This window comes from Deinococcus taeanensis, assembly GCF_020229735.1.
Classification (GTDB): Bacteria; Deinococcota; Deinococci; order Deinococcales; family Deinococcaceae; genus Deinococcus; species Deinococcus taeanensis.
This window is the reverse complement of sequence record NZ_CP083457.1, coordinates 1-57,671: the sequence shown is the minus strand read 5'-3', so window position 1 is coordinate 57,671 and position 57,671 is coordinate 1. Positions and strand designations below refer to the sequence as shown.

The window sequence follows — 57,671 nt, the reverse complement described above, 5'->3', positions numbered from 1 at the left end:
CGGCGTCACCTCGCAGCAGAGGCGCGGTGCCTTCGGCGTCCAGGGCGTGCAGGGCAGCACTCCACTCTCCGCTGGCGTCCGGATCGTCGAGCAGGCGCACGGCCGCGTCGGCCTGCGCCACCTGACTGTAGAGGGTCTGCGCCGCCGCCTCGCCCAGGCCGTGCGCGGCGTTGGGTAAGCCGGCGGCAGCGCGGGTGACCAGGGTGCGGAACACCGGCCGGAGGTCATCGCCCTCCCGCTGACGCACGTCGCCGTACCGGGCCAGGCGGGCAAGCGGGGCGAGGGCCAGCAGCAACGCCGCCGTGTCCGCGTCGGCCGCCCGGGCATTCAGGCGGGCGAGCGTGAAGTCGGCGGCTCCGGGCAGGCCGCACAGCCGCGTGAGTTCCAGCAGCCGGGAGAGCGTCTCCAGGTCCGGTGCCTGGCGCGCCTGCGCGAGGGCTGCCCCGTGCGCCGCGCGGACGAGGGTATTGCCGTAGCGGCTCGCTTCCACGATGCGGACGCTGAATTCCGGGTCCCAGCGCAGCGTCCACGCTTCCTTGAACGTGCCGGCGCCGCGGGCGGCCGACTGTTTTGCCCACGGCACACGCAGCAGGTTCAGGCGGTGGAACAGGTGCGAGCGGCTTAGGCTGGCGTCCTCGCGCAGGTCGAGGGTCATGTCGCGGGTGGTGGGGTCACGCTTCAGGCGCAGCCGGGTCAGGGTGGCCGCCAGGTCCTGCTCCAGCGGTACGGCCGGGACGCCCGGGGGCACCGCGCCGAGCGCTTCACCCACAAACAGTTCTTCGGTGAGCAGGCGCAGCGGCGTGTCGGAGTCCCAGGCGAACACCGCCCGCGTGGCGTCCGTCAGTTCATCCAGCCCGGCGAGGTGCCGCCCGCGCAAGGTGGCCAGGGCGTCCGCAAGACGAACCGCGTCGATGACCTGGGCGCTCGAGGCGTCCAGACCGCGGGCGCGCAGCAGCCGGGCCGAGCGGGTCAGCCAGCGCTCGCTCACCTGCGTGGACGTGCCGTACAGATGCGCGTACCAGCCTGGGGAAGTGACGCCCGCGCCGTAGCCGCTGGCCTGCGTGAGGCGGCCATGCGTCCAGGGGGTGATGGTCAGCGCGACCTTGGCTTTGGGCAGGCCTTTGACGCGGGCCGGGTCAGCTTTGGCCTCGCGGGCCAGCATCTCGGGCGTCAGCGCGGGGCTGTGCCACGCCCCGCACACCACCGCCACACTGCCTTTTTTCAGGGCCGCCCGGATGGTCTGACGCATCTGCGCCTCCCGGATCAGGTCCTGCCCGGACGTGTGCCCGTCTTCAGCTTCACGCACCGCGGTCATCACCTCCGCGATGGCCGAGAAGACGGCCTCACCCTCCCCGCGCGACTCGACCAGCGCGTCCCACCAGCGTTCGAAGTCGCTGTACCCGGCGGCGTGCGCGAGCAGGGCGAGGGGATCGGCGCGCACTGCTTCTGCAGACGTCAGGTCGGTGGCGGGCGCCGCGGCGTCTGGGTCAGCGGCCGTTTCTTCGGGCGCCCCGAGGTCATCCGCTTCGCTCCCGGCCAGAGTCACGCTGGCGGGCAGATCCATAAACGCGACGGGCACGCCACGCGCCAGCGCCCAGCGAATCGCGGCAAACTCGGGGCTGAATTCTGCCAGCGGGTAGAACACGGAACGCTCGGGGCGGCCCTGCACGTGCGCCATGACCGCGACCGGCGGCGTGAGCGCCGCGTCTCCCAGAAAAGGAATCAGGCTGTCGGCGTCCACGGGGCCTTCGATCAGCAGTGAGGCCGGTGGGTTGGCGTCCAGGGCCCGCACCACGCTGCGCGCAGAACCGGGGCCGTGGTGCCGGACCGGGTAGAGTTGCAGGTTCACGTCGCCTCACCCGGCCGGTGATCCGGCCAGCCCATGGACTTGTCCGGGGTGTTGCCTTCCGGGCCAATGGCGTGCGGGTTCTGCACCGTGTCCAGCTGTTGCCGGGCCGACAGGCATGAGCTGTTCACGGGGTTCAGGAGCTGCTCACGGCCCTTGGCGCCGAACAGGTCGCTCTGGGTCCCGCCAGCCACATGCAGGTCGTTCAGGGCCCGGGTCAGCGCGTCGCGGGGCATCAGCTGACCTCGCGGCACGCCGTATAGAACTCCTTCCAGCCGGCCCTTTTCTTGATGGTCGTTTCCAGGTATTCGTTCCACGCGGCCTGGTCCTGCACCGGGTCTTTCACCACGGCGCCGATGACACTGGAGGCCACGTCGCGGCTGCTCAGGGTGCCGTCACCGAAATGGGCGGCCAGGGTCAGTCCGTTCGTGACCACGCTGATGGCTTCGGCCACACTCAGGCTGCCGCTGGGCGACTTGAGTTTGGTCTTGCCGTCCTCGGTCACGCCGGCGCGGAGTTCGCGGAAGACCGTCACCACGCGGCGGATCTCGTCCAGGGCCGGGGGCGCGTCGGGCAGACCCAGGCTGCGGCCCAGGGCGTCGACCCGGCGCGTCACGATCAGCAGCTCGTCCTCCAGGCTGTCCGGCACCGGCAGGATCACCGTGTTGAAGCGGCGTTTCAGGGCGCTGGACAGGTCGTTGACGCCCTTGTCCCGGTTGTTGGCCGTGGCGATCAGGTTAAAGCCCCTGACCGCCTGCACCTCGGTGTTCAGTTCGGGCACCGGCAGCGTCTTCTCGGACAGAATGGTGATCAGAGCGTCCTGCACGTCACTCTGCACCCGGGTCAGCTCCTCGAGGCGGGCGATCTTGCCCAGGCGCATGGCGTGCATCACTGGACTTTTCACAAGCGCGGCTTCGCTGGGGCCCTCGGCGAGCAGCCGCGCGTAGTTCCAGCCGTAGCGGATGGCGTTCTCGTCGGTGCCGGCTGTGCCCTGCACCAGCAGGGTGCTGTTGCCCGAGATGGCCGCGGCGAGGTGCTCACTCACCCAGCTTTTGGCGGTTCCGGGCACGCCGAGGAGCAGCAGGGCCCGGTCGGTGGCGAGGGTCGCCACCGCGATTTCCATCAGCCGCGGCTCACCCACGTATTTCGGCGTGATCTCGGTCTCGCCGGCCTGCCCGCCCATCAGGTACGTCAGGACGGCCCGGGGGCTGAGGTTCCACATGGGCGGGCGGGGGTGCCGGTCGTGCTCGGCCAGAGCGGCGAGTTCGTGGGCGTAGGCGTGCTCCGCGTGCTGGCGCAGGACTTCGGGGGTGGTGGCGGTCATGGGGTTCTCCTTGGGTTGAGACGAATGCTGCTCGTGAAGGGAAGCGGGTTAAGCGTGGGCCGCGAGGGTGTCGCGCCACTGACGGCGGACCTGGAAGCTGTGGGTCAGGGCGCGCCACGCCTCAAAGGCGGCCTCTTCGCGCCGGGCGTGTTCGTGGCGCTGGCTGTCCTCCCATGAGGCGGGGGTCTGCCACGATGGAAGCTTCGTCGGGCGCGGCGGCAGCTCGAACGGCCGGGGCGCGGGCATGGGAACAGTCAGGTCAGGGCAGAGGCCGCGTCCCAGGACGTCCCTCAGTTGCGTCGTTTCCCAGGTCGTGCCTTCGCGCTGAAACAGGTCCAGTGTCCGCCCGAGCAGGGCGGTCTGGACGTCTCCGGGTTGGGCCATGAGGTCCCCGAGATCCTGCAGTGGACACACCGCGGCCCAGAGTGTCCGCGCAGACACGGTCGGCTGCTTGATGAGTTCGCGCAGCCGGCCGTGGGCCACAGTGGGGGGCACGGCCAGTGCATCCGGCGCGGATGCCGGGGGCTCCTGAAGTTCGTTGGGCAGCGACCAGTGGTGCGCCCGCGCGGCTTTCAGGAGCGCCTGCCAGCTCACCTGGAGGGTCTCCAGGATCAGCGGGGTGGGCAGTGCGCCCAGCAGGCGGTGAAGGTCACTGTCGTCGGCGTGCCCGGCCCGGGGTCGGCCCAGCGCCGGCGGGAGATCGAACGCGCCGAAGGTGATCTTCTTGTTGGCCTGTCCGCTCACCTTGACGGCCTGGGTCAGCGCGGTCAGCAGTTCATCCTGCAAGGGACCACGCAGGTGCCCGAGCAGTTGCCGCGCCTGCTTCTGCAGGTCGTGCGAGCGGTCTTGCGTCGCTGTGTCCAGCACAGGCCGGTCTTCGGGCCGCAGGTCGCGCCGCACCAGGGCCAGCAGTGCCCGGCGCTGCTCGGCCGGCTGACTGACCCAGAGCGCCTGCAGGTGCTGCGCGGCCCGCTCAGGGTCAGTGCGGCGCGCCTCGGCCAGCCCTTCGAGGGTCGCCGTCCAGGCGGCGTCTGCCTCGGCTTTCTGGGCTTGTCGGTGCAGAGGATGCGCGTCCAGCGTGGCTCGGGCGCGCACATCCGCCAGCGTCCAGAGCAGGCGCGTCAGGTCCGGGGCCAGGTGGTGCAGGCGCAGCACCTGGGCGGCGTTCAGGGTCCAGCCGCGCGCCATCACGGTCCCCAGCGCCTGGGCCGCCAGTTCCGGGTCGGTGCGGTGAAGCGCCGGCAGAAGTGCGGCCAGGGGCGCCGGGATCGGCCGCGCCGCGGCGGCCAGCAGCGTGGGTGGTGGAGCGGCGGCGGGCACAAGTGGCGCGCCCGCGCGCGCATGCAGGCCGAGGAGAGCGGCCCGGCCCAGCAGCAGGGCTTCGGGCGTATCGCCGGGCACGCTGGAGAGGGCTTCTTTCAGCGCTCCAGAGGGAGCGGGAAGTTCCATTCGACTGGTGCCGCGGGTGGCGACGACCGCGAGCTGGTGCAGGTCACGGCTCATGCAGGCACCCCAGGCTCAGGGGCAGGCTCACGGGCAGACGGTTGAGCTGAACTGGCGTCGGCTGGGGTGGAGCCAGGCCCCCCGGCGGGGACGGCTCCGACAGGCAGAAAGCTCTGCCCGTCCCACTCGCCGAAGTAGGTCTGCAGGCCCGTTTCCGCGTGGGCCAGCATGGCCCAGAGGTCGGCCGGCTCGACGCGCCCGCTCAGAGGCACCGCGTCACCCGTAGCGTCGCACAGTTGCGGCGGGTCGAGATTGACGTAGGCCGGGCCCACGAACGCGCCGATCCGTTCCAGCCAGGGATTCCGGGCGAGCGCCGCCGCATACCGCCGCTGGAGGCCGCTCAGGGTGCCGCCAGGAAAAGGCAGGGACGTGTCCACGGCGGTGACCTCACCCTGAACGACGGCGCGCTGTTCACAGGCGGACGGCGCAAACGCGACGGACGCTGTGAAGGCCTGGCCGTGCGGGGGTGGGGCCGGCAGCCCCTGCCCGGCGGGGGCGAAATCGAGCAGCAGGGCGAGCTGGACTTCAGCCCCTGAAGGGCCTTCGCCCAGCAGCCAGGTGCGGCGTACGGTCAGCTTGCCGTCCTCCTCATGAACGGCGCCCAGAGCCTGCCAGACCTGCGGCGCGGCCGGCGGCAGCGCGGCGCGGTCAAGTGGGGCGCCCAGGGCCGTCAGGAGGTCGGCGCGTTCCACTTCACTCAGCGAGTCCCGGTGGTGCCAGCCCTGGGTGAGCAGCCACAGCCGTCCCAGGTGAGCGGTGAGCGCCTCGCCGGTCTGGTCGTGCAGCAGTTCAGGTATCTGCCTGATCTGGCGGGCCACGCCTGGAAGCTGCGCGTCGATCTGCCGCGCCGCCTGCCGGTCCCAGTCACTGTAGGGGCGGGCGCGGGCGGCGTGAAGGCCTTCGCGGATGAGGTCACTCAGCCACAGCTGCAATTCTTCGAGTCCGGCGGTGCGCTTGCGGTCCCTTGCCGCCTGGGTTTTGGCCCGCGCCTTGGCCTGCGCAGCGGGGTCGGCCGGTTCAGCTTCGGGAGGGAGCGCTTTTTCGGCGCGGGCGACGCGGCCACCGAGCCATCTGGCCAGGTCCGGAGGTGGAGGGGCGGTGTTCCACTCGCCGGCCGCCGCGGCGCGCAGCAGGAGCAGTCCCAGGGCGTGCTTGCAGGGAAATTTCCGGCTGGGACAGCTGCATTTACTGGCGACCTCGGCCGTTCGGGTGTCCACTCCCACGAGGTAGGGGTGGGCGCCGCTTCCCTGGCATTCGCCCCACAGGACGTCGCCGTCCTGGGCCAGCGTGGGCCATCCGGCGGGCCGGGCGAGTTTCTGGGCAGCTTTGGCGCTGCTGCTGTCTGGCGCAAGGGCCAGTGCGGCGTCGACGGTCAGTCGGTCGAGGAAACTAGACAATGCGTAAACTCCTTTGGAATTATGTTTCTGGCGTAATTGTAACACATGTACTGTTTCTGTCAAGGCGGCTGCCTCCAGGAGCGCACGGGGCCCGCACCCGCACCAGAAAAAGACCCAACGACGCGGACTGGCAGGACCCCTGCCCGGAGAGCTGGGTTGAGCCGGGAACCACAAGACGTGAAGGCAGTGCAACGCGCGTGTGAGGGTGCGTTTCAGCCTCATCAGGTGGTGCACCCGTCGTGACCCCGAGTTCCGCGGCGCGCAGGAGCCGCCTCACGCGGAGACCGGGGCCATCCAGCCCACGTCATGGCTGTCAACGAGGTCTCCCGGAGGCAGGTGAGTGTTCCGTTCATTCCGCAGCGCCGGTGGCCGCCCAGGTCCGGGGTGGAAGCTGCCCCACGCGACGAGGCCGCCTGCGGGCTCAGCAGTCCAGAGGCCAGCGAATCGAACCCCAGCGCCCCTTTGCCGGCCCTCTCTTACCACAGCCAATCCGCCCGCACCAGTTTCCCTTTCCTGCTCAGTTTTCTGGCGGTGACACCGGCCCCGCGGGCCTCACCGATCTCTCCGGCACGCGGCTCGTTCTCCGGGGCAGGGCCGTCATGGGCGGCGCCGCAGTTCCACTGGACTGTGAGCCTCATGCCGAGGGGCAGGCAGGCAGAGGCCCCGCCCTCGCCGGTTCCAGGGGGCAGAGGGCCATGAGACAGCCAAAACGTTTCACCGGGTGAGCATAGACCGGGGCCACCGGTCCCAGGGGAAGACTTCAGCGTCCGGCAGTTCGCTGAGCGCCTGCGGCCCATGGAGTCTCTCCCGCGCGGGCAAGGGCGTGAACCGGTCCACGAACGGTGCCAGGGCATTGGACGAACTCACGAGAAGGCCGCTCCTGGGACTGCGTCAGCGGCGGTTGTGGCGCGGCGGGAAGCCACCGGTGATCCGGGCGTCACCGGCCCGAAGGGACGCCCCCGGTTCTCCGCCGGGCCGGTGTCCTGACCCTCAGGGAACCATCCTGCCGCCTCTGCGGCCACGACGAGCCGTTCCGGGTTCAGACACGTTTCTCGGCGCGGTGCCTCAGCTTCTCCTGGTACATCCTCTCGTCGCTGAGCCGCAGCAGATCTCCCCCACTCACCGCTTCTGCCGGGAAGCTGGCAACCCCGGCGCTGACGTCAGCCCCCGGGAAGCCCGTGGCGCGAATGTCCGCCACGGCCGCGCGGAGCCGGAGCAGCAGGGCCGTGGCGCCGTCAGGTCCGGTATGGTTCAAAATGGCGACGAACTCGTCGCCACCAAAACGGTACAGCAGGTCCTCGCGCCGGAGCCTGGCCTTCATAGCCTGCGCGAAGGCCCTGAGGAACTCATCACCCCGGGCATGACCCTCGCCGTCATTGATGACTTTCAAGCCGTCCAGGTCAAACGAGGCCACGCTGACCGGATGCCCGTGGCGGGACGCACTGTTCAGCGCTGCGTCGAGCGCCGCATCAAACGCCCGCCGGTTGCCCAGACCGGTCAGCCGGTCGGTCATTGCCGCCGCCGCGAGAAGTTCGAGACTGCGCCGGCGTTCAAGCGCAACACCGATGCTGCGGCTGCCCACTTCCAGCAACCGCCGGTCGCGGTCCCGCCAGGGTTGTTGCTTCCGGCGCAGGAACGAGAGCACATACACCTTGCCGTTGACATCAAGGGGAACGTGAGCAAGGCTGCCGAACCCCGACGCCGTGTGCTCTTCCAGCACGTGTGGGGACGCTGTGACGTCATCGGCATACAGCGGCCCAAGTTGCTCGATGGCCTTCCAGAGGGGCGTATCCGAGCGCGGCAGGCCTGAACGCCGGTACCGGTCGATCCCCGCGTCCGACTCGCCCTCACCATCCACGACGACCGCCACTTCGTCACGCAGTTCCCAGAGCAGGAACGTGTCCACTGAGGCGAGCCGGAGCAGCAACGCCGCCGCGTGCCGCATGACATCCTGAACACTTCCCGCCTGTTCCAGCGCTGTGGACAGCTGAAACAGGCCCTCGATCTCCTGCCGGGCCTGCTCGACTTCCTGGAGCAGACGCATCCGTTCCAGGGCATAGCGCAGACTCCGTTCGAGCACCACCGTACTGAGGTCACTCTTGACCAGATAGTCGGCGGCGCCCAGCTTCATGGCAGCGACATCGACCTCCCGGTTGTCCACCCCGGTCAGGAGAATAGCAGGGGCTGACCGGAGCGAGGCTTTCAGCAGCTGCAGAACGTCCAGACCGCTGTGGGCACCCAGGCGGTAGTCGACCAGGTAGACGTCGAACTGACCGGAGGCAATCTCCTCGGCCGCCGTCTCGATGCCGTCTGCCCAGGTCACCCGGCACGTCCAGCCCTGAACGTCCCTGAGGAGGTCCCTGGTGAGGAGAAAGTCATCCTCATCGTCATCAACAATCAGGATCCGGAGGCCGCGTTCCACCACAGTCAGGCCCCGTGGTCGGTGTCAGGCAACTGCACGATCTCGATCCAGTACCGCCCCAGTCCCCGCATCACCTCGACCAGCGAGGCGAACGTCACCGGCTTGGTCACAAAGGAATTCACGCCCAGATCGTAGCTGCGGATGATGTCCTCCTGCGCGCTGGAGGTCGTCAGGACAATCACCGGGATTGACCGCAGGGCCGGGTCACTCTTGATCTCAGCCAACGCCTCGCGGCCGTCCTTGCGCGGCATGTTCAGATCAAGAAGGATGAGTCCCGGCCGCGGCGCGCGGCCGGGTTCGGCATACTTGCCCCGGCGCCTGAGGTAGTCCATGAGCTCTTCGCCGTCCTCCACGCAGCGGAAGTCGTTGAGGACCCGGCTCTCGGTCAGGGCGTCTTTCGCGAACATCCGGTCATCCTCATCGTCATCCGCCATCAGGATGGTGAACGGTTGCCTGGCGCGCAGGCCAGAAGCGGCGTGTGGATCATGATCAGGGCTCATACAACTCCTCCGGCTTTGGCACTTCAGCGTGTGGCAGGCGCACAACAAACGTTGAGCCCTGGTCAGGAACACTGGTGGCCGTGATGGTCCCGTCGTGGCGCTCGACGATCTTCCTGCAGATGGTCAGTCCGATCCCAGTGCCCTCGAACACATTGCGGCCGTGCAACCGCTGAAAGGGCGAGAAAATCCGGTCCAGGTACTTCTCGTCGAACCCCACCCCGTTGTCCTGAATGTTCAGCTGCCACCCCTGATCGTCGGGCGCGGCGCGGACCTGCACCACCGGCGGGCGGGCGCCGTGGAACTTCAGGGCGTTACCGATCAGGTTCTGCATGAGCTGCCGCAGTTGCGTGGGGTCCCCAGCAACAACCGGCAGGGACTGCACCTGAACCTGCCCGCCCAGCGTCTCGATGCGGACGTCCAGGTCCAGCAGGACGTCACGGACCACCTCCTGCAGGTCGACCGGCACAAAGGGCTTGGCCTGGGTGGTGACCCGCGACAAGCTCAGCAGATCATTAATCAGCCGCTGCATACGCGACGCGGCGGCCTGCATCCGCTCCAGGTAATCCCGGCCCTCGTCTCCCAGGGCCGGCGCGTGCCGCGTTTTGAGGCGGTCGGCAAAGGCCTGGATCTTCCGGAGAGGTTCCTGCAGGTCGTGGGACGCCACCGAAGCGAAGTCCTGCAACTCGCGGTTACTCAGCTCCAGCTGCCGGGCAAACGTCTGCAGGGCCGCCTGGCTTTCGACCAGGTTCCGCGTGCGGGCCTCCACCCGCCGTTCCAGGTCGGCATTCAGCTCGCGGATCGCCCGCTCGGCCTGTTTGCGTTCACTGATGTCCGTGCCGGTCACCACCGCCGCGACCCGCTGACCCGCAGCATTGTGGATCGGCGCAGCGGAAAAGGCGGCGCGGCGCAGGGTTCCGTCCGGCCGCACCACGTCAATCTCCTGTTCCGTGACCACTTCGCCCTGCTCAATCGCGCGGGCCAGTGGCCACTCGTGCGGCTCGACCGCCCGCCCGTCAGGGTGCAGGCCGCTGTACCCGGCGTAGTCGTCAATGCCCGTCGCCGGCTGAAACGAGTGGCCCCACAGGTGCTCGATCCCGCGGTTGCCCAGCAACAGCTTGCCGCTCGGGGCTTCCGCGAGCCACACGGCACTGGGCATCTGCTCGAGCATGTCCGTCAGCAGGGTGCGTTCGGCCCTGACCTGTTCCAGCAGCGCCAGCCGTTCCTGCTCAGCCTGGTGACGTCCGGTGATGTCCACCACGACCCCGTCAAGCCACGCGACTTCACCCGTGCCCGTTGTGATCGCGCGTCCGCGCTCGTGTACCCAACGCACCTCGCCGTTCTTGTGGACGACGCGGTATTCCAGGTCGTAGCTGACGCCGCGGCCCACTGCACCGTTGATCGTCTGATCCACAGCCTGCACGTCATCCGGGTGAATAATGCTGGCAAACGTCCGGCCCACGGAATGGGTGAACTCCTCCGCCGGGTAGCCGCACAGATCCTGAATCGAATCCGAGATGAACGACATGGTCCAGTTGGCGTCCAGTGCGCAGCGGTACACCACGCCGGGGACATTGGCCACCAGGGAGCGGAAGTGACGCTCGCGCTCAGCGGCCTCCGCCTGCCCCTCCTTCTGGTCGTGAATGTCCGTGCAGGTGCCCATCCACCGGACAATCTGGCCCGCTTCATCACGCAGCGGTTTCGCTCGCCCCAGATGCCAGCGGTAACTGCCGTCCGCACCACGGCGGAAACGTGACTCGATGGCGTAGGCCACGCCAGTCCTGACTGCCGCCTGGCGCGCAGCGAGATAACGCGGAAGGTCGTCGGGATGAAGTCCGGCCTCCCAGCCCCGGCCGCGGGTCTGTTCCGGGGTCAGTCCGGTGTACTCGAACCACTGGCGGTTGAAGGTCAACGGCCACCCGTCGGCCCGCCCAACCCAGACAATCTGCGGCAACTCATCCATCAGGGCAGCGGCGTCCCCAATGACAGGGTCGGAGGTGATGTGTGGATCCATCAGGGACATAGTGCGGAAACCTCAAAAAAGAACGAAAACACAGCGGGTGACGTGAGAGAAGGTGCAGCCCAGGACGTGGGTCCTTGCCCTCAAACAGGGCGGAGCAGTCGGGGCTCTTTTCTGTGCCTGACCCCTCAGGTTCACTGAGAGGTCCGCACCTGGAGGGGCTGCGACAAAAAGCAATTTTACTGTACGGAGCTGACTCGTGCAGTCGCCTTACAGCGCGTGGGGCCTGTAGAAAGCCCAGAGTCTTCACCCCACACCTCCCGGCCGGAAGGCCGTGCGCACGACGATCTTCACGTGAGCAGGCTGGGGTGGGGCACCTGGCCCGCAGCATTCACGCGGTGGGCTGGGGTCAGTTCTGCATTCTCCTTCCCCGAACGGCAGACTGGGCGGCCGGGAAAGTCGTTCGCGTTGAGCTCCGGGCCACCTCTCAGCGGCGCCATCCCTGCGGCCACACCCGCCGGGAGAACCGGGCCAGGCAGCCGCGGCTGCGCTGCGCCGCCTGCGGGCACGGGGAGAACGCGGACCGGAACGCACGCCAGGGACGGGCTGACCGTTCAGGCATCGACGAAGCGGGAGGCGACGCAGGCGCTGCTCACCTGCGTCGCCATTGACACGCGGCACATGGAGGCGTGTTGTTGGCGATGATGAGCGCCCAGAAAGCGGCACCCAGGGACCCGGCCGTGGTCCGCACCCTCAAGACGCTGGCGGCCACGCCTGAACGCATCACGGAAGAAGTCCAGGCCGCCGAAGAACCCGGACGTCAGGGTCCTCAACCAGCCCCGGGGAAGGCACCCAGCTCAGGACCAGAAGGGGGCAGCGCCCTGAACCGGACGCCGACCGCGCAGCGGAGCGGACCAGCGCAGGGCACCACCGGGAGGCACGAGGTGAGGGCGGATTACTCAATGCCCATGCTGATGAATTTCGTTTCGAGGTACTCCTCCAGGCCCCAGCGCCCGCCCTCGCGGCCCACGCCGCTGTTTTTCATGCCGCCGAACGGCACGTGCGGCGCGGCGGCGCTGGGCACGCCGTCATTGATGCCGACGATGCCGTACTCGAGCGCTTCGGCCACCCGCCAGGCCCGGCTGAGGTCGCGGGTGTAGGCGTACGCGGCAAGCCCGTACTCGCTGTCGTTCGCGAGCCGCAGGGCTTCCTCTTCGGTCTCGAACACCACGACGGGCGCCACCGGCCCGAAGGTTTCCTCCCGCAGGATGAGGCTGCCGGGGGCAACCTCGGTCAGCACGGTGGGCTGAAAGTACAACCCGCTCTGCACGTGGCCGCCCACGGTGGCAGTCGCGCCGCGGCTCAGGGCGTCCTGGACCTGCGCCTGGATCTTGTCGAGGCCGGCCTGCTCGACGACCGGGCCGACGTTGGTGGTGTCGAGCAGCGGGTCGCCCAGCTGCAGCTGGGCGGTGAGGCGGGTGAGGATCCCGGTGAAGGTCCCGGCGACCGCCCGCTGGACGTACACGCGGTTGGTGCTGATGCAGGTCTGGCCGGCGTTGCGGAATTTCGACCCGACCACTTCCCGCGCCGCTTTGTCGAGGTCAGCGTCCTCGAACACCAGGAACGGGGCGTGCCCGCCCAGTTCCAGGCTCACGCGCTTGATGGTGTTCGCCGCCTGGCGGTAGAGCTGCCGGCCGACGGCGGTGGAGCCGGTAAAGGTGACTTTGCGGACCCGCTCGTCTTCCATGAACGGCGCCGTGAGGGCGGCGGCGTCACTGGTCGGCAGCACCTGCAGGGTGTTGGCAGGCCCGCCTGCCTCCAGCCACAGTTCGGCGAGGTACAGCGCCGTCATGGGACTCTGCTCGGCCGGTTTGAGAATCATCACGCACCCGGCCGCGAGGGCGGGCGCGGCCTTGCGGGTGATCATGCCCGCCGGGAAGTTCCACGGCGTGACGGCGTACACGACGCCGACCGGTTCGCTGCGGGTCAGGCCGCGCTTGTGGTCGAAACGCATGTTGACGCGTTCGCCGCTGATGCGCCCGGCTTCCTCGGCGCACCACTCGATGAAGGAAGCGGCGTAGTGCACCTCGCCGCGCGTTTCGGTGATGGGTTTGCCCATCTCCAGGGTCATCAGGCGCGCGAGTTCCTCTTTGTGTGCGAACAGCAGGTCATGCCAGCGGCGCAGGATCAGGCCGCGGCGGTAGGGGTTGACCTGGCGCCACTCCTTCAGGGCAGTTTCGGCGGCCGTGATGGCCTGGCGGGCGTCCTCAGGCGTGCAGTCGGCGACTGCGCCGATGGCCTGGCCGGAGCCGGGGTGGATCACGTCGAAGGAGGCGGGCGTGCGGCGCCATGCGCCGGCGAAATAGGCCTGGGTGCGGGTCACGGGGTCATTGAGCAGGGTGGTCATGGGGAGGGTCCTCTGCGACGTGCACGCTGCGGACCGGGATGTCCGGCAGGTGCTGAGGGGCGGTATGAAAGGGGTCCTGGCCAAGCAGCGTGAAGTCCGCGAGGAACCCGGGCCGGAGCCGGCCGCGTTCGTGTTCGTCGCCGTGGGCGACGGCGCCGCCGTGGGTGTACGCGCCCAGAGCCTGAGCCGTACTCACCGCCGTGCCGGGCACGTAGGGCTCGGCGAGGGCCGCCTGGACGCCCGCGAGGGGCCGCAGGTCCTGGACGACCGGGCCGTCACTGGAGAACGCGACGTCCAGGCCCGCGTCGAAGTACGCGCGCAGCGGAAACACCTGCCCGGCCAGGGCGGGCGGCACGAAGCGGTCGTAGTTGGCGCGCAGTTCACGCAGGAAGACCGGTTGCGGCACCGCAATGACGCGCAGGGCGCGGGCCAGCTCGAGGTGCGCGGCGGACGGCAGGCCGAAATGCTCGATGCGGTGGCGGGGACCGCCGGGGTGCTCGCGGTCCAGCCGGGCATAGACGGCCAGCAGCTGGTCGAGTGCGACGTCCCCGATGGCGTGCGCGCCAATCCGGAAGCCCGCCACGTGCGCCTCGCGCGCCAGGGCGTACAGGTCGTCCGTGCCGAAGCGCAGCACGCCCTGGCTGGGTGGCTCGACGTTGCGGTAGGGCACGCTGATGGCGGCGGTGGCGCCGCTGAGACCGCCGTCACCGAAAAATTTCACGCTGTCGCAGCGCAGGCGGGAGGAGTGGTGCTTCTCAGGCAGCGGGAGGGTGTCGGCGCCGCCGTCGGGCCGGCGGATGTAAAGGAGGTTCACGCGCAGCGGCAGGCGGCCCGCGGCGTCCAGGGCGCGGTACGCCGCGTAAAGGGGCGCGTCGACGGCAGGGTCGGTCACGGCGGTGAAGCCCAGCGCCTGAAGACAGGTCAGGCCGGCCAGAATCCACGCTTCGTACTGCGCGGCGCTCGGGGCAGGCATGGCGCGGACGATCAGGCCGTAGGCGGTTTCGGTGAGGCGGCCGCGGCTGAAGTCGATCGTCCCGCCGGGTGGGGCGGGCGTGTCCGGCTGAAGGCCGGCGGCGTTCAGCGCGGCGGTGTTGACCGCGTGGATGTGCGCGCAGGTCCGGGTGAGCAGCACTGGCCGCCCCGGGGCGAGCGTGTCCAGCAGGGCGCGATCGGGCGTACCGCCGAGGCGCGTTTCGTTCCAGCCGCGGCCCCACAGCCACGCGCCGGGGGGCAGCTCGGCATGCCGGCGCTGCACCGCCCGGGCGAGGTCATCCAGCGCCGTGACGCCGCGCAGGTCCAGCACGGTGGTGCGCAGCTGCCCGACTTTCCAGACGTGCACGTGCGCGTCGGTCAGGCCGGGCAGCAGGGTACCGCCGTTCAGGTCTCGGCGCGCGGCGTGCGGACCGGCGGCCGCCTGCGCGTCCGTGAGGGTGCCGGCGTGCAGGACCCGCCCGCCGCGCACCGCGAGCGCCTCGACCGCCCGGCCGTCCGCTTCCGGGTAGATCGGGCCGCCGGTGTAGACGGTCGCCGGCATGGTCAGCGGGCTCCGGGCCGGTGGGCGGGGTTGCGCCAGACGATGAACACGCCGTGGTTGCGGCAGGAGTCGTCGTCCAGGTAGTCGGGAATGATGCCCCACACGCCGTACCCGCGGCCCAGCTGCACGCTCAGCACCGGGTCGCGGCGTTCTCCGCGGATGACGTCGAGCACGTACTGCTCGATCGGGAGGTGGTCGGCGACCGCGCAGTACCCTTTGGGCATCGCGCCGGCCACGTGCCCTTTGAGATTCAGGCGGCGGATCAGGTCGTGCCGCGCGCCGTACAGCAGCGTGGCGAGGCCCTGCCCGCGGGCGTCCGGGTGCACGCCGATGTCCGCGCCGTACAACCAGTCGCCGTCCGGGTCGTGGGTGGTGAAGAGGTTATCGCCGGTTTCCTTCATGTAGGCGTGGGCGTAGTGCGCGAAGTTCACGCGCAGCCGGAAATCGCTGCTGGACGCCACGACCTGTGCGGTGGCGGTGTCGAGCACAGCAAGCTGCCCTTCGGGGAAGTGCGCCTGGTGGGAGAGGAAATGCCGGGCCGTGGCGATTTCGTCCTCGCTGAGGCTGGGGAAGCACGCGCGCTGCACGGCTTCGAGGGCGGGGGCGTCCTCGGTGCGGGCCTGCACCACCACGTACCGGCCGTCGGGCCGGCTGGCAAGCACGGTCCGGCCGATAAAGGCGGCACTCACGCCGGGACCGCCTCCGCGTCGCGCGCGGCGCGGCAGGCGTCGCGCACGGCGTCCGCCACGGCGGTGAGGCCTTCGCGCAGCATGTCCTCGGGAATGTCGAGGGCGGGCAGGAACCGAATGCAGTTCGAGTACAGGCCCGCGCGGATCAGCAGCACGCCGCGCTGCACGGCGAGCGGCACGGCCGCGGCGACCATGTCCATCCAGGGTTCCCTGCTGGCCGGGTCCTTGACGAACTCCACGGCCATCATGGCGCCGACGCCGCGGATGTCACCGATGGGCAGCTCGCCGCGCAGAGGTTCCCACACGTCGCGCACGACGCGCTCGACGGTCTGCGCGCGCGTCAGGAAGCCGGGTTCGGTCAGGATGTCAAGCACGGCCAGCGCGGCGGCGCACGCGACCGGGCTGCCGCCGTAGGTGCTGCCGACGCCGCCGAGGTGCGGGGCGTCCATGATGTCCGCGCGGCCGGTCACGGCGCTGATGGGCATCCCGGCGCCGAGGCTCTTGGCACTGACGAGCAGGTCCGGCACGACGCCGGCGTGCTCGATGGCGTACAGGCGGCCGGTGCGGCCGCTGCCGCTCTGAATTTCATCGGCGATCATCACGGCGCCGGTGCGGTCGCAAAGTTCACGGATCTTACGCAGGAAGCGCGCGGGGGTGGGAATGAAGCCGCCTTCACCCATCACCGGTTCGATCACGACGGCGGCCAGCGCGGACCCGTCAATCTGCGCGACAAGGGCGTTGTCGAGGTTCCAGCAACACCAGTCGATCCACTGCTCGGCGCTCAGGCCCTGCGGCGCGCGGTAAGGGTTGGGGTAAGGAAGGCGGTACACCTCGCCTGCGAACGGTCCGAAGCCTTTTTTGAAGAGGCTGTACTTGCTGGTCATGCTCATCGTGAGGTTGGTGCGGCCGTGGTAGGCGCCTTCGAACACGATGACGCCGGCGCGGCCGGTAAAGGCGCGCGCGAGCTTCACGGCGTTCTCTACCGCTTCGGCCCCGCCGTTGGCGAGCAGGGTCTTTTTGGGGAAGTCGCCGGGCGTCAGGGCGTTGAGGCGTTCAGCGAGCGCGGGGTACGCTTCGAAGTTCGTTACGAGCGCGCAGGGATGAATCAGTTCGGCGGCCTGCGCCTGAACGGCCGCCACCACGCGGGGGTGGTTGTGCCCGACGGCCATCATGCCGATGCCGCCGGCGAGGTCGATGAAGGTGTTGCCGTCCACGTCGGTCACGAGGGAGCCCTGCGCGGACTGCACGGCCACGCCGTTGGCCTGCGCCAGGGCCCGGCTGACGGCAGCGGCGCGCCGCTGCTGGAGGGCCACGCTCCGCGGGCCGGGAACTGCCGTTCTGAGGTTGATGTGGGTCATGGGTTGATTCTCCTCTCTGGGTGCGGCCGGGGGAACCGGGCGGGGCTCAGCGGGCCGCTTCGTACACCGCGGCGCGGAACACGGCCAGACCTTCGTCGAGTTCAGCGTCGGTGACGGTGATGGGCACAAGCACGCGAATGACGTTTGCGTACATGCCGGCTTTGAGCAGCAGCAGGCCGCGCCGGCGGGCCGCGTCGACGACGCGGGTGGCCAGGTCACCGCCGGGTTCCTTGGTGACCGGGTCCTTGACGAACTCCGCGGCGATCATCGGGCCAAGGCCGCGCACGTCCCCGAGGGCAGGCACGTCCGCCTGGATTTCGAGGAAGGCGGCCCTGAGGCGCTTGCCAACGTGCTGGGCGTGGGTGAGCAGCGTGCCGTCCTCGAAGAGGTCGAGCACAGCCAGGCCGGCGGCGCAGGCCAGCGGGTTGCCGGCGTACGTGCCGCCCAGGCCGCCTGGGGCGGGGGCGTCCATGATGTCCGCGCGGCCGCTCACGCCGCTGATGGGCAGGCCGGCGCCGATGCTTTTGGCGAAGGTGACGAGGTCCGGCTGCACCCCACTGGCCTCAACCGCCCAGAAGTGACCGGTGCGGCCCACGCCGCTTTGAATTTCGTCGGCGATAAACACGATGCCGTGATCGTCACACAGGGCGCGCAGGGCGCGCAGGAAGGCGGGTGGGGCGGGCAGGAATCCCCCTTCGCCCAGAACGGGTTCGAGAATAATGGTCGCGACGCGTGAAGCGTCCACGGTGGTGCGGAACATCTCGCGCAGGCCCTCCAGGGCGGCGTCCACGCTCACGCCTCGGTACTCGTACGGAAAGGGCGCGTGGTATACCTCCGGCGCGAATGGGCCGAAATTCTGCGCGTAGTACGCTTTTTTTCCGGTGAGGGTCATGCCGAGCAGGGTGCGGCCGTGAAAGGAGTGGGTAAAGGAGATCACGGCGGGCCGGCCGGTGAAACTCCGGGCAATTTTTACTGCGTTCTCGGTGGCCTCGGCGCCGGTGGTGAACAGCAGGGTCTTGACGGCCCCGGCGCCGGGGTAGCGCGCGTTGAGGCGCTGGGCGAGGCGCAGGTACGGTTCGTACATCGCCACCTGGAAACTGGTGTGGCTGAAGGCGTCCAGCTGGGCGCGCACCGCCTGCGTCACGTGCGGGTGGTTGTGGCCGACGTTGAGGACGCCGATGCCGCCCACCCAGTCGTGGTAGGCGCGGCCCTCGACGTCCCAGAGGCGCACGCCTTCGGCGCGGGCGGCCACGACGGGGTGGGCGTTGCTTACGCCGCGCGGAACTTCGGATGCCCGCAAAGCCAGCAGCTCGTCCGTTTTGGACGGTGAAATGGTCATGGTCTTCCTCCCTGTGGCCTCAGCGTAGCGGCGCAGCCCGGCCGCAACCTGGGGAGGGGTTCACAAAAACCAGCGGGGGTTTTTGTGGCTTCACTCCAGGCTTACGGCGTCATGGCGTCAATCTGAAGTGCCAGCCACCACAGCGACCGGTTGGCTGGTTCCGCGAGTGCCCGGTGGGTGAGCGCCTCGATGCGTTCCATGCGGTAGCGCAGGGTGTTGCCGTGAATGCCCAGCCGCGCCGCGGCTTCCGCCTGCGCGAAGCCCGTCTCACACAGGGCCTGCACGGTCGCGATGAGCGCCTCGCCTCCACGCGCGCCGCGCAGCGGTGAGAGCAGACTGTGCAGCAGGTCCGCCTGCGCGTCCCGGTCGCCGCTCAAGGCGCGCGGCACCAGCACTTCTGCGTATGAACGCAGTTCACCCGGCCGGGCGTACGCGGCGAGCGCAAGCACCTCCGCGCGGCTCTGCGCGATGCCCGCCGTGCCGGGCCGCGCCCGGCCGTACACCATGCGGGGCGGCGGAGCGGCGGCCGCCCCGCCCAGCCTCGCCCAGACCCGCTCGGCCCGGACGTCTTCCGGCAGCAGGAACCACACCTGGTTAAGGTTCACGCTCACCAGTGGCGCGGCGCCCAGTGAGCTCAGGACCTCGCGCACCTGATGCGCGGCCCGTTCACGCCGCGCGAACCCCTCCGGCGAGAGCGGCAGTTCGTCCGCCAGGACCAGCAGCGCCACGCGGTACAGACCGCGCGGGTGGAAGCCCAGGCGGTGGGCGCGCTCCTGCGCGGCAGGATCGTCGGTGTACTGCCCTTCGAGCAGGGTGTCCACGAAGGCGTAGCCCAGGCGCGCCTCCCGCACCTCCAGGTCACGCTGCGCGAGCATCAGCAGCGCCGCGACCGTCGCGGCGTGCTCCGCGCCGCGCACCACCAGGTCCGACGCGGGTTTTCCGTCGCCCGCCACCCACACGCCTCCTTCGCGCTGGCCGCGCAGCAGGACCGGCACCAGTACCCCGCCGGCCAGGTCGCGCGGCGCGGCGCCGGGCCGGTCCAGCGCCTGCCGGGCCTGCGCGGCGTCCGGGGCGGGCCCCGCGGTGAGTGGTGCGCCGTCCCGCGCGAGCAGCGCCACGGCGCGGCCCAGCTGCGCCGAGAGGGTTGCGGCCACGTCGGCGGGGGTGCCGCCCAGGGCGGCGCGGGTCAGGGCGCAGTGAATCGCCTCGCTGCGCTCGAGCACGTCTGACTGGGCGCGCAGAATGAACTCGTGCACCTCCTGCACGACCTGCACGAACGGCACCTCCCAGGCGAGTTCCACGGCAGGAATGCGGCGCGCCTCGAGCGGCCCGGCGATTTCCGGCGGAAACGCGGTGAAGAAGTGCGGAACCGCGAGCACCACGCCGGCCGGTTCGCAGGCGGCGAGCAACTCGCCGAACGCCGCGAGCGCCCCACTGTCGTGCGGCCAGGACAGGCCGGTGGTCAGCAGCAGCGTGCCGGGACGCACCCAGCGCTGCGGTTCGGGAATGTCGATGACGTGAGCCAGGCGCACGGCCCGCGACAGGTCCGCGCCCGGCATGACCAGACGCGCGGCCGTGCAGGCCGGGAGGGCCAGCACATCACTCACCTGCATCATCGTGTCTCCATGCGCCGAGCATAGCCCAGGGGCTGTTGTGGCCTGCGTCCAGTTTGCAGCCGCGTCTTTTATCGGCCAGTCACAAGTCAGCCTGGCGGGCCGGGAACTATGATGCAGAAGTTACTTTTACAACTCACCTGTGTCACTCCGCCCTCATTCGACCCCCGGGAGGTTCCCTTGACAGACCTATCCAGCAGTGCGGCCCTGCACCGACCCAAACTCGGCCTCTGGGGCGTGATCATGGTGATCTACTTCACCGTCGCGGGGGCGCCTTCGGCATTGAAGGCCTGATCAGCGGCAGCGCTCCCGGCATGGCCATCGTCCTGATCCTGATCACCCCCTTCATCTGGAGCATTCCCACCGTCCTGATGGTCACTGAACTGTCCACCGCCATGCCGGTCGAAGGTGGGTACTACGTGTGGGTCAAACGCGGCCTGGGCCGCTTCTGGGGCTTCGTGCAGGGCTGGATCGCCTGGCTGTACGGCCTGGTGATCGCCGCGAGCTTCAGCGCGTTGTTCACCGACTACACCAGTTCGTTCCTGCGCCTGACCTTCGGCGTGAGGCTGCTCGACGATTCTCCCCTGGCCCGCTGGGCTGTGGCGGCCGCCCTGATCGCCGGTTTCGCGGCCCTCAACATCCGCGGCGCCAAAGCCGTCGGCGACAGCAGCAAGGTTTTCGCGGCGATGGTCTTCGCGCCGTTCATCACGATGTTCGTGCTGGCCGCCGCCCACTGGCTCGCGCACCCCACGCCGTTCTGGCAGCCGTTCACCCCCCCGAACACCGGCATCTTCGGTGCGTTCGGCCTGGGCCTGTTCATTGTCATGTACAACTTCCTCGGCTGGGACGGCGTGAGTACCATCCTCGCCGAGATCGACAACCCCCTCAAGGTCATTCCCCGCGCCATGCTGATCGCCGTGCCGCTGATCATCCTCGCGTACCTGCTGCCCGTCCTGGCCGGCCTGACCGCCGCCGGTGACTTCAGCAAGTGGGGCGACACCGTATTCTTCCCGGAACTCGCCACCGCCATCGGCGGGAAGTGGCTGGGCATCTGGGTCGCCGTCGGCGGCATGTTCTGCGCGGCGGGGCTGTTCAGCGCGGTGGTGCTGTCCAACAGCCGCCTGCCGTTCGTCCTGGCGGCCGACCGGTACCTGCCGTCCGCGCTGGTGGCCCGGCACCCCCGCTTCGGCACGCCGGTGATGTCCATCCTGATCTGCTCGGTGATCTACGCGCTGCTGGCCTTCGGGCCGTTCCAGACGCTCGCCGTGACGACCGTGCTGCTGTACGGCGTGAGCCTGCTGCTGCAGTTCGCCGCGCTGATCGCCCTGCGCGTGCGCGTGCCGCAGATGCCGCGGCCCTTCCGCATTCCAGGCGGGCTCCCGGGCGTGATCGTCACCGCGCTGCTGCCCGCCCTGATTATCGTGCTGGCGGTGATCACCACCGTCCGGGATGAAGGCAGCAGTTTCCTGGCCCTGGCGCTGCCGCTGCTCGCGTCTGCTCCCCTGGCCTTTCTCATGACGAGCGCCCTCTTCAAACGTGGCGCCCCGGACCGGCTGCACCACGACCGGGTGGAAGGCGCAGAAATCTGACGCGAACAACCACCTGAAAGGCGGCAGGTCGGCTGTGCCACCTGCCGCCTTTCGGTTCCCGCCGGCCGCGCCGGGACGTGACAGGCCCCTCCCCTGGACTGGAAGGCAGAAGGCTGTTTGGAAGGGAGCCTTCGCCTGATCCAGCGACGCGGCCAGCATTCCACGGCCCCCACTGAAAGACTGCCCAGGTGCCGACGAGCAGCGGACCCGGCGCGCCGCGGGTTGATATGACGGGTTGGCGCAGGCCGAGCCTGCCTTTCACCCCCGTGCAGCCGCCCGCTCTCCACCGAGGATGGTCCTTGGTTCACGTCATCGGTGGACGCCGCGCCAGATGCCGGATCACCACGGCAGCGTCCCGCCCTGCACCTCGGAGCGTCGCGGACGCCACCGCCCGCTGCCCACTCAGCCCCACGAAATACAGTCCCGGCACGCTCCGGCTCACCCCCAGACGCTGCGCCGGTTCGCCCTGCCTGTCCAGCGCCCCGGTGCCCCGCAGGTACTCCAGGTTCGCCCGGTACCCGGTTGCGAACACCACGGCGTCCACTGCTTCCTCCACGCCATCCGGCCAGATCACACCGCCACGGGTGAACTGCGTGAACATCGGCCGCTGGTCCAGCCGCCCCTCACGGAACGCGGCGCGGTACTGTCCCGGATCAAACACATGGCGCAGTGAGGGAAGCCGCCCGAGGTGCCCGAGCGTCAGCTGGTCGACGCGGGTCCACGTCAGCCAGTCGTGGATGTCCCGCCCCAGGGGGCGCTGCGGGGTGAACTTCACTGGGATCCGGGCCACGAGACTCACCCGCGCCCCGCCGGCCAGTTCCACCGCGATCTGCACCGCCGAGTTGCCTGCACCGACCACCAGCACCCGGCGCCTGGCAAAGGGCGAAGGCGCCTGGAAGGCCAGGGAATGAAGGGTTCTGCCTTGGAACGTTTCCTGACCGGGCAGGACCGGCATGAACGGGCGACGGAACGTGCCGGTGGCTGCCACGACGGCGCGGGAGGAAAAGGTCCGGCCGTCTGCCGTCAGCACCCGGAAGCCCTCAGCGTCCCTCAGAACCTGGGTGACCTCTGCATCCTGGACGACAGGGAACCGGAAATGGGCGGCGTACGTCTCCAGGTAGGTGAGGACTTCATCCCGGGTGGGGTACCGCTCGGGGTCACCTGGGAACGGCAGCCCAGGCAACGCCGCGTGGCGCGCGGGGGAGAAGCTCTTCAGGCTCGCGTAGGGCAGCGGCCAGGAGCCGGCAGGGCGTCGCGCCGCTTCCAGAACCTGAAACGTCAGGCCGTGCCCTTGAAGGTGATACGCGGCGGCCAGACCGGCCTGCCCCGCGCCAATGACCAGGACGTCGGGACGCTGACTCACCGGGACACCCCGGCATTCAGCGTCAGCTGCATGACGACGGCTGACGCTGGACAGGCGCCCTGAAGTCCGGGAGAGGCGAAGACGCAGGGTGGCAGGTCTTCGCGCGCGAGGCAGCTGAAGCCGAACCTCGAGTAAAACCCGTCTGCCGTGGTGGTCAGCAGCACCAGGCGTTCAAGGCCCGCCTCACGGGCCCGCCGGATCATTTCGCTGGTCAGGGCTTGACCTGTGCCCTGCCCCCGTTGATCTGCGCGCACTGCCACGGAGCGCAGCAGGCCATGGACCCCATGACGCTCGATTCCCGCGACACCCGCCCCTTGTTCGCCGCGGAATGCCAGCACGAACCCGGGCAGATGTGCCTGAACACCGTCCAGGGGAAGCCCCGCAGCGGTCAGCAGCGCCTCGATCACAGGCCGGTCAGCCGCCGCGGCTTCCCGGAACGTCACGTCGCGGTGCATGACGGCCCGAGCTGAACGGCGTATTCGGCTTCCAGCGCGTCAGCCAGGACTTCAAGCGCCCGCAGCACGCCCGCCTGTTCCTCCGGGGGAACGCGGCTGAGCAGTCGGGCGGACTGGCTGCACAGTTCGGTGTTCAGGGCCTGAAACTGGGCCTGTCCCTCCGGGGTGAGCGTCAGGGTGACGGCCCGCCGGTCGGCCGGGTGGGGCTGCTTGTCGACCAGGCCGCCCTGCACCAGGTCATCGACGTTCCGGCTGAGCCAGCCCTTGTCGGCCCCCAGACGGCGCGCGAGGTCGGCCAGGGTCAGGGGGCCTTCACGGCCGAGGGTGGTCAGAAGCTGGCACCGCGTGAGGCTCTGAATGCCGCAGCAGCTGGCGGCGCGCTGCTGAACGGCCGTGTGAAGGCGGGTGATGCGGCGCAGGAGGTCACCGGCGTCGTGGGTCATGGCTGCTCCTTTCGTTGAGCTTGACAACGATCTGGAAAGACCGTACATCTGAAGGGAACTCGTTGTCAAACGCAACAGTCAGGAGGTCCTGCATGATGCCCCACCACTCCCGCCCCGCGACCCCCACCGACGCGTCCGACCTGGCCCGCATCTATAACCAGGGCATCGAAGACCGCAGCAGCACCTTCGAAACCCGGCCCCGCACCCCGCAGGACATCGAAACCTGGTTCGACGGACACCCCATCGTCGTCGTCGAGCAGGAAGGCCAGATCATCGCCTGGGCCAGCACCAGCACCTACCGCACCCGCGACTGCTACGCCGGCATCGCCGAATTCAGTGTGTACGTGGGCCGGGCCAAACGGGGCACCGGAGCAGGCACAGCGGCCATGCAGGCTCTGATCCCCGCCGCCCGGGCAGCGGGGTACTGGAAACTCCTCTCCCGCGTGTTTCCAGAAAACACCGCGAGCCGGAAACTCCTGGCGTCCGTGGGGTTCCGGGAAGTCGGCACCTACGAGAAGCACGCGCAACTCGACGGTGTCTGGAAGAACGTGGTCATCGTCGAACTGGTGTTGTGAGCCCCGGAAACTCCAGCGGCGCGGCGCACTGCTCCGTTCCGGCCTGCTGGTCCTGTGCGGCGCCGCCCGGCCGTTCAGCGCTGGCACCGCAGTGGGCAGCCAGAGGCGGCCAAGAACCGTGCGCAAGACACAGTTTCAAGTTGAAATGAGCAGAATGCAGCGCCCTCAGGGCAAGCTCCTGTTCACCTGGATCAGCGGGCGTCGCCCAATGCCTGTTCCACAAACCAGCGGTGCCGCGCCCGCATCCGCTGCTCAGCCTCAGGTTCCAGGCCCCACGTGTGCAGGCGTCCTGCCGGCCGCAACGCGGCATACAGATCCCACAGTGGCAGCGCGCTGAAGTCACACTGCGAATGAGCCCGGTACGCCTCGGTGAAGCCTTCCATCGCTTCTTTCCCAAACGCGAAGAGAAGTTCAAGGCGCGCGTTGCTCACATCCAGCAGGGGATCACTGATCCCCGCATCTTCCCAGTCGATCACCGCGGCCAACCGGTCCCCTTGCCACAGCAGGTTCCCTGGCCACACGTCGCCGTGCACCATGCACAGTTCATTCAACGGCGGCGGCCAGTGCCGGTCCAGGACGCGGCGGATTGTCGTTTCCGAGAGCGTGTCGTCAGGGGAATCTGGCCACGGCGACAAGGTGACCTTCCGGGGCAGAAAGGTCGTCACCAACGTTCGGTCGACATGTTGATGCAACTGCAGGAGAAACGCCGCGAGGCCCACAACCGCCTGCGGAAGGGCTGACCGCTCGATCTCGGTTGTTCCCTCAACAAAGGTGGTGATGAGAACAGGCCCCGGGACGACGCGTGCGGTGTCGTCGAAGGCGACAGGGCCGGGCACATAGAGCCCAGCGGACTGAAGTATTTTCAGCAGTCTGAATTCATCCCGAGCGATATGCGGGTTGCGCGTCCGGTCGATCTGGCCGTACTGGCGGACAACGACCGTCTGCAGGTGCCCGGTTGAGGAGCGCAGTTCCACAGCGGTCACCGTGGCCGAGACGCCGCCCTGAAGGGGCCACGCCCGAAGCACCTCATGGAGTGGAGAACTGGACTGCAACAACTGACGCCAAGGTTCGAGGGCCACGCCACTGATGGTACGGGGTGGTGCTCCAGAACATCCGACAGAAAGTCTCCCGGCCATTGAGAGGGTCGGGCACACTATTGATCACGGCGAAGATCTGAGCTGATTGGCTTGCCGTATGCCTGGTTGGCAGCCGACCCATTCCTCTCGCGCTCAACTCGAGGAGCGCCGCCTGGCCGCTTTGGAATGGATTGAGCGCGGAACCCACCGCAACCAAGAGAGTGCGGACCACTTCGGTGTCTCTGTGCACACGGTCTCCACCTGGAAAGCACGACTGCGGCGCAATGGTGGCCTTCAGGCCACCGTTGCGGGTGGTGCGGTCTCGCGGCTCACCGCCGCACAACACGAGCACCTGCGCACCCTCCTGCAGGAGGGTGCGGTGCACCACGGGTTCCCCGATCCGACCTGGACGACACGTCGGGTCACCGATCTGATCGGACGCCACTTCGACGTGTGGTCTCACCACGACCACGTCCGAAATCCTTCGCCAGTTGGGCTTCACACCCCAGAGGCCGGATGGACGCGCTGCCGAGCGCAATGAACTTCGGATCGCCTCCTGGACAGAACAGGTCGCGCCGGAGTTGGAAAAAAAAGGTCGCCCAAGGCGCGACCCTCGTCTCTCTGGATGAAGTCGGATTCTCGTTGAAGGGCGTGCGGCGACGGACCTGGTCGACCAAGGGCGTGACGCCCTTGGTCACGCTGAGGGCGAACTGGGAGAAGCTGTCCACAATTGGAGCGATCACTTCGGAGGGACGCTTCTTCCAGCACACGAAGTCTGGGGCGATTCGTCGTGGGGACGTCATCCGATTCTTCCAGCATCTCCTGCGTCACATTCGGGGGGAGATCGTGGTCGTGCTGGACAACGCGGGGATCCACCGGGCGAAGGCAACACAGGCGTTCGTGCAACTGCACGAACGCCTGTCCTTGGTGTTTCTGCCGCCATACGCCCCAGAGTTGAACCCGATTGAGCTGGTCTGGGCGTACGTCAAACGGCATGTGCTGGGCAACTTCTGTGCCCGTTCGATCACTGTGCTGAAAGCGAAGCTCATGACGGCCTGGCCTCAGTACCCGACAGTTTCTCAGATGTGCGTCTTGGACGGCATGAACAGGTCAATCAGTCGTAAGAGGGGCACCTCTTCGTGATCAACCTTCCGGCTGATGGCGCGCACCAAGGCCCGTAAGCCCAGCGTCACGACGCTCCAGGCCCGGCGACCATGCTGTTTGTTCGGGCAGATCTCGGGGATGCTCACCAGCACGCACCAGACGTCGGTCAGGGTCAGCAAGCACAGGAGGCGCTCCACGTGATCGTGGAGCGTCATAGGCGTGCTCTCCAATTTGAACCCTTTGCTTTTGAGCGCTCGGAACAGGCACTCGACCCGGAAGCGATGACGATACTGCGCCTGAATGGCGGTGACGGCGCCGGTGTTGCTGGCAATGATCAGGGCGTCTCCGTCCGGCGTGAACGTCAACACGACGTTCATCGGCTGCCCGTAGACCTCGGCGTGTTCGACCAGCAGACCGGCAGTGCCGGTCTGCAGACGTCCCAGCCAGGTTTGGGCCGTCCACTCGTCCATTGGGCTGTCGCGTCGCAAGCGCACACAGATCGGAATGCCCTATTGCGCCAACTCCTGGATCCAGTCGTGCCCGATAACTTCACGATCGGTGTACAGCACGCGACTCTGCGACGCCGTGAGCAGACACAGCGCGTCATCCATCAGGGTGTGGCGCACCGCCGTATCGCTGCTGCCCCCGTGGGGCAGCAGCGCGTACAGCAAGGGGACCGCCACACCGCGCCACAGCACCGCCAGCATCAGGACGTTCACGTCCGTCTGACCGTATTTCCAGTTCGTACGGTCGATGATGAACTCGCGAGGCCGCGTCTGTGGGAGCAGCGCCAAGACAACATGGGCTACATCGGCGGGACACAGTGGATGGCGATCAAAAAAGCGCTCCACGCGGCGAATCACCGAGCTGGTCTGCGCGCGTCCAGAGAAGCGCGCCGCGAGTTCAGCGTGCCGGACATCTTTGGCCTGAAGCAGCGCGAGCACCATCAGCGACAGCAGCTCCACCTGGTTCTTGCGGAACTCCGGAAAGTGCGCGGTGAAGCAGCGGGTCAGTTTGGCCAGGATATCGGGAGACGCACACTGTTCTCGCGTGTCACTCGCGGTTTTTCAACCCCTACAGAAACTGTCGGGTACTGAGCGGCCTGGCAGCGGGTTCGGTACGTCGACTTGCCCCATCAGCTTATGAATGCGAATCTATGCCGCTAGCAATAGCATCACCTAAAGCCCTTGTCAACCGAAAATCGTTAAATACAGCTGCTAACCCCTGCTAACTTGGCAACGTACTAAGGCATAGGCGAAAATATAGGGTATCTCTTTGGGACTGCCCGCATCAATTTAAGCTTGCTCTTCGAGTGTCATTGGATATCGTAACGCTTGTACTCAGGATTATAATCCTTTTGAATGCAAATGAGGTGTGAATGAAAATAATTCTTGCATCCATTAGTCTTACTGCTGTTTTCGGCGCAGCATCACTCTTCTTTGTTCAAGCTAATAAGAAAGAAGGATTGAGATTTTCTAATGAACAGGCTGGCTTAATCGAGAATGACGTGAATGTCTTAATGAAGTCATTTGAAGAATTTAGAGGCTTTGCAGAACAGGCAACAACCGGAGATCGCATTGATCCTCTGAAATTTACTCCATTTCCATGTAGAAATTCGCCTAACTGGTCGAAGCCAATGCTCTTGACTTTTGGAAGTGAATACTCTCCAAATGTCAAACTATTACACAAAGATCTTTCATCAAGTGAAGCTACGCGTGATTTGCAATTCGTACACATCGTGTATCCCAGAAGTTGGGTTACGAGTGGAGATCCTATTAATCAAGAGGGGATCACCAGTTTTCAATCAGAAGTCTCTGTCTTGAATGCTACTGACGATAAAAAAGCAAAAACTTTTCTTATGCGCTTAGGTATACATGATGGTGGATATGTATTTATTTTGGACGAGTCGGGAATAGTTAGATATTCTGCAAATGATATTGGTCTTGATTGGAAGCATGTCAGTGATGCAGTTAAAAAGTATATTAGTGGCACAAAAATAGAAGTCTCTGATAATAAAATCAGAAAAATTGGTTATCAGTTACCATTAGAATCTCTGAGCACCGATATCCAGGAAGCACTCAAGAAAAGATTCTCTTCTGAGTACAATGTATTAGTGGTCAAGTCGACTCGAGAATGTTCGATATGTGGTTCAAACATGGATGCCTCTATTGACCCAATTCTGTTAGATCTACAGCGAAGGAACATTAACGTTTCTGTTGTTGATGTCAATACGTCGTCTAGTTCAATTAAATATGACTCAGGTATCTTACGAATATCGGATGCCATAGAAAACGATAAACCGCGCTCTGCTATTTTCGATGCCTGGAATGTAAGAGGCTATCCATCTATTTTCATTGTCAAAGATGGAAAATATGAAGGCGAAGTATTATATCGTTCTTGGACCTTTACAGATGGCAAAAAAGCCGAGCACATACAGGCACTTGCCGCTTCCAGGCTTGTGCAGTAAACAATACTCTACCCTCCGTTGGAAGAAATAAATATGGGTAAACTGAAGATTGCTGCGCCAGCAGGTATGATGTTGTTTGGCTTCGCTTCGGCTGGTTGCACGGGTTACCGGGTTGATACAGGGTGCCGTGCCTGTGTCGAATCCTATATCCCATGGAAGCTGACTGGTATGCCATCGAAGCAAGTCACATCTTACGTCTCGAATCCCGATGGCTCCTGCCGTGACAGCTCTGCAGGCAGACAAGATACTTGCCGCTGCGGCGACTGCTAAATCAATAAGCCGAAGTAAGTAATTAAATATTAACGGAGAGTTGAGAGGTACAGCCTTATCCTTTCTGGATAAGGCTGTAACAATTCGGAGGCGACAGTGATACATAAGAGTTATATATATAGTAATATAATGATTTTACTGATTAGCTTGCTTACAGCGATTTCTTTTGTACAGCCTTTGAAAATAAAACAAGAAATAGAGAAATCCAAAGGATATCCTAAAGATATAATTATTTTTAGCTCTAAGCAGCAGATGATTGCAAATGCGCCCGAGATACCTAACGATTTACGAAGAATAGAGCTTAATAAGCTACAATATTTGGAAGATACAGGACTACTAGGTTACTGGGGTGCACAGGTTACATCATATCGAAATCTACCAATCATGAAGGTATCCAAAAATATTTACAAATGTGGGATCGCCAGCCTAGTACATGGCAGATCTCCAAAATTTGCTAAAGAGGTACTCTCTATTAATGGAAGTTGGATAAACGTTGGAAACAAGGTGAATTACTCGGGCAAAGATATGATTGTTACGGGAAAGATTACAACTGATTGGCTACCCGTAAATATAAAGCCATCGTCCTTGATCATTGTTGATAAAATAAGCAAGATATCGCTAAATGATTATCCAACCTATTTCGCCATTACACGAGATGCAGCGAAAATATCATTAATTCAGAATTCATTAGAAAGCATATATGGGATTGATTTTGAGACGATGAATATGTCAGACTTTACCTCGAAATCTGTTTTCTATACACAGAATGCTCGTCACAGAGTAGAAAGGAATGGAGGAATATTTCTAATTGCGATTTCACTTATAATGATCTTTTCTCTTGTTCATACGTCTTGGCTTAGACAAAGGAATATGTTAGAAATATATCGGATGCTTGGAAAAAGTAAAGCTGATTTCCGGAAGATGTGGCTCACTGCATGCATAAAATATTGGATTTACGGCTACGTTATGTCAATCGCAATCACTCTATTAATCACGAGTGATTTAATCACTGCTGCAGGCTATTATGTCATTTACATATATTTCGTATCATTGTTTTTAGCAGCTTTGGTAATAACATCCATTTTTGTAAAATCTGGCACAGGGATTGGTAGACAAAGCAATTCGATAGACCTAAGAGATAAAAAAATATATAATTCTATTATTTTAATTGTCTCCACTGTTATATGTATTGGCGTCCCATATATCATCAATTTTTCTTATAGGCTCTGGACAGACCAACAAAAAATAACAGAGGACTTAGGAATTGACACACTAGTAATACTCAATTCGAATATTTCTAATAAGGCAATTAACACGATTGACTGCCCAAAAGCCGTGTCTTGCACCGCATTCAACTGGTCTGACACATCGCTATGGCCAGCAGATATGGATGACATGATTCCTAACGATCTAGACCGTCACTCTAGCTTTATACCATCAGAAGCGTCGCTGCTCGGTCTTAAGCTGTCTGAAGGCAGATGGCCTAAAAATAATTCAAAAGAAGCAGTAATTTCATCTGCTGGAATCAATAGATTAAAAAAACTAGGGATCAATATTAAAATCGGTTTTTCGTTAAATTTCGGTTATAAAATAGTGGGAATAATAGAACTGCCAGCTCATTCGAGTATCAAATTATTTTCTGGCATAAATTTTTATGAATCATATCTATTTATTCCAATGCAAGATAGAGGGTTATACAATGATTCAAGCACAAATCAGAAACTATACCTCTCTCCTTTTGGTAATTCTGGAATCTTCATTAGGGAATCAAGTGCAGACTCTTCTCCTGAGATTATTGACTCGGTTGCACTGCGGACTGGAAGAAAAAATATAGAGATTTACACTCCGACTTCATATGCCAAAAATATATCCGATAACATGAAACGGGCGCTTTTGAAAGTGTCAGCTTTCTTAGTTGCCAGCATCATTATATCATGCCTCATGTTCTATATACTCTCCCGGGAAAGATTCAGCTTAATGACTGAGGAAATAAATATATATAGGACGTTAGGTATGTCCAAAAGCAAGACTCTTGTTAGATTCTACAAACAAGATCTTCCATGGATTTTTACTCCTTGCTTCTTTCTGACCATAGTATTTCTTTTGATAGGTGGTCTGAATAATATAATATTTATTTTCAGTGTAGCTATACTTGCTCTAATTGTAATCTTTACATATCTTATTGTAATAAATCTTTCGCTTAGCACCGTGTATCAGAAAACAATCAATCAATCTAATAGGGAGCCCCAATGGAAATAAATATTGATCAGCTAGGATATAATTATTATCTTGGCACTAGTAAGAATCCGAAGGAGATTCAAATTATCAAAGACTGCACTTGGCTATTCAAGAGCGGAACTTTTACTTCTATTCGAGGTTCGTCGGGTTCTGGAAAAAGCACTCTTTTGAGCCTCATAGGATTAATGGACTGTCCCTCAACTGGGGAAATTGCTTTTGATGGGAAATTAGTCGGTAGACTCAGTGATTCAACTCAAAGCAAGATACGTGCTAAACAAATAGGATTCCTTTTCCAAGACTTTCGGCTCGTTAAAAGCATGACCGTGTTTGAGAATATAATTTTAGCACTTGAAATATCTCACGGTAAGTCAGTAAACAATTTGACTAAGACTAAACAAATTCTCGAAAAGGTTGATCTATCAAACCGTGGATTACATTATCCTGCCGAGCTATCAGGCGGTGAAATGCAACGCGTCGCTCTCTGCCGAGCCATTGTAAAATCGCCAGATCTACTACTTATGGACGAGCCCACTGGAAACTTAGATGCCTTCAATCGTGAAATTGTAATGTCTATTGTCAGTGAATTTAACAAGCAGGGTGGGACTGTCTTGATGGTCACTCATGATGAGGACACCGCATCATGTGCCAAAAACCACGTTGTGTTAACCAATGGAGTTATAACAAGCGAGAGGAGTCACATTAGCAAATAAAATACCGTGTCGCTGAGCTATTGATCACGGCGTAGCTTTGTATCGGTTGCCGTCAGACTTCAGGTGTCTAGGTGAGCTTGATCGCCGACGGGTCTGGGCGGGAGCAAGGCGAACCTGTGCCGTTATCAATAAGTAGGTGACCGTTTCTGGGCGCAGTGGTGGAAGATGCGGAGCAAAGGGGGCGGGGTTCCACAGCAGATTGACGAACGCTGGCTTGAGGATATTGAGGCCGTACCGAACGATGGAGATCGCGAGTCGGCCATGAGCGAGCACCCGGATGGGTGCTTGCTCATGCTCAATGGCCCCCACGTGCCAGGCCCAGACGGATGCGATGGACACGACGCAGAGCAGGGTGTTGATCCGGTCCGTGTGGACGAGGTGGGTCGCCTCCCATTCGAAGCCTGAACTTTTCCAGTATTTGAAAAGCAATTCAATTTTCCAACGCTGTGCGTACGCGACCATGGCGTGACGACCCTGTTCCAGGGTCGCGACATACACCCGCACCGCGCAGACCCCGAGGGGCACGCTGTAAGACCATCAGGGGTCGGTACCACTAGCGAACCCCGATCAAGACCTGTAACAACGCAGAGGCCTGAAGTTATTAGCCGACTTGGCACGGCTGGATAGGGTAAGCGGATGGAGCGGCCAAAAGCGGACTCATCCCTGATAGACAGGTGTATAGGGAGTGCCTGCACTTGGCCACGGCGTAACAAAGAAGGCGACCCAAATGTCGGCGGCCTAAGCGGTTTCGTGCAGCCGCGCCTCAGGCTGTTGCGAGTCGGATCTCAGTGCTTCTGATGCTGCGGCGATATCTTCTTGCCCTTGCCAGCTTGGCCAGGCTAATCACAGCTGCTTTAGCTTTATTGATAACGGCACAGGTTCGCCTTGCTCCCGTCCAGCCCCGTCGGCGATCAAGCTCACCCAGACACCTGAAGTCCGGCGGCAACCGATACAAAGCCACGCCGTGATCAATAAGGGAAATCCCGGACACGGGACGCTCGAACGCCCCTTTGCCTGGTTTTCCTTTCACCGGCGACCGGTCCGCGTCTGCCCGGGGCCCCGGAAGCGCCGATGTGAGGCGACAATCCGCCTGTTCGCACGTTGACCTGCGCCTCCTCCGTGCCGTGCCCCCCGCGTGCACCCCGGACGTCACTCCTGGACCGACGGGCTCGACGGCTCCTGTTCGGGCCGCTGATGGGCTGGCACGGCCCTCACCCGGACGCGCGTGATTTTGAGGCCAAGCACTTCCTCTGCCGTCAGGTCATGGCCCTGCACGTTCACCGTGATACCTGGGGCCGGGACCGTTCCGTACTCGCCCAACAGCAGCTCCGCAGCGGTCATCGCGTCTTCACTGTGCAGGTTCAGGCCATGGTCCTCCCGCAGTTCGCTGAGGGTGACCTGACCGTCCACCGTCAGGGAACCGTCCGCATTCACCTGCACCCAACCGGAGGTCCCCGCCTCCTCTTCCTCCATCACATCCTCGATCAGGTCATCCATGGTCACGAACCCCAGGGTGCCTCCGGAGGCATCCACCACCAGGGCCGCGTGCAGGCGTTTGCGCTTGAACAGGGCCAGCAGATGCTCAGCCGTTGAGGACGCCGCGACGCTCGGTAACGGCCGCACCAGCCGGTCCAGTTGAGGGGACCCACCCGACACGCGCGCCCGGATGAAATCCTTGACGTGCAGCACCCCGATGATCTCATCAAGGTTCTCCTCAAACACCGGGTACCGGCTGCGCGGCGAAGCGGCAATCCGCCGGGTGACCTCCTCAGGCGAGGCGCGGATCGACAGCGCCTCCAGGCTGCGCCGGGGCGTCATCAGGTCTGCAGCCGTGCGGTCCTCGAGCGCGAAGATGTTCTGAATCAGGTCGCGCTGCACCTGCCCCAACTGCCCACTGTCCGCACTCTCATCCGTAACGATGCTGAGTTCCTTGCTGGTGTACAGAAACGTGTTCTTTCCCGGTTCCCGGATCCGCAGAACGCGCATCAGCCCGAGCGCCAGGATACTGAGCAACAGGATCAGCGGCCGGAAAAGAAAGCCAACGGCCCGCATCAGCGGATTCACCTGCAGGCTGACCGTTTCCGGAGCCTGCAAGGCCAGCGCTTTCGGGATCATCTCCCCAAACACCACGTGCATGAAGGTCACCAGACTCAAGGCGAGAATGAACGCCAGTGTGTGCGCCGCCGCGTGAGACAGCCCAGCTTCCTCGAACGGCCCATCCAGCCACCCGGCAATCGCGGGTTCCCCGTACATGCCCAGCCCGACCGAAGCGAGGGTGATCCCCAGCTGCGCGGCGGCGACGTAGCGGTCCTTTCCAGTCTCATCATCGAACACGGCCGCCAGCCAGCGGGCCGCCGGATTGCCCGCCGTCGCCAGCGCGCTCAGCCGGGACCGCCGGGACGCCACCAGGGCGAATTCAGCAGCGACGAACAGGCCGTTGAGCACCACCAGAACGATGATCACCACGGTGGAAAAGGCCGTGCCCAGCATCAGATGGTCCGCCCGGTGTCCCCGTCCACCGTGCCGCGGGGCAGCGTGAAACTCGCCCGCTGCACTGCGCGGCGGTCCATCGCCTCAACCCGCACGATCACTTCACCGACGCTCACCTCATCGGCCACCATGGGCAGCCGGCCGAGTTCATGCCAGATCAGACCGCTGACGGTATCCACCTCGTCCGCAGGCAGGTCCAGTTCGAAGCGGTCATTGAGCTGATCAATCCGCACGTCCCCACGCACCGTCACCCGGTCACCATCGACCGTCAGGGGCTCCTCCTCCCGGTCGAACTCGTCCTGCATTTCCCCAAAGATCTCCTCAAGGGCGTCTTCCAGGGTCGCCATCCCCGCCACGCTGCCGTACTCATCGACAGCGATGGCGGCGTGCCGCGACGCTTCCCGCAGGCGCCTCCAGAGGTCCGGGACAGCCATACTTTCCGCCACAATCAGCGGCGCACGGGCCACCTCGCTCACCCGCCGGCCCGGCTGGGTTTCACCCGTCAGGAAGAGTTGCCGCAGGTGAATGATGCCGATCACATCGTCAGGCGTTTCACCCGTCACCGGGAAACGGGTGTACGGCGTGTTTGCCAGGCGCCTGAGGGCCTCGTGCACGGTAAGGTGCCCAGGCACGCTGACGAGTTTCGTACGCGGGGTCATGATCTCCCGCACCACCCGGTCCTCGACGTTCAGCACCCCCGCAACCATGGCCCGCTCACTGGCGTCAATCAGGCCTCCGCGGGCACTCTCGCGGTACAGGTCCTCGAGTTCCTCAGGCGAGTGAACGTGCGCGTGGCTGTAATCCACCCGGAGGTTCAAGACCCGCATCAGGGCAAAGGCCGAGCCGTTGAAGAGGCTGATCAGGGGCCGAAAAACAAGCAGACTGAACTGCATGGGCCGCAGAGCAGCCACGGCCAGCCGCTCGGGGTAACGCAGCGCCACCGTTTTGGGCAGCAGCTCTCCGAGCACCACCTGCAAGGCCGTAATCAACGTCAGCACCAGGATGGTCGCGAGGACCGGACCACCCACTGGGCCGACCACGGGGGTGAGCAGAGGGATGAGCCGGGCCTGACCGTACGCGCCCGCAACCAGGCTGCTCAGGGTAATGCCGATCTGGCACGCGGCAATGTAGGTGTCCAGGCGCCCTGGGTCTTTCAGGATCTCCAGCAGGTCCGCGGCCGCGCGGTTCCCATTTTCGGAGGCTTCCTGCACGCGGGAGCGTCTCGCGCCGACCGTGGCGAACTCGGCAGCGACGTAAAGAGCATTGACGGCGACCAGCAGCAGGATGATCAGAAGGGGCAGGAGGGCCGTCAGAGCGCACCACCCAGCCCCGTGGCCCTATTTACGGGCGCTGGGCGGTGGGCCGAACTGGGAGGTTCAGCGGTGTCGCTGGCGGGCAACGGCATAGACGACCACCATAGCGCACCTGCCGCGACGAGCGCGCCTGAGCGCGGAGAAGAAAGCCAAACGCGCGGCTGTGAAGTGGCCATTAAATCCATAAGCGCAAAAATTCTGATCAGCGGCTGCCTGCAGCACCCTCCCCGTGAGAAGTCATTCACTGTGGCCGGTTTTGGGAACAACCAGTACGGCCGCGTCCAACAGGTGCCCTTCGCGTTCCCGGGGGTTCAATCCTGAACTTTGGGAAGCCACACGCCCGACACAAGTGGCGTTGCCTGCCCCTCTGGGTATGGCCGTTTTTGACGATGCGGACGGCGTCGCACTGCGGACACTCGATACCGTTCATGCTTCATTCCACACCTGTCACGCTCAAAAATTTACGATCACCCGATGTATACCCTTGACCTAGCCTGCATTCGACGCTATATTCAAGAAATCAAGGCGGCCTTCGGGTCGCCTCTTTTGTTTGCTGTGGCCAGTTGCAGGACCCGGGTGTAAGACTGTTTATCAACGACAATGAAGCTTCGCAGCCGAAGCCTAAACTTAATCCCGACTGTACCGGCGCATCTCAGACTTCTTCTGCGGGGTACAACAGGTCACCAACCGTTCACTGCCGCTCAGTCGATTCCTTGATGACTCGGAACCAGTTGCCGGCAACCCATAGCGGCAGGGCACCAGCCACATAACTCAGCAGTGCACCACTAAGCACGAACTTCAATATCCCGTTCATCTCTCTGTTTAACCCCCCTAGAACAAGGAAAACTCCTATCAACGCCGTGGCCAAGCTGCTCAGAATCACGCCTATGAATCCCCGCTGACCCAGGTCAGAGCGTCCCCGCCAGATGCCGAAGGCAAGAACGCCCCCAGCAGCTAGAAGAATCAAAGCAAAGACCGCTGAGCTGCCTACATTCGCCGTAGAGGTGGACACAGCCGTAGCAGACCACAGAAGGCAACAGAATGTGGCTCAAATACGCAGGCTCAGGAATCGGGTGCGTAGAGGGTTCAAGGGAATGACGCGTTGTCCTGGTGGATGAAGAACCAGACGACGGTCTCCAGATGCGACTGGCGACGACTGAAGGCCAGGGAACGGCGCACCAGATGGGCCAGGCGGGCGCGCAACGTGGCGTTGAAACGCTCAACATACTGCGTCCCACCGAAGCGGTGCAACTTCCCAAACACGACACTTTTGTAGGCGGCCAGGCGGTCTGTCATACAGACCACGTCCAGGTCAGGATATTCCAGGCTATGCCACAGCCCGTCCGCGCCCAAGGTGTCACGGGGACCGAGGAAGCACCCGACGATCAGTCGAGTGTCCCGCTCCGTCGCCAGCCAGATCCAGAGGGGTCGTTGATGGCTGCTCACGAACGTGCATCATTCGTCGCATTCCAGCACCCTCTCCAAGGGTGCTGGAATGCTCAGGCTATTTTTGCTAGGGACAGCGGGTCATCAGATTCGTGGAGGACGCTGCCAGTCGACTGTTTAAGATGCGGACGGAACCACGAGCGGCTCACGCCGGTGACTCGACAAATCCCTCGGTGGGAGATCCGTTCGGTCAACAACCGCTCAGCCAGAGCGATGATTTCAGCGGAAACCCGATGCCAACCGGGCTGCAGGGTGAACTGGTGGCGGCACCGACACAGTTACCGCTGCTTACCTGTGTGAGCGTGACCGTTTTTGACGATGCGGACGGCGCCGCACTGCGGACACTCCAGACCGTTCTTGCTTCATTTCACACCCGTCATGCTCAGAAATCCATGACCACCCGGTGGATAAGGTTGACAGGCCCTGAATACCGCTCTATATTTAAGAAATCAAGGCGGCCTTCGGGTCGCCTTCTTCAGTTGTGCGGCGGCCCGGTGTGATCGCCGGTTCTTCGCCGTTCAGCGTCGGTCCTGAGGCTATCCACGCAAGCAGCGCAGGCGCGCCGCGTCCGTTTGGCCACTGGTCCTGGGGCCTGATTACCGGGGCCCGCCCCCCGGGGACTGGTGGCGTGCATGGGGGCGTCAATGCCGCCCGGTGAGGCCGGTCTGGAGCGCAGCGTGGATGGTGGGCAACGCGACGCCCCAGCCCGAATGACATGGAGGTCGCAATGCCTTGAGGCGTCCACTAATGGTTGTGCAGCGCCCACAGATGCCACTGCTCGACCAACTCCTCGGATTCCGGCCACTGTCGTTGCCAGAACACGGCCATGGCGGCGCTCACCTTCCGGCGGGTCACACCCAGCAGGCGGCGCCACTTGCCAAAAGCCCGGGGCGACGGTGCCGCACTCCCGGCGTCCGTCTGGAGGGTTTCCTTGGCCCGGCGGTGTTCACCACGTTCCGTCTGCCAGAGGACAGAAGCTGCTGACCCCTGTGGATCTAATGCTGCGTGCATGCTGTTCTCCTCAGTCGTCAGGGCCGCTTCGAGACCACATTGATCGTGGTTTCCAGCGTGAAGGCCTTGTGCGCCACCTGCAGGATGTACAGCTTGACTTCCCTGCGGTCACCGAGGCTGTTGAAACTGACAGTTCCGGAAATGAGGCCCGTGACGGTCCCCTTGCGGATGGCCTGTTCCACCTGCTCGCGGGTTGGGCGCGTGTTCCCCTGATTCCGGATGGCACTGAGAATTCCCTGAAGTGCGACTTTCGTCGCGTCGTAGGAGAACAGGCCGAACCCCTGCAGCGGGCGGCCAAAAGCTTTCTGGTACTGGGCGGCCAGTGTTTTCGCGGCCGCCAGCGACTCGGGCGGGGCCGCGATGGTGGTGAAGTAGATGCGCTCGGCGCCGGGGCCCGCGATGGTCCGGAGTTCAGTGCTGTCGAATCCATCTCCCCCCACGATGGGGGTCAGGATGCCCGCTTCGCGCAGTTGCCGGGCAAACACGCCTGCCTGGCTGTACATGCCGCCGAAGTAGATCGCGTCAGGCCGCTGCAACTTGATCTTGGCAATGATGCTGGAGAAATCGCTTTTCTCCTCTGTGCCTTCGTTCGCCAGGACCTGCACGCCTGCGGCTTTGAGGGCCCGTTCGACCTCGTCCGCGAGCCCTTCTCCGAACGTGGTCTTGTCGTTGAGGACATAGACCGTTTTGACCTTGAAGGCTTTCATCATGAAGGTGGCGGCGGCGGGGCCCTGCGCGTCGACGCGCGCGACGATGCGGTTGACGTTCTTCAGGCCCCGGTCGGTCACCTCGTTGGCGGTGTTCAGCGGAGACACCATCGCCACGTGGCTGGCTGCCAGGACGCTGCTGACGGGAATCGCGACGCCGCTGTTCAGGGTGCCGACCACCGCCAGCACACTCTTGTCGGACACGATCTTGCGGGCGGCGGCGGTACCGGTGGTCGGATCGGCCTGGTCGTCGTAGGCCACGAGCTGCAGGTCGAAGCCGAGCTTCTTGAACTGGGCTTTGGCCTCGTTGAGGGCGAGTTGAGCGCCGTTCCTGAGTTGCAGCCCCATGTCCGACTGGGCGCCGGAAAGGGGCGAAACTGTGGCGACCTTGAGGGTGGTCTGCGCGTGGGCAGACCCGAGCAGCAGGGCGGACAGGGGGAGTGCAGCGGCGCGCAGCAGGCGGTGGTTCATGCGGTGACCTCCGGGGTAAGGGGTTCTTGCGTTCGCTGGCCGTCCACCAGCCGCCAGAGCTTCAGGGGGTTGGCGTTTTGCAGCTCGGGCGGCAGCAGGGCGTCGGGATGGTCCTGATAGGCGAAGAGACGGGTGAAACGCTCGGCGGCGCGGGTGCCGACGCTGGTGCTGGCGCCGTCGCTGGTGGCCGGGAACGGGCCGCCGTGCACCATGGCGTGGCCCACCTCCACCCCGGTGGGAAACCCGTTGAGGATGACGCGCCCGGCCTTGCTGCTCAGCACCTCCAGCACGGGCTGCCACGCGGGCAGTTCTTCAGGGCGGGCGTGCAGGGTTGCGGTGAGTTGCCCTTCGAGCGCCTGCAGGGCCCCGGTCAGCGCGGCAAGGGAGCCGTACCGGATGGCCAGACTGACCGGTCCGAACACTTCCTGAGCCAGGTCGGGGGCAGAGGTGAGCGCCGCGAGGGGCGCCGCGTAGAGCGCCGCGTGAACGCCGCGACCCTCCCCGGCGGCGTGCTGGAGTGTTTTCACCTCCGGGTGCGCGGCCAGGGCGGCGGTGCCGCCGGCGTAGGCCTCGTGGATGCCGCCGGAGAGCAGGGTGCAGGCGGGCGCCGCCTGCAGCGCCCGGGCCAGGTCGAGCAGGAGGGCGTCTCCAGCGGCGCCGTCCGGCACGAACAGCAGGCCCGGCTGGGTGCACAGCTGCCCGCCGGAACCAGTGATGCTGGCGGTCAGCCCGGCCACGAGCGGGGCGCCGCCGGCCTGCACGGCACGCTCGCTCAGGATCAGTGGATTGACGCTGCTCATTTCCGCGAACACGGGGATGGGCACCGGCCGGGCCTGCGCGGCGGCCAGCAGCGCCTGACCGCCCGCGCGTGACCCGGTGAAGCCCACCGCGCGGATGTGGGGATGACGCACCAGAGCGAGGCCCACGTCATGCCCGTCGTCGTACACCACGGTGAAGGTGCCTTCGGGCATCGCGGTCGCGGCGGCGGCGGCCTGGAGCGCGCGCGCCGCGACGGCCGACGTGGCGGGGTGGGCCGGGTGGGCTTTGACGATCACCGGGCAGCCTGCCGCGAGGGCGGCCGCCGTGTCGCCTCCGGCCACACTGAACGCCAGCGGGAAGTTGCTGGCCCCGAACACCGCCACCGGTCCCAGGGGGACGCGCAAGCTGCGGACGTCCGGCTTTGGCGGCGTGCGGCGCGGGTCGGGCCGGTCCAGCCGGGCGTCCACCCAGGAGCCCTCGCGCGCCAGGTCCGCGAACAGCCGCAGCTGCTGGGCGGTGCGGGCGGCCTCGCCCCGCAGTCGCGGTTCCGTCAGGGCGGTTTCCTCCATGGCCCGCGCGACGAGTTCGTCGGTCAGGGCCGTGATCTGGTCGGCCGCGGCAGTCAGGAACGCCGCGCGCCGCGCACCGGGGAGCCGCGCGAACGGGCGGGCCGCGCGGGCCGCGGCGTTCACAGCCGCTGCGAGCGCTTCGGGGGACGTGACCGGGACGGGCGTGGGCAGGGCCTCCCCTGTGGCCGGGTTGAGTGCGTGAAAGGCGCGCGGGGCGGTCATACCGGGGTGGGCTGCTGGGCGGCCGCCTGACGGACGAGGGCCTGCACGTCGCGGACCTCCTCGGCGGTGAGGGCGAGGCGGGGCGCGCGCACGCGGGCGCTGCCGCGGCCGGTTTCGGCCTGCACCTGTTTGATGAGCTGCACGAACTTGATGCCGGTGTCCAGGCGCAGCAGCGGCAGGAACCAGCGGTACAGGTCCGTGGCCTCGTCCAGGCGCCCGTCGCGGGCCAGGTCGAACAGCCGCACGCTCTCGGCCGGGTAGGCGTTGACCAGCCCGGCGATCCAGCCGGTGGCGCCGGCCGCGACCCCTTCGAGCAGCAGGTCGTCCACGCCGACCATCAGTTCGACGTGGGGCGGCAGGGCGGCCGCCAGGGCGGTCACGCGGCGCACGTCGGCGCTGGACTCCTTCACGGCGCGCACGTTGGGGTGCTCGGCGGCGAGTTCGAGGATGTGGGCGGTGAGGAAGTCCGTGCGGTACGCGATGGGGTTGTTGTAGAGGATGACCGGCAGGTCGGTCGCGCTGATCACGGCCGCCATGTGGGCTTTCATTTCTCGCCAGTCGCTGGTGTACACGTAGGGGGGCAGCACCATCAGGCCCTGGCACCCGGCGTCCCGGGCGGCCTGCGCGAGGCGCACAGCCCCGGCGGTGCTGAGGCTGCCGATGCCCGGCACCACCGGCGCGTCGCCCAGCGCCTCAACCAGCGTGTCGAGAATGGCGATCTTCTCCGCTTCCTCCAGGGTGTTGCCTTCGCCGAGCGAGCCCAGGGGCACGATGCCCCGGCTGCCGCCGCGCATCATCCACCGGGCGTGGTCGCTCAGAAAGGCGTGGTCCACGCTGCCGTCGGCAGCAAAGGGCGTGGTGATGGCAGGAAAGACACCTTCGAAGAGTTTGGGGTGGGTCATGCGGGTTCCTCCTCAGGACAAGCGAATGGGGCGGCGGGTGAGCGGTCAGGGGCCGGCGCGGCCGGCTCCGCGCGCGGCCGGGCGGCGCACAGCAGGTCCGCCAGCGGGAGCGGGGTCAGGGGCGGGCGAACGCCGGAGAAGGACCAGCCGTACAGGGCGGCGGTGGCCGGGCCGCAGACGCGGCCCTGGCAGGTGCCCATGCCGCAGCGCGTCTGGAGTTTGGCGTCCGTCCAGGACCGGCAGGCGGTGAGGGCCTGGTGTCGGACGTCCTCGCAGCGGCAGATCACCGTGTCGGGGCCGGGGAGGGCCCGGACCTCCGGGCGCAGGGCAAAGGACCGGTCCAGGGCGGCCTGGAAGCGGCGCTGGCGCCCGAGTGGCAAGGCCACGTCACGCAGCCGCTCGATCTGCCCGGTGGCCGCGCACCCAGCCAGGAACCCTTCGAGCTGCGCCTTGTCCACCCCGCCGACCCCGGTCACCTCCCCTGCCGCGTAGATCCCTGCGCGGCTGGTGCGCTGCCAGGCGTTCACCCGCACTGCGCCGGCGCGGGTCAGGGCGCAGCCCAGCAGCGCTGCCACGCGCGTGTCGGGCACCAGGCCGAAACCGGCGGCCAGCCAGTCGCAGGCGAGGGTCCGCTCCCGGTGCCCACGGCGCAGGGTGACCGTACTCAGGCGCCCCTCGCCGCTGGCCCGCAGCGGGTAGGTGCCCGGCCAGTACGGGATTCCCCTCAGGGCAGCCGTCAGCTTCATGGCCTCCGGGCCTTTGCCCGGCAGGCGACTGGCACTCAGGGCAAAGCGGGCCAGGCTGGGCCAGGAGGCCTGCTCCGCCACCGCGATCACGTGCGCCCCTCTGCCACGCAGGCTGGCCGCCACGGCCAGCAGCAGCGGTCCGCTGCCGGCCACCACCACGCGCTGCCCACGCACGTCCAGACCGCTTTTCGTCATGGCCTGCAGGCCCCCGGCACCCACCACGCCGGGGAGCGTCCAGCCGGGAAACGGCACGAACCGCTCGGTGGCGCCGGTCGCGAGAATGACGGTGGGTGTCTCGATCCGGCGCAGGCCGACCGGCGTGGACAAGACCAGCGTGTGCCGGTCGGGCCGGGCGGACTCCACGGCACTGACTTCAGCCTGCGTGAGAACGTGAACGCCCAGGCGGCGCACCTCCCGCAGCAGCGTGGCGGCGGGCCCAGGCTGCGCTTCGGTCAGGCCCCGCCAGATCTGCCCGCCGGGGCCCGGACCGGCGTCCAGGACCAGCACATCCGCGCCGCTCTGCGCCGCGGCGCGGGCGGCGCTCAGGCCCGCCGGCCCGGCTCCGACCACCACGACGTCTGCCGTCAGGTCACTCGTCACCGCGCGCCTCCGGCAACCGCTCGATGACCATGCCCCCGCGGACCGGGGTGAGGCAGGTCCGGACGAGACGGCCGTCGACGAACGCGCGGCATTCCAAGCAGACCCCCATGCCGCACAGGGCGCCGCGGACCTCGCCGCTCAGGCTGCGCCGCGTCACGTGCACGCCCAGGTTCTGCAGGGCCGCCAGGACGGTCGTGCCGTCCCTGACCGTCACGCGGCGCGCTTCGAAGGTCAGCTCAGGCATGGTGCGCCCCCGCGTCAAAGCGCTCGAGGCCGAGGCTCACGCCGGGCAGTGGGGAAGGCTGCCCCGCCAGGTCCGCCCGGAGCAGGGCCGCGGTCGCCAGGGCCGTGGTGATGCCCAGGCCCTCGTGCCCCACGGCGAGGTACACGCCCGGCCGGGCCGGGTGAGGCCCGATAATCGGCAGGTGGTCCGGGGTGGCGCTGCGCAGCCCGGTCCAGAGCCGCAGCGCCTGCACGTTCGGCAACGCTGGAAGAAATTCGGCCGCCCGCGTCAGCATGCGGCGCAGCAGAACCCAGTCGATCTGCTTGTCGACCGGTCCGAACTGGCGGCTCGACCCGATCAGCAGCTGCCCGGTCGGGCGCGGCTGCACGTTGAACGCCACGCTGTCCGCCTCACTGGCGTGCGCGCTTTTCAGATACCCCAGTTCGACCAGCTGGTGACGCACCTGAAGGGACATGCGCTCCGTGATCAGCAGGTGACCCTTCCGGGCGCGCAGCGGCAGCTCCGGCAGCAGGGTCCCGGCGGCCGCGCCGCCCGCCACGACGGTCAGGTCGGCCGTCAGCTGCCGTCCGTCCCTGAGCTGCACGCGGCGCCCGTCCAGCGCCACCACCTCACCGCACTGCACGTCGGCGCCGGCCCGCTCAAGGAGAAAGCGCGCCACGACCGGAGCGTAGACCACCGCGTCCCCCGGCACGCGCAGCGCGCCCGCCAGACCGGCGCGCAGGGCCGGCTCCAGGCGGGCCAGTTCACCGGCGTCCAGCACCGTCGCCTCCCGGCCGGCCGAGCCGTACTGCCGCTGCTTCAAGAGCACGCCGCGCCGCTCGTCCTCATCGCTCGCCACCCACAGGGTGCCGCAGCGCCGGTAGTCCGCCTGGACCGGCAGGTGCGGCGCCAGGGCCTCCCAGAGTTCCAGGCTGAGACTGGTCAGGGCAAGTTGCGCCGGGCTGTCGTCCATCACCACGAGGTGACCCATGCCCGCAGCGGTCGCGCCGCCGCCCACCGTTTCCGCTTCAATCACCGTGACCCGCCAGCCCTGACGCGCCAGCGCCGCCGCGCAGGCCGCGCCGACCAGGCCGGCACCCACCACCACGCCGTGCGGCCGGGTCATCCCCGCTCCACGCTCACGTCGGGCGCCGCGCGGATGCCCCACGCGAACGGATCCCCAGGCTGAACGATCAGCTCCCCCTGCGCCGTGATGTAGGCCCGGCCGGTGATGGTGGGGTGCACGGCGTCGTCCTCCCAGCGGTAGTGGCCTTCAAAGGCGGTGCCGATCACGCTCTCCTGCACCCAGCGCTGTCCGGGCGCCAGGAGACCGTCGGCCGCCAGGCAGGCCATTTTCGCGCTGGTGCCCGTGCCGCAGGGACTCCGGTCGTACGCCCGGCCGGGGCACAGCACGAAATTGCGTGACACCCCACCGACCTCACCGAGCAGTTCAATGTGGTCGATCTGCGCGCCGTTCGCGCCGGTGACCCCCGCGGCCTGCAGCGCCTGACGGACACGCCAGGCCCGGTCGGTCAGCGCCTCGACGTTGGAGGCGTCAAGCACTTCTCCACCCGCGTCAGTCAGGAAAAACCAGTTGCCTCCCCAGGCCACGTCACCGCGCACGTCGCCGAGACCCGGCACCTGCACGGTTACGGCCTGCTGGTGGCGGTAGGCGGGGACATTCTGCACACTGACCCGGCCGTCCCCGTGCAGCGTGGCGGCAACAACGCCGACGGGAGTCTCAAGGCGGTGTTCGCCCGGTTCAATCCGGCCCAGGTAGGCCAGGGTGGCGATCACACCGATCGTGCCGTGCCCGCACATGCCCAGCGGCCCCACGTTGTTGAAGAAGATCACCCCGGCCACACACCCCGCCTCCGACGGGGGAAGCAGCAGCGCACTGACGAGCACGTCATTGCCGCGGGGCTCGTTGTTCACCAGGCTGCGCCAGGCGTCGAAGTCCCGGATCAAGGCGCTGCGCTGGTCGGCCAGCGTGGCGCCCGGCAGGGCCGGGAAACCGTCCAGGATGACGCGCGTCGGCTCTCCGGCCGTATGGGAATCGATGAAGTGCACACGCCGCGTGGCGCGCGCCGAGCTGATCTGGGACATGCCTTCACCATAGGCAGGCCCTGGCACGGCGTCTTGTACAGGTTCGCGGAACGCCGCGACGCTTTCTGCACAGTTCACCGCCCGGGGTCCGGTGGGCCAGACGGGACAGCCTGCAGGGCCGCCCACCACATCGCCAGCCCGGTGCGCGATAGTGCCTGCGGAGGACGACATGCAGCGACCCACCCTGCCGGAAGGCTTCGGCACCCCCGGTCTCCTGACCCTGCTGGACCTCCTGCACTTCCTGCCGGACACCGTCGTATTCATCAAAGACACCCAGGGCCGGTACCTGTACGGCAATGAGACCCTGCTCCGCCGGCTTGGTCTGCCGTCGCCCGGGGCCCTGACAGGCAAACAGGCGAGCGACGTCTTTCCGTCGCCGCTCGGCCTGAACTACTCCCAGCAGGACCAGGCCGTGCTGACGGGCAAACCGCTCACCGAGCACCTTGAACTTCACCTGTACACCGGCGGACGGTCCGGCTGGTGCCTGACCACCAAACGCCCGCTGAGCCTGCCCAGCGGCCAGCCGCTCGGACTGATGGGCATCTCACGGGACCTTCCGGTGTCCTCCAGTAACGGCACGGCGTTGTCCGCCGCCGTCGCGCACATCCACGAGCATTACGCTCAGCCGCTGCCCATCGCCGCGCTTGCCCGGCAGACCCGCATGAGCCTGGTGACGTTCGAGCGTCAGATCAAACGGGTGTACGGCGTCACGCCAAGCCAGCTGCTGACGCGCGCCCGGGTCGACGCGGCCACACGGCTGCTGCAGACCACGGACCTGCCGGTCGCCCGCATCGCCGTGGAATGCGGGTACTTCGACCACAGCGCCTTTACCCGGATCTTCAAAGGCACGGTCGGGGTCACGCCAAGACAGTTCCGTCAGTTGTTTCTGGCGGAGACCCGCAGACGTCCGGACGACAGCGGGTAACGCAGCGCCAGCGGGGCCAGCGACACGCCACCGCGTGCCGGCAGAAGCGGATGCCCACGCCGGTCTTGTCAGGCACCGCCGGGGAGGACGCGCCCTGCGGGCCTCAGAACGGCGCCAGCGCTGCGGGCTTGCCGGCGTCAGACCGCAGGTCAACGCGACGGCATGAGGCCGCCGCGCCTGAAACATGCCGTCCCTCTGCTCACCTCACCTCAAGACGCCACGGCCCTCAACCGCCCTGTTCAGCGCTGAAGTTCCCGGGACTTGAAGGTACCTCCCGGGCGCGCCTGAGTGCATGTCCCGGCTCAGTCAGGTGGCGAGCAGGAGGTTATGGGAGCCTGAGCCCACGCTGTCAGTCGTCGAGGTACTCCCGCAGGTACCCCTGCCGGCTCTGCTGGTACTTGAGTTTGCGCAGCGCTTTGTTCTCGATCTGCCGGATCCGCTCGCGCGTCACCCCGAAGTGCCTGCCGACCTCCTCCAGGGTGTGCTCCCGGCCGTCTTCCAGGCCCTTGCGCAGGCGGATCACCAGCGCCTCCCTCGGCTCGAGCGTCCCCAGCGCCCGGTCCAGCGCCTCCCCCATCAGCACGCTCGTCACCTGACTGAGCGGGGACTCCCGCTGGTCATCCGGCAGGAAATCCGCGATGGAGGAGTCCCCTTCATCCCCGACGGGTGTGGCCAGGCTGACGGTATCGCGCGTGACCCGCAGGGTCTCCTCGACTTTGGGGGCGTCCCACCCCGGGCCCATCGCTTCGGCAATCTCCTCCGCACTGGCTTCCCGGCTCAGTTCCATCTGCAGCTGCCGGGCCGTCCGGCTCAGCTTGTTCATGGTTTCCACCATGTGGACCGGAATGCGGATGTTGCGCGACTGGTCGGCAATGGCGCGGTTGATCGCCTGACGGATCCACCAGGTCGCGTAGGTCGAGAACTTGAACCCCCGGCGGTACTCGAACTTCTCCGCGCCGCGGATCAATCCCTGATTGCCTTCCTGAATCAGGTCCAGGAAGCCCATCCCGCGGTTGGTGTACTTCTTGGCAATGCTGACCACCAGGCGCAGGTTGGCCTCGATCAGCTGCTGCTTGGCGAGGTCGCCGTCTTCTCCCGTCCGCTGCAGGTGACGGCGCGCCCGGTCCTCAAGGTCAATTTCGCGTTCAAGTTCAGCGCGGGCGGCCTGCCCGGCCTCCATCCGGCGGGCAAGCTCAATCTCTTCGGCCACGGTCAGCAGGGGCACCCGGCCGATCTCGTGCAGGTACTGCCGCACCGGGTCGTTGCTGATGGTGACTGGGTGCCCTTCAAGTTCAGCCCAGGGGTCCTCCTCCGCGGCGGCTTCCGGCTTGACGCGGTCGTCAGCGGCCTCATCCTCATCGGCGTCCGGGTCCAGGTCCTCCTCGAGGTCCAGCTCTTCAGCAAGGATTTCAGCGGCGGCGAGTTCTTCGGGGGTGGGCTCATCGCTCGGCGCTGGAGCAGCCTCGGGCACGGCGGCGTCCAGGGCAGGTTCAGGCGGAACCGCCAGCGGCGGCCCCTTGCGGCGGGAACGGGAGGGACGGGTCATCCGCCGCTCGTGGGTTGTGAGGAAACACCGGTCATGGCGCACAGACTAACGGGAGGAACGACCTCCAACGGTGAACACATCCGCAGAGCGCACGCGGCGGCGGCCCGGCGGCGCGCCAGTGACGTCCGGCCACCCCGGTCCAGGCGGCCACGCCGGCCCACGGCCAGGTTGCCTTCGGGACACTCAGCGAGAACTGGCGTCGCCTGCGCCCAGGCGAACAGACGCCCGGCGACGGCTCGAGTGTTCTGCGTCACGACGCGCTCCGCCGGGTGAAGGTTGCCGCCCGGACCTTGCGCGCAGTCGTTCTGCCCGAGGCAGTGCACCGGCTCTCAGAACACCGCCGCCTGACGCGGACGGCCGCACGCTGGCGGGAAGGGCGGGGCGGGGCGCCGGGCTTCACCGGTGCGCGCCTGCCCTGCCGTGGACCCTAGGCACCGCCTGGTGCCCGGCTGCCCCTGAGCGCATCAGTCAGGTGGGATGACCTCTCTGATCTGCCGGCCGGTCCGGACCGCCAGGGCCGCGAGTACCAGAAGGTGCGGCGTGCCGATCTCGCCTGCCGCCAGCAGCGCCTGTGCCTGGTCGATGACCGGATAACACCGGTACACGCCCGCTTCCATGAGTACCCCTTCGGTGTGGGGTGGAGTTTGACGGTCCGGTCACGGCCTTCCCATTCCCCGGAGGACGCGTCCCTGCGGCGCCGGCCTCCCTCCGGGAGTTCACCGTGCCCAAACGTCTCCGTTCAGGGTGTGAGCGTCCTGGTCAGATCATCCACGAAGCTCCACATCGCGTTTCCGGCGTTGCCCAGGACCGTCAAGGTCAGCTCCTGTTGAGGATCCCACCACGAGCGGAAACTCACCCCCGGATCAGCTCCCTCGACAAAACACTGCCGGCGCGGCGGTGCGTCGTGGATCCATACGCCATAGCCGTAATGCGTATGCGGGGGCTTCCACCCGGTCCGGACGCGTGGGGTCAGCAGGGCCGTCGCGTCCAGCAACTGCCCCTGGTGCAGCGCGGTCCAGAACTTCTGCATGTCACGGGCCGTTGTGTAGGCGCCGCCATCTGGCCCGCCGATAACCGGGACACTGAACACGTTCGTTCCCCAGGCGCCGTCTGCCTTCCGGAGGTACGCATACGCGGTGCTGGCTGGTAACTGGTCCGCGGCGAAGTACCCGGAGTCGTCCATTCCGGCGGGCGTCAACACCTGCCGCTGGACGTACTCGGTGAAGGCCTGTCCGGTCAGGGCTTCCACGATCAGGCCCAGCAGAATAAACCCACTGTTGTTGTACGCGAAACGCTCGCCGGGGGAAAACGTCATGGGCCGGTTCTGGAAGAGGGGCAGAAAATCCCTGGCCTGGCGCACGGCATACATCGGCTGCGAGGCCCAGACCTCTGCGTAGTCCTGCATGACCGCTTCATCAAAGTAATCGGGGACGCCCGACGTGTGCGTCAGGAGGTGATGCACCTGCACGGCGGGATCGAACAGCGGAAAGTCGGTGTCCAGCACGTCTGTCAGACGCGTATGGGGTGTCAGTGCACCTCGCTGCATCAACTGGCAGACTGCGACCGCCGTGAAGATCTTGCAACCCGACGCCATCTGGAAGCGAGTCGCTGGTGTGTTGGGCAGGTTGAGGGCCTTGATGGCTTCACCCGTGGCCCAGGTCTGCTGCTCAGCCCCCCGGCTGAACGCGATGACGCCACTGAACGGCTCGGGCAGATCCCGTTGTGCCAGCCAGTGGTCGAGGTGAAGGGAAGACGTCATCCCGCGACGATACAAGGACGGCATTGAAACGGCATCCGGCAAACAGCTGAGCGCGAAGCATTGACCCCAGCGTCCGCACGGCCGTTCTGGGGGCCGGGGCTCACGGTGACGCGCATAAGGTGCGCCGGATCAGAGTCCGCAGCCCGTCCCTGCCCTCAGCCGCGCGGCCTGCCCTGAGATGTTGACAGGTGCTCCACAGGGCAATCACTGTCAATGTGATGGGCTCCGGTGCTCGACGGCAAGGTGCGGGCCAGGTTCCGGCGCGGATCAGGCCAGCCGCGTATCTGCACGACCAGCGGTCCGTGCCCCAAACAGGACCGTCATCAGGCGACGCCCGCCTCCGCATGCCGGCTCACCCGGACTCAGGCACCCATATCAATAAAAAACGGGGGTTCCAGACCGGCCATACGGGCCATCACCCACAACTGCCCCTTGTGATGAACTTCGTGCTCACGGTGAAAATCGATCAGGCGGTGCGCAGGCCACCGTGCGCCCCCAAACACGATCAGTTCACGGTTGAGGTCGTCGTGGGTCATCGCCAGGAGCTTCTGACTGATCGATGCCGTGTTCTGCCGGAGCCGTTCCGTTGCCTCCACCAGGGACGGTGAAGGCGGTTGCTTCTCCCAGGTTCCGCCGGACAGCATGTCGACCACGCCAGCGCCCGTACTGAACAGATGGTCCGCCGTCTGCAGGATGCTCATGCCGCCGTCCCAGGCGACAACGTGCTCTTTGCTCTCCGGGACCCCACCAAGCAGTTCAAGCAGTGCCGACCGGTGACGTTGAAACTGTCGGGCGTACTCTTCACCTGTATAGGACATGAGGCGCTCCTCCACAATCACAGTACTCTTCCGGCCCCGGGCGGGGAAGGGCCGTTATGTCCGTTCGCACTCAACCGTGCCCCCACCCCCACGTTCACCTGCCTCTCTCCGGCCCTCTGCAGAGTGCAGGGAGTCACAGCAGCGGATCTTGATGCGCTTGTAGGTCAGCGCTGCCGTCACAATCTGCTGCGTCCGGAAGCGCGGCCACGCTTTCCAGGCGCCAGGGGAGCCTGCCTGACGCGTCCCGATTCCCGCGCGTGCCGTCACCGTCTTGGAAGACTGGCCTCCGACGGGGCTGCCGTGGCTTGCTGCACCTGCGACCCCGGCCGGCTCGTCCCGGGGGGCGTCCCCGGCCACCGTATTGACTTCGCCGCAGTCGACTTCAGTGAGCTGGAGCCGCACGGCACACTGTGGCAGCCGGGCAAAAGCGATTGTGTGTGGAACAGTTGAGGCCGCCGCAGGTTTCCTGGGCAGGGCCAACCTGGTCAACAGCTCCTGCCCGAACCACCAGAATAGGCGCGGCCTTCACCTGCTGCTGGCAGCCTTCGGCGTGCGCCTGGGTCGCCGGTTCACCGCAGCAGCCATCACGCCCAGCGCGACCCGTTCATCACAGGCCACCCCGGCGCAGACCACCGGATCCTTCAGTGTCAGGCTCATGGTTTCGTGTTCAGATGCTTGGCCCGGAGCGGCGCCACCGCCCGGTTCAGGCCACCCGCCTGCTTCACTTGTGCGGCAGACAGTGTGGCTGCACCAACGGGCTTGTCGGGCGCGCAGAGGGCCGGCGCCCCAACGTCTTCAGTCCCTCTGAACATCCGGAGGGAAGGCTACACTGAAGTTCAAAGGTCTTGACCGTCGTCCGCGCGGCCCAGGACCTTCCTGTGAGGCTTTCTATGACCCAACTTCAACCCGGCGAGAAGCGCAGGCTGGCAGAGCTCACGTCCGATTCACGCCTGCGGGTGCAGGTCACGCACGATCTGCTCCAGTCCGATGTGAGCGTGTTCGGCCTGGACCGCGAGCGTCAACTCCGCGACGACCAGTATTTCGTGTTCTACAACAACCTGCAGAGCCCAGGGCGCGCGGTGCGGCTGCAGCTGGACCCGAGCCGCGCCACGTTCGACCTGGATCTTTCGGCCCTTCCAGAGCGCATCGAACGGCTGGTGTTCGTGATCTCCCACGATCAGGTCCCGATGAGTCGACTGGGACAACTGCACCTGAGCCTTCAAGACACGCAGGGCACCGAGCGCGCCTCCCTTCTCCTGAAGGGCACGGCCTTCACGGCGGAGCGCGCCCTGATGATCGCGGAATTGTACCGGCACGCCGGCGAGTGGCGGCTCGGCAGCGTCGCTCAGGGCTTCCAGGGGGGCCTGGACGCCCTGTTGACCTACTTCGGCGGTCAGGTGGCCGACGCGCCGCCCCCAGCACCCGTCACGCCCCCGGCTCCGCCCGCACTGGTGTCCTCCCCAGCGCCCACGGCGGCGCCCGTCCAACCGGCCACGCCACGCCCAGCACCGCCGCACGTGGCCGGCGGCGGCCCGGCCGGGCACGGCACCAGCGTCGCGGACTTCGTGCGTGCCAGCGCTGAGCAGGACCGCCCCGGGGAAGTGTTTGAACTCGAGTCGAGCAAGATGCTGGAAGTCAAGGTCAACGGCCGGGTCTGGAGCAAACTCGGCGCGATGGTCGCCTACAAAGGCCGCCTCGATTTTCAGCGGGCCAGTACCCTGAGCGACCTGATGGGCGCCGTGCGCGGCGGCGGGATGGGCGGCCTGCTGGGCGCCGCGATGCGCCTGGGCAGTGGGGAGATGGGGCCCCTCGTGAGCATCCAGGGCCACGGCGTGTGTTACCTCGCCGATCAGGGCAAGGAGGTGTCCATCATCCGCCTTCAAGGCGATACGCTGAACGTCAACGGCAACGACCTGCTCGCGTTCGAGGACACTGTGACGCATGAAATCACCATGCAGCGTTCCGTAGCGGGCATGGTGGCAGGCGGCCTGTTCAGCGTGCGGATGAGCGGTCACGGCATGGTGGCCATCCTGAGCCACGGTCCTCCCCTGACCCTGCGGGTCACGCCGCAGGAACCGGTCTTCACCGACCCCAACGCGACCATCGCGTGGAGTGAACACCTGCGCCCGGATCTGCGGGTCGCTCAGGACCTGCGGTCCATGTTCGGGCGTGGCGGCGGCGAAACCCTGCAGATGGCCTTTCAGGGCACCGGGTTTGTGATCGTGCAGCCCTACGAGGAGTCCCCAGCGATGAGTAACCTTCCCCCGCACTGACACGCGCCGTCACGGCGGCAGCGTGCAGGCCGCCCCCCCGGGGTCCGGCGTGGTGGGCCACCGCGGCGGTCCGCTGCCGGAAGCGCCGCCCAGCCCACCGCAGCGCCGAGCGGCGCCCTGCCCTGAACGGGCGGTGGACCTCGTGCAGTCTGAACCGCGTCCGCCGGGCAGGGAATCCCGAGGGCACCTTCGCCCGGGATGAAGGTCGGGCGCGGGTCTCCCGGTGTCTGCCGTGACCGCTGGAGGGTGCTGGCGGGCAACCGGGAAGGCGAGCGTACCGTCTCCTCCGGGAGGATCTGGGGTGCAGTCAGGAGCAGGAGGCTCCGGGCAGGCGGGGCGCGCTCCGGTTCACCTGCACCACCGGGCGGCGAGCGTGCCACCCGGCGCAGGCCGCCGGACGCGTGACCCTGCGCTTCCCGTTCGGGTCAGGAGGATAATCAGACGTGCAACATCTGACGGCGGGAACACGGGTGGAGATTGACGCCCTGGGCGGGGGGAGGTCCGGACAGGTGCTGACCTTCTCGGTCCGGGGCCGTGAGGTCATGGAGCACATCCCGCCTGACCTTCAGCTGTGGGCGGTGCGCACTGGTGGTGATGGCGCGCCGGGGGTCGTGTTGACCTGGGGTCCGGGCGGCCCTGGGGTGGGCGAAACCCGGGGGGAGCCGGGCGCGGTGGGGGTCGTGCTTGACCTGGACCAGCTCCTGGGGCGGGGCGCCGCGGATGACCCGCGCACTGACTGTCAGGTTGTGCTGGTCGCCGTGGGGCCAGCGCGGACAGGCGCACCTCTGAATTTTGAGGTGCGGTGCCAGGGCCGCCTGGTGGCCAGGACCCCGGTGCCTGAAGGCCTGCCCTCCACGGCAGGGCACCAGACAGCGATCGTCCTGGGGCGCCTCTACCACCGGCAGGGTGGGCGGCGCCTGTGGGTTCAGGTCGAGCCTGTCGGCGACGCCGGCGTGCTGGAGAAGATCCTGAATTTACCTGCCCACACGTTTCTCCCCCGGCGACCGCGTCATGATTCGCCCTCTGCCGCTGCGCCCAGGCCAGCGGTCCAGCGACCGGAACAGGTGGCGCCGGTCCCATCAATTTCCCCCAGGCAGCGGGCTGAGGCCAGCCTGCCCGACCCGTCCCCAGGCGCCCTTCCGGAGCGCCCAGGCGGCGGCGCAGGCCCGCAGGGCGGGCCGTTGGCCTGGCTGGCTGAAGCGTGGGGGGCGCTGCGACGCCGCGCCGACCCGGAGGGCCCGGAAGGACCGACCCCTGATCGGCCGCCGGTCCGCCCTCGTCCCGCGTCCGCAGTGACCCTGGCGCCGCGGACAGCCGCCGCGCTGGCGGCGCTGGAGGTGCGGCTCGACGCTCTGGAGGCCGCGGCCGGTGAAGAAGAGGCCGAAAGGGCTGCGGAGGGGTTCCTGCTGTCGCCGGAACAGGCCCGCCGGCGAGCGCGGCTGGCCAGTCTGAGGGAGACGCTCCGGCGGGTGATTTCGGAAGCCACGGCCCTGTCGCGCCGCACCCAGCGGCTGAGCGCGACCAGGAGCGCTGTGGGCGACGCGAAACCTCAGGCTATCGTGGACGTGGAGAACGCCATTGAAAATGCGGTGCAGGCGCTGTCCGTGGCCATTGATCAGGAGGCGTGGGCCATCACCGGGGAGCCGCTGGCGCAAAGCCGGGCCCGCCTGCAGAGTGAAGCGAAATTTCTGGAGGATCTCCAGAACGACGGTCGCCTGCCCTGACGGTCCTCTGGAGACGGACTGGGCCCCGTCCGTTCAAGCGAGAAGGAACGTGCCCCCGCGCCGGCCAGCGCGGGGGCACGCCTGAGGCGCGGTGAACCCACCGGCCGTGAGCGGCGGCACCGTCCCTCTCACAGGACCAGGGCAGCCCCTCCAGCAGAATCAGGGGGCCATGAATCGCCCGGAACTCAGGGGTGACGGGCAGGGCCAGGCCAAACATGACCCCGGCAGCGCCGCGGCGCTGCGGTCAGCTCAGCCCCGGCGGGTTCTGCACCGGGCTGCGCTCAGACGTGAGGCCGGATGTCGTTGAGGTTGTCCTGCACGGTCCGGCCGGACGAGGTCTGACCGATCGCGGTCATGCCCCAGTCGTTGCCCTGCCGCTTGAGACTCGCCAGAATCAGCGCGCTGTGCCCGCCCTGGGCACTCAGGTTGTACCGGGCGAGTTCCGCCTCACCCCTGGCATTCACCAGGCGGCAGTAGGCGTTGTCCACCTCCCCGAAGTTCGACCCGGAGTAGTTGTTGACGCTGAAAATGACCGTCACGACGTTGCTCGGCAGGCGGGTCAGGTCGACCGTGATGGTTTCGTCGTCCCCTTCGCCTTCCCCGGTGCGGTTGTCGCCACTGTGGCGAACGCTGCCGTCTTTGCTCTGCAGCTGACGGAACCAGACCGTGTCCACCAGGGTGCCGCGCTCGTCGAACAGCAGCGCGTTGGCGTCCAGGTCCACGCTGACCCGTTTGGTGCCCATGCCGAACAGGCCCTTTTTGATGATGCCGTCCCAGCCCAGGCCCATGCGGACTTCCGTCAGGGAAGTGCCGGCGGTTTTGGCGAGGCTGATCGTCTGGCCTTTTTCGAGAGAGATTGCCATGGTTGCTCCTTGATGCAATGAGGGGTGATGAAGTGGCGGCGGTCGGCGTCAGGCAGGGAGCAGACGACCAGCCCTACTGGAGGATTCCTGCGCGCCTGGCGTCCCGCTGCCAGACGTCAAGTTCATTGACCAGCGCGTCAAACAGCTGCGCGTCCGGCAGGCGCACCGGAGAGGGGACCTTGAAGAAGTCGGCATTGTCTACCACGCGGCCGGTGAGGTCATCGAGTTTTTCCAGAAAGTCGAAGTTCACATGCCCCTGTTCGATGCCCATGAACTTCCAGAAAATGGGTTCACGGGCCGCGTCGCGCATCTGCTGGATGACACCCGCGGGGTTGCTGGTGCCGCCGTCTGTGATGAACAGCACCAGGGTCGGGAGATCGCGCCCTTCCCGGCTGACGTCTTCACGCACGAAGGCCATCACGGGACCGTAGTGGGTCCCCCCTTCGAGCTTGACTCGCATGCCCTGAACAAACGAGCGGGCGTTGTCCAGGGAGAGCTTGCCTTTGCGGTGAGGTTTGATTCCGAACAGGTAGACGTCGACTTCACCGTCGTCATCGAGGCGCACGGCGAGGGCCAGGGCGCGGTTGGCGAGCTCCTGCACCGCGCCCGTGCGGTACTCGTCGTGCATACTGCCGCTGATGTCCAGGACGAGTTTCACGCGGTAGCGGGCGTCGTCGAGGCCCCGTTTTTCCAGGCTCACCTGCGCCGCCTTGATCAGGCTGACGAGCTCCGGCGCCTGCTGCTGCGCTTTTTCGAGCAGGACCCGCTGCCGCTCCTTTTTCAGGTTGACGGGCGCGGCGGGCGGGTCGTCCGCGACCTCGCCCCCGAAGTGCCGGACGAGCGCCGCGAGCCCGCCGTCAAACCCCTGACCAACCGCGGCCACCCGCCAGACGTCCTTGACGTACAGGTCCAGCAGCATCACGGCCTTCTGCTGCTGAAAGTCACGCCCGGTCACCTGGTAGGTCAGGCAGGGACCGCAGCCGTCAGACAGGGTGACCGCCGCGTGGTCGATCTGCCCGAAGGTGCCGCCGTCGACAGTCGCGGCCAGACTCAGGCGCCGAACCGTGCTCGGCAGGCGCCCAAGGTCAATCTGGAAGGTCACCTCGGTGTGCGCGCCGGCCTGCAGGCGCAGGGCCCCCTCAGGACTGGCGGGCTGGTTGAAAAACACCATGTAGCGGTCGTCACTGAGCGTGCCGGCCTCGTCGAGGCCAAACAGAATGAGGTCGTACTCCGGTGCGGGTCCGCGGACCCGCACCGTGAGCACGAGGGTGGACTGGTCGGTCAGAGAGGACAGCGGGGACTTCTGACCGGTCTGGAAAGTCTGCACATCAGCTCCTTCGGGCAGAGCAGGCGGGACTCCATGATCATGGAGGTCCCGCCTGCAAGCGCCGGGTTCAGACGTTGACGCCGAAGTTCTTGGCGAGCGGCGCGAGGCCACCGGCGTAGCCCTGTCCCACGGCCCGGAACTTCCATTCTGCGCCGTTGCGGTACACCTCGCCGAAGATCATGGCCGTATCGGTGCTGGCGTCCTCGCTGAGGTCGTAGCGGGCAATTTCGGCGCCGCCCTCGGCGTTCATGACGCGGATGTAGGCTTTGGACACCTGACCGAAATTCTGCCGGCGGGTGTCGGCGTCGTGAATGGTCACGCAGACCGCGATCTTGTCAACGCCAGCCGGCACCTGGTCGAGGCGGACGATGACGGTCTCGTCATCGCCGGCGCCTTCGCCGCTGCGGTTGTCGCCGCTGTGCTCGACGCTGCCCTCGGCGCTTTTCTTGTTGTTGTAGAAGATGAAGTCGGTGTCGCTGCCCACCTTGCCCTGGGCGTTCAGCAGAAACACGCTGCCGTCCAGGTCGAAGTCCTGGCCGTCCGTGGCGCGGGGATCCCAGCCCAGACCGACGGTAATGGTCTTCAGACCGGGCGCTTCTTTGCTCAAGTTGACGTTGCCACCTTTGGAAAGAGAAACTGCCATGGGAACCTCCTGGGGTTCGGAAGAGAAGTGAGTGCCGCCCGCTCCGCGG

General features: G+C 65.7%; 51 protein-coding genes and 1 pseudogene (1 of these 52 running past the window's edge). 11 read left to right on the top strand and 41 right to left on the bottom strand.

Translation table 11 applies throughout. The features are described 5' to 3' along the window. From LAJ19_RS15990 to LAJ19_RS15955, 8 genes are all read right to left on the bottom strand, one after another. A protein-coding gene (locus LAJ19_RS15990) for a DUF5682 family protein (RefSeq protein WP_225523865.1) crosses the window boundary here: on the bottom strand, positions 1 to 1,849 show its 5' portion. Its footprint begins 386 nt before the window's first position; 1,849 of the gene's 2,235 nt are visible here — the first part of the coding sequence; it begins with the start codon at positions 1,847 to 1,849; the stop codon falls past the left edge of the window. After that, positions 1,846 to 2,082 (bottom strand): hypothetical protein, encoded by a 237-nt coding sequence (locus LAJ19_RS15985; RefSeq protein ID WP_225523864.1) that lies wholly within the window; start codon positions 2,080 to 2,082, stop codon positions 1,846 to 1,848. The genes LAJ19_RS15990 and LAJ19_RS15985 overlap by 4 nt, the downstream gene beginning before the upstream one ends. After that, complete coding sequence (locus LAJ19_RS15980) at positions 2,082 to 3,170, bottom strand: AAA family ATPase (RefSeq protein ID WP_225523863.1); 1,089 nt, start codon at positions 3,168 to 3,170, stop codon at positions 2,082 to 2,084. Before LAJ19_RS15980 ends, LAJ19_RS15985 begins: the two co-directional genes overlap by 1 nt. 48 nt (positions 3,171 to 3,218) lie before the next feature. Further along, the gene (locus LAJ19_RS15975; RefSeq protein ID WP_225523862.1) at positions 3,219 to 4,673 is read right to left on the bottom strand and encodes a DUF5691 domain-containing protein; all 1,455 of its coding nucleotides are present in this window, start codon (positions 4,671 to 4,673) and stop codon (positions 3,219 to 3,221) included. Next, positions 4,670 to 6,070, bottom strand: coding sequence for an SWIM zinc finger family protein (locus LAJ19_RS15970; RefSeq protein WP_225523861.1), 1,401 nt, complete (start codon positions 6,068 to 6,070; stop codon positions 4,670 to 4,672). The genes LAJ19_RS15975 and LAJ19_RS15970 overlap by 4 nt, the downstream gene beginning before the upstream one ends. A gap of 1,039 nt (positions 6,071 to 7,109) precedes the next feature. Next, positions 7,110 to 8,492, bottom strand: coding sequence for a diguanylate cyclase (locus LAJ19_RS15965; protein ID WP_225523860.1), 1,383 nt, complete (start codon positions 8,490 to 8,492; stop codon positions 7,110 to 7,112). Positions 8,493 to 8,497: 5 nt separating this feature from the next. Beyond that, positions 8,498 to 8,992, bottom strand: coding sequence for a response regulator (locus tag LAJ19_RS15960; protein ID WP_225523859.1), 495 nt, complete (start codon positions 8,990 to 8,992; stop codon positions 8,498 to 8,500). Next, entirely contained in the window at positions 8,982 to 11,003 is a 2,022-nt protein-coding gene (locus LAJ19_RS15955; protein ID WP_225523858.1) for a PAS domain-containing sensor histidine kinase, read from the bottom strand. Before LAJ19_RS15955 ends, LAJ19_RS15960 begins: the two co-directional genes overlap by 11 nt. Positions 11,004 to 11,125: 122 nt before the next feature. On the opposite strand from LAJ19_RS15955, the gene LAJ19_RS21940 reads away from it, so the two are divergent. Then, entirely contained in the window at positions 11,126 to 11,620 is a 495-nt protein-coding gene (locus tag LAJ19_RS21940; protein WP_349774851.1) for a zinc ribbon domain-containing protein, read from the top strand. Between the two features lie 284 nt (positions 11,621 to 11,904). On the opposite strand, the gene LAJ19_RS15945 is transcribed toward LAJ19_RS21940, so the two are convergent. The 6 genes from LAJ19_RS15945 to LAJ19_RS15920 all read right to left on the bottom strand — a co-directional run bounded on the left by LAJ19_RS15945 (position 11,905) and on the right by LAJ19_RS15920 (position 19,883). After that, positions 11,905 to 13,356 (bottom strand): NAD-dependent succinate-semialdehyde dehydrogenase, encoded by a 1,452-nt coding sequence (locus LAJ19_RS15945; protein ID WP_225523857.1) that lies wholly within the window; start codon positions 13,354 to 13,356, stop codon positions 11,905 to 11,907. Then, a complete protein-coding gene (locus LAJ19_RS15940) occupies positions 13,337 to 14,890 on the bottom strand; it encodes an amidohydrolase (protein ID WP_225523856.1) in 1,554 nt (517 codons plus the stop codon). Before LAJ19_RS15940 ends, LAJ19_RS15945 begins: the two co-directional genes overlap by 20 nt. 2 nt (positions 14,891 to 14,892) lie before the next feature. Beyond that, positions 14,893 to 15,579, bottom strand: a complete 687-nt coding sequence (locus tag LAJ19_RS15935; RefSeq protein WP_225523855.1) for a GNAT family N-acetyltransferase — start codon at positions 15,577 to 15,579, stop codon at positions 14,893 to 14,895. Next, a complete protein-coding gene (gene gabT, locus LAJ19_RS15930; RefSeq protein WP_225523854.1) occupies positions 15,576 to 16,937 on the bottom strand; it encodes a 4-aminobutyrate--2-oxoglutarate transaminase in 1,362 nt (453 codons plus the stop codon). Before gabT (LAJ19_RS15930) ends, LAJ19_RS15935 begins: the two co-directional genes overlap by 4 nt. Before the next feature lie 46 nt (positions 16,938 to 16,983). Beyond that, positions 16,984 to 18,276: a 4-aminobutyrate--2-oxoglutarate transaminase gene (gene gabT / locus LAJ19_RS15925; RefSeq protein WP_225523853.1), complete on the bottom strand. Its 1,293-nt coding sequence runs from the start codon at positions 18,274 to 18,276 to the stop codon at positions 16,984 to 16,986. A 101-nt stretch (positions 18,277 to 18,377) separates the two neighbouring features. Beyond that, positions 18,378 to 19,883 (bottom strand): PucR family transcriptional regulator, encoded by a 1,506-nt coding sequence (locus tag LAJ19_RS15920; protein WP_225523852.1) that lies wholly within the window; start codon positions 19,881 to 19,883, stop codon positions 18,378 to 18,380. A gap of 287 nt (positions 19,884 to 20,170) precedes the next feature. Between LAJ19_RS15920 and LAJ19_RS15915 the strand changes: the two genes are divergently transcribed. Next, positions 20,171 to 21,478: an APC family permease gene (locus tag LAJ19_RS15915; RefSeq protein ID WP_225523991.1), complete on the top strand. Its 1,308-nt coding sequence runs from the start codon at positions 20,171 to 20,173 to the stop codon at positions 21,476 to 21,478. Positions 21,479 to 21,782: 304 nt separating this feature from the next. Here LAJ19_RS15915 and LAJ19_RS15910 read toward each other — a convergent pair whose 3' ends face one another. The 3 genes from LAJ19_RS15910 to LAJ19_RS15900 are packed head-to-tail and all read right to left on the bottom strand — an operon-like array spanning position 21,783 to position 23,739. Further along, positions 21,783 to 22,841: a flavin-containing monooxygenase gene (locus tag LAJ19_RS15910; protein ID WP_225523851.1), complete on the bottom strand. Its 1,059-nt coding sequence runs from the start codon at positions 22,839 to 22,841 to the stop codon at positions 21,783 to 21,785. After that, positions 22,838 to 23,248, bottom strand: coding sequence for an arsenic resistance N-acetyltransferase ArsN2 (gene arsN2, locus LAJ19_RS15905; protein WP_255639893.1), 411 nt, complete (start codon positions 23,246 to 23,248; stop codon positions 22,838 to 22,840). Before arsN2 ends, LAJ19_RS15910 begins: the two co-directional genes overlap by 4 nt. A gap of 32 nt (positions 23,249 to 23,280) precedes the next feature. Beyond that, entirely contained in the window at positions 23,281 to 23,739 is a 459-nt protein-coding gene (locus LAJ19_RS15900) for a MarR family winged helix-turn-helix transcriptional regulator (RefSeq protein ID WP_225523849.1), read from the bottom strand. 92 nt (positions 23,740 to 23,831) lie between these two features. Between LAJ19_RS15900 and LAJ19_RS15895 the strand changes: the two genes are divergently transcribed. Then, positions 23,832 to 24,314: an arsinothricin resistance N-acetyltransferase ArsN1 family A gene (locus tag LAJ19_RS15895; RefSeq protein ID WP_225523848.1), complete on the top strand. Its 483-nt coding sequence runs from the start codon at positions 23,832 to 23,834 to the stop codon at positions 24,312 to 24,314. A 191-nt stretch (positions 24,315 to 24,505) separates the two neighbouring features. On the opposite strand, the gene LAJ19_RS15890 is transcribed toward LAJ19_RS15895, so the two are convergent. Then, positions 24,506 to 25,393: a phosphotransferase family protein gene (locus tag LAJ19_RS15890; RefSeq protein ID WP_225523847.1), complete on the bottom strand. Its 888-nt coding sequence runs from the start codon at positions 25,391 to 25,393 to the stop codon at positions 24,506 to 24,508. Positions 25,394 to 25,915: 522 nt separating this feature from the next. Between LAJ19_RS15890 and LAJ19_RS22145 the strand changes: the two genes are divergently transcribed. Further along, entirely contained in the window at positions 25,916 to 26,533 is a 618-nt protein-coding gene (locus LAJ19_RS22145; protein WP_432804255.1) for an IS630 family transposase, read from the top strand. On the opposite strand, the gene LAJ19_RS15880 is transcribed toward LAJ19_RS22145, so the two are convergent. Continuing rightward, positions 26,470 to 26,982 (bottom strand): hypothetical protein, encoded by a 513-nt coding sequence (locus LAJ19_RS15880; protein WP_225523846.1) that lies wholly within the window; start codon positions 26,980 to 26,982, stop codon positions 26,470 to 26,472. The two genes, LAJ19_RS22145 and LAJ19_RS15880, sit on opposite strands and share 64 nt — an antisense overlap. Positions 26,983 to 27,003: 21 nt before the next feature. Beyond that, complete coding sequence (locus LAJ19_RS15875) at positions 27,004 to 27,459, bottom strand: hypothetical protein (RefSeq protein WP_225523845.1); 456 nt, start codon at positions 27,457 to 27,459, stop codon at positions 27,004 to 27,006. A gap of 413 nt (positions 27,460 to 27,872) precedes the next feature. Here LAJ19_RS15875 and LAJ19_RS15870 point away from each other — a divergent pair, with 413 nt between their 5' ends. From LAJ19_RS15870 to LAJ19_RS15860, 3 genes are all read left to right on the top strand, one after another. Beyond that, positions 27,873 to 28,961: a hypothetical protein gene (locus tag LAJ19_RS15870; RefSeq protein WP_225523844.1), complete on the top strand. Its 1,089-nt coding sequence runs from the start codon at positions 27,873 to 27,875 to the stop codon at positions 28,959 to 28,961. A gap of 399 nt (positions 28,962 to 29,360) precedes the next feature. Next, positions 29,361 to 31,490 carry a hypothetical protein gene (locus LAJ19_RS15865; RefSeq protein WP_225523843.1) on the top strand — a complete coding sequence of 710 codons (2,130 nt, stop codon included), beginning with the start codon at positions 29,361 to 29,363 and terminating at the stop codon, positions 31,488 to 31,490. After that, positions 31,481 to 32,179, top strand: coding sequence for an ABC transporter ATP-binding protein (locus LAJ19_RS15860; RefSeq protein WP_225523842.1), 699 nt, complete (start codon positions 31,481 to 31,483; stop codon positions 32,177 to 32,179). The genes LAJ19_RS15865 and LAJ19_RS15860 overlap by 10 nt, the downstream gene beginning before the upstream one ends. 24 nt (positions 32,180 to 32,203) lie before the next feature. Here LAJ19_RS15860 and LAJ19_RS15855 read toward each other — a convergent pair whose 3' ends face one another. From LAJ19_RS15855 to LAJ19_RS15795, 14 genes are all read right to left on the bottom strand, one after another. Further along, positions 32,204 to 32,704: a transposase gene (locus LAJ19_RS15855; protein WP_225523841.1), complete on the bottom strand. Its 501-nt coding sequence runs from the start codon at positions 32,702 to 32,704 to the stop codon at positions 32,204 to 32,206. A gap of 624 nt (positions 32,705 to 33,328) precedes the next feature. Further along, a complete protein-coding gene (locus LAJ19_RS15850; protein WP_225523840.1) occupies positions 33,329 to 34,669 on the bottom strand; it encodes a hemolysin family protein in 1,341 nt (446 codons plus the stop codon). Then, positions 34,669 to 35,949, bottom strand: coding sequence for a hemolysin family protein (locus LAJ19_RS15845; RefSeq protein ID WP_349774855.1), 1,281 nt, complete (start codon positions 35,947 to 35,949; stop codon positions 34,669 to 34,671). Before LAJ19_RS15845 ends, LAJ19_RS15850 begins: the two co-directional genes overlap by 1 nt. Positions 35,950 to 36,223: 274 nt before the next feature. Then, positions 36,224 to 36,412, bottom strand: coding sequence for a transposase-like zinc-binding domain-containing protein (locus tag LAJ19_RS22140; RefSeq protein WP_225523839.1), 189 nt, complete (start codon positions 36,410 to 36,412; stop codon positions 36,224 to 36,226). A 656-nt stretch (positions 36,413 to 37,068) separates the two neighbouring features. Further along, entirely contained in the window at positions 37,069 to 37,428 is a 360-nt protein-coding gene (locus LAJ19_RS15835) for an IS1 family transposase (protein WP_225523838.1), read from the bottom strand. A gap of 278 nt (positions 37,429 to 37,706) precedes the next feature. Continuing rightward, entirely contained in the window at positions 37,707 to 37,778 is a 72-nt protein-coding gene (locus tag LAJ19_RS22135) for an IS1/IS1595 family N-terminal zinc-binding domain-containing protein (RefSeq protein ID WP_432804254.1), read from the bottom strand. A gap of 394 nt (positions 37,779 to 38,172) precedes the next feature. After that, positions 38,173 to 38,439: a hypothetical protein gene (locus LAJ19_RS15830; protein ID WP_225523837.1), complete on the bottom strand. Its 267-nt coding sequence runs from the start codon at positions 38,437 to 38,439 to the stop codon at positions 38,173 to 38,175. A 17-nt stretch (positions 38,440 to 38,456) separates the two neighbouring features. After that, positions 38,457 to 39,617 (bottom strand): branched-chain amino acid ABC transporter substrate-binding protein, encoded by a 1,161-nt coding sequence (locus LAJ19_RS15825; RefSeq protein WP_225523836.1) that lies wholly within the window; start codon positions 39,615 to 39,617, stop codon positions 38,457 to 38,459. Next, complete coding sequence (locus LAJ19_RS15820) at positions 39,614 to 41,167, bottom strand: aldehyde dehydrogenase (NADP(+)) (protein ID WP_225523835.1); 1,554 nt, start codon at positions 41,165 to 41,167, stop codon at positions 39,614 to 39,616. The genes LAJ19_RS15825 and LAJ19_RS15820 overlap by 4 nt, the downstream gene beginning before the upstream one ends. After that, on the bottom strand, positions 41,164 to 42,069 hold the full coding sequence (locus LAJ19_RS15815; protein WP_225523834.1) for a dihydrodipicolinate synthase family protein: 906 nt from the start codon (positions 42,067 to 42,069) through the stop codon (positions 41,164 to 41,166). Before LAJ19_RS15815 ends, LAJ19_RS15820 begins: the two co-directional genes overlap by 4 nt. Then, positions 42,066 to 43,415, bottom strand: coding sequence for an FAD-dependent oxidoreductase (locus tag LAJ19_RS15810; protein WP_285892310.1), 1,350 nt, complete (start codon positions 43,413 to 43,415; stop codon positions 42,066 to 42,068). The genes LAJ19_RS15815 and LAJ19_RS15810 overlap by 4 nt, the downstream gene beginning before the upstream one ends. Then, a complete protein-coding gene (locus LAJ19_RS15805) occupies positions 43,405 to 43,659 on the bottom strand; it encodes a (2Fe-2S)-binding protein (RefSeq protein ID WP_225523833.1) in 255 nt (84 codons plus the stop codon). Before LAJ19_RS15805 ends, LAJ19_RS15810 begins: the two co-directional genes overlap by 11 nt. After that, complete coding sequence (locus LAJ19_RS15800; protein WP_225523832.1) at positions 43,652 to 44,764, bottom strand: NAD(P)/FAD-dependent oxidoreductase; 1,113 nt, start codon at positions 44,762 to 44,764, stop codon at positions 43,652 to 43,654. Before LAJ19_RS15800 ends, LAJ19_RS15805 begins: the two co-directional genes overlap by 8 nt. Beyond that, a complete protein-coding gene (locus tag LAJ19_RS15795; protein ID WP_225523831.1) occupies positions 44,761 to 45,744 on the bottom strand; it encodes a proline racemase family protein in 984 nt (327 codons plus the stop codon). Before LAJ19_RS15795 ends, LAJ19_RS15800 begins: the two co-directional genes overlap by 4 nt. 169 nt (positions 45,745 to 45,913) lie before the next feature. On the opposite strand from LAJ19_RS15795, the gene LAJ19_RS15790 reads away from it, so the two are divergent. Further along, complete coding sequence (locus tag LAJ19_RS15790) at positions 45,914 to 46,669, top strand: AraC family transcriptional regulator (protein WP_225523830.1); 756 nt, start codon at positions 45,914 to 45,916, stop codon at positions 46,667 to 46,669. 349 nt (positions 46,670 to 47,018) lie between these two features. Here LAJ19_RS15790 and LAJ19_RS15785 read toward each other — a convergent pair whose 3' ends face one another. The 4 genes from LAJ19_RS15785 to LAJ19_RS15770 all read right to left on the bottom strand — a co-directional run bounded on the left by LAJ19_RS15785 (position 47,019) and on the right by LAJ19_RS15770 (position 50,813). Further along, positions 47,019 to 48,215, bottom strand: a complete 1,197-nt coding sequence (locus LAJ19_RS15785; RefSeq protein ID WP_225523829.1) for a sigma-70 family RNA polymerase sigma factor — start codon at positions 48,213 to 48,215, stop codon at positions 47,019 to 47,021. Between the two features lie 464 nt (positions 48,216 to 48,679). Further along, the gene (locus LAJ19_RS15780) at positions 48,680 to 48,832 is read right to left on the bottom strand and encodes a hypothetical protein (RefSeq protein ID WP_225523828.1); all 153 of its coding nucleotides are present in this window, start codon (positions 48,830 to 48,832) and stop codon (positions 48,680 to 48,682) included. A gap of 122 nt (positions 48,833 to 48,954) precedes the next feature. Next, positions 48,955 to 49,974: a serine hydrolase domain-containing protein gene (locus tag LAJ19_RS15775; RefSeq protein ID WP_225523827.1), complete on the bottom strand. Its 1,020-nt coding sequence runs from the start codon at positions 49,972 to 49,974 to the stop codon at positions 48,955 to 48,957. Between the two features lie 362 nt (positions 49,975 to 50,336). Then, entirely contained in the window at positions 50,337 to 50,813 is a 477-nt protein-coding gene (locus tag LAJ19_RS15770; RefSeq protein ID WP_225523826.1) for a DinB family protein, read from the bottom strand. An 869-nt stretch (positions 50,814 to 51,682) separates the two neighbouring features. On the opposite strand from LAJ19_RS15770, the pseudogene LAJ19_RS22130 reads away from it, so the two are divergent. The 3 genes and pseudogenes from LAJ19_RS22130 to LAJ19_RS15755 form a co-directional block, all read left to right on the top strand. Further along, positions 51,683 to 52,168: pseudogene (locus LAJ19_RS22130) on the top strand (TerD family protein); the annotation flags it as partial. Positions 52,169 to 52,309: 141 nt separating this feature from the next. Next, positions 52,310 to 53,065, top strand: a complete 756-nt coding sequence (locus LAJ19_RS22125) for an AIM24 family protein (protein WP_225523989.1) — start codon at positions 52,310 to 52,312, stop codon at positions 53,063 to 53,065. 1,292 nt (positions 53,066 to 54,357) lie between these two features. Next, positions 54,358 to 54,789, top strand: coding sequence for a hypothetical protein (locus tag LAJ19_RS15755; protein WP_225523825.1), 432 nt, complete (start codon positions 54,358 to 54,360; stop codon positions 54,787 to 54,789). 281 nt (positions 54,790 to 55,070) lie between these two features. Here LAJ19_RS15755 and LAJ19_RS15750 read toward each other — a convergent pair whose 3' ends face one another. The 3 genes from LAJ19_RS15750 to LAJ19_RS15740 form a co-directional block, all read right to left on the bottom strand. Further along, positions 55,071 to 55,652, bottom strand: a complete 582-nt coding sequence (locus LAJ19_RS15750; protein ID WP_225523824.1) for a TerD family protein — start codon at positions 55,650 to 55,652, stop codon at positions 55,071 to 55,073. A 73-nt stretch (positions 55,653 to 55,725) separates the two neighbouring features. Next, a complete protein-coding gene (locus tag LAJ19_RS15745; protein ID WP_225523823.1) occupies positions 55,726 to 56,979 on the bottom strand; it encodes a VWA domain-containing protein in 1,254 nt (417 codons plus the stop codon). A 67-nt stretch (positions 56,980 to 57,046) separates the two neighbouring features. Then, positions 57,047 to 57,622, bottom strand: a complete 576-nt coding sequence (locus tag LAJ19_RS15740; RefSeq protein ID WP_225523822.1) for a TerD family protein — start codon at positions 57,620 to 57,622, stop codon at positions 57,047 to 57,049. Positions 57,623 to 57,671: the final 49 nt, after the last annotated feature.

Bases quoted from the DNA above. Each gene is read 5' to 3' on its own strand.
- LAJ19_RS15870 (WP_225523844.1), top strand. From the start codon at position 27,873: ATGAAAATAATTCTTGCATCCATTAGTCTTACTGCTGTTTTCGGCGCA.
- LAJ19_RS15865 (WP_225523843.1), top strand. From the start codon at position 29,361: ATGATTTTACTGATTAGCTTGCTTACAGCGATTTCTTTTGTACAGCCT.
- LAJ19_RS15805 (WP_225523833.1), bottom strand. From the start codon at position 43,659: ATGCCTGAGCTGACCTTCGAAGCGCGCCGCGTGACGGTCAGGGACGGC.
- gabT (WP_225523854.1), bottom strand. From the start codon at position 16,937: ATGACCCACATCAACCTCAGAACGGCAGTTCCCGGCCCGCGGAGCGTG.
- LAJ19_RS15740 (WP_225523822.1), bottom strand. From the start codon at position 57,622: ATGGCAGTTTCTCTTTCCAAAGGTGGCAACGTCAACTTGAGCAAAGAA.
- LAJ19_RS15980 (WP_225523863.1), bottom strand. From the start codon at position 3,170: ATGACCGCCACCACCCCCGAAGTCCTGCGCCAGCACGCGGAGCACGCC.
- gabT (WP_225523853.1), bottom strand. From the start codon at position 18,276: ATGACCATTTCACCGTCCAAAACGGACGAGCTGCTGGCTTTGCGGGCA.
- LAJ19_RS15820 (WP_225523835.1), bottom strand. From the start codon at position 41,167: ATGACCGCCCCGCGCGCCTTTCACGCACTCAACCCGGCCACAGGGGAG.
- LAJ19_RS15895 (WP_225523848.1), top strand. From the start codon at position 23,832: ATGATGCCCCACCACTCCCGCCCCGCGACCCCCACCGACGCGTCCGAC.
- LAJ19_RS15780 (WP_225523828.1), bottom strand. From the start codon at position 48,832: ATGGAAGCGGGCGTGTACCGGTGTTATCCGGTCATCGACCAGGCACAG.
- LAJ19_RS15955 (WP_225523858.1), bottom strand. From the start codon at position 11,003: ATGGATCCACACATCACCTCCGACCCTGTCATTGGGGACGCCGCTGCC.
- LAJ19_RS15785 (WP_225523829.1), bottom strand. From the start codon at position 48,215: ATGACCCGTCCCTCCCGTTCCCGCCGCAAGGGGCCGCCGCTGGCGGTT.
- LAJ19_RS15795 (WP_225523831.1), bottom strand. From the start codon at position 45,744: ATGTCCCAGATCAGCTCGGCGCGCGCCACGCGGCGTGTGCACTTCATC.
- LAJ19_RS15945 (WP_225523857.1), bottom strand. From the start codon at position 13,356: ATGACCACCCTGCTCAATGACCCCGTGACCCGCACCCAGGCCTATTTC.
- LAJ19_RS15900 (WP_225523849.1), bottom strand. From the start codon at position 23,739: ATGACCCACGACGCCGGTGACCTCCTGCGCCGCATCACCCGCCTTCAC.
- LAJ19_RS15960 (WP_225523859.1), bottom strand. From the start codon at position 8,992: ATGAGCCCTGATCATGATCCACACGCCGCTTCTGGCCTGCGCGCCAGG.
- LAJ19_RS15975 (WP_225523862.1), bottom strand. From the start codon at position 4,673: ATGAGCCGTGACCTGCACCAGCTCGCGGTCGTCGCCACCCGCGGCACC.
- LAJ19_RS22140 (WP_225523839.1), bottom strand. From the start codon at position 36,412: ATGAACGGTATCGAGTGTCCGCAGTGCGACGCCGTCCGCATCGTCAAA.
- LAJ19_RS15790 (WP_225523830.1), top strand. From the start codon at position 45,914: ATGCAGCGACCCACCCTGCCGGAAGGCTTCGGCACCCCCGGTCTCCTG.
- LAJ19_RS15800 (WP_225523832.1), bottom strand. From the start codon at position 44,764: ATGACCCGGCCGCACGGCGTGGTGGTGGGTGCCGGCCTGGTCGGCGCG.
- LAJ19_RS15850 (WP_225523840.1), bottom strand. From the start codon at position 34,669: ATGCTGGGCACGGCCTTTTCCACCGTGGTGATCATCGTTCTGGTGGTG.
- LAJ19_RS15750 (WP_225523824.1), bottom strand. From the start codon at position 55,652: ATGGCAATCTCTCTCGAAAAAGGCCAGACGATCAGCCTCGCCAAAACC.
- LAJ19_RS15860 (WP_225523842.1), top strand. From the start codon at position 31,481: ATGGAAATAAATATTGATCAGCTAGGATATAATTATTATCTTGGCACT.
- LAJ19_RS15985 (WP_225523864.1), bottom strand. From the start codon at position 2,082: ATGCCCCGCGACGCGCTGACCCGGGCCCTGAACGACCTGCATGTGGCT.
- LAJ19_RS15830 (WP_225523837.1), bottom strand. From the start codon at position 38,439: ATGCACGCAGCATTAGATCCACAGGGGTCAGCAGCTTCTGTCCTCTGG.
- LAJ19_RS15815 (WP_225523834.1), bottom strand. From the start codon at position 42,069: ATGACCCACCCCAAACTCTTCGAAGGTGTCTTTCCTGCCATCACCACG.
- LAJ19_RS15775 (WP_225523827.1), bottom strand. From the start codon at position 49,974: ATGACGTCTTCCCTTCACCTCGACCACTGGCTGGCACAACGGGATCTG.
- LAJ19_RS15940 (WP_225523856.1), bottom strand. From the start codon at position 14,890: ATGCCGGCGACCGTCTACACCGGCGGCCCGATCTACCCGGAAGCGGAC.
- LAJ19_RS15825 (WP_225523836.1), bottom strand. From the start codon at position 39,617: ATGAACCACCGCCTGCTGCGCGCCGCTGCACTCCCCCTGTCCGCCCTG.